The following is a 56,078-nucleotide window of genomic DNA, read 5'->3' on the forward strand; positions in this document are numbered from 1 at the left end:
CCAATCCCGAACTGACCGCTGTTTCTGAGCAGGATCGTCGCCAGAAACTGGAACTGAACAAACTGCAGAAACGCCTGCGCCGGGAAGTCGGGCAGGCCATTGCCGATTTTTCGATGATCGAAGCCGGCGACAAGGTCATGTGCTGCCTGTCAGGTGGCAAGGATTCCTACGCCATGCTGGATATCCTGCTGAACCTTCAGAAAAGCGCGCCGGTCGACTTCGAACTGATTGCTGTGAACCTTGACCAGAAACAACCGGGTTTTCCCGAGCATGTGCTCCCGGAATACCTGAAGTCGCTTGGTATCGAGTATCACATCATCGAAAAAGATACCTACAGTATTGTTAAGGAAAAAGTTCCTGAAGGGAAGACCACTTGCGGACTGTGTTCACGCTTGCGCCGGGGAATTCTCTATAATTTTGCGGAAGAGCACGGTGTCACCAAGATTGCGTTGGGCCATCACCGGGACGATATGCTCGAAACCCTGTTCCTGAACATGTTTTACGGGGGCAAACTCAAGTCCATGCCGCCGGTCTTGCACAGTGATGACGGCCGCAATACCGTGATTCGTCCGCTGGCCTATGCCCGCGAGAAAGACATTGCCCGATACGCCTCACTGCGAGAATACCCCATTATTCCGTGTAACCTGTGCGGCTCCCAGGAGAACCTTCAGCGCCAGGTGATCAAGGACATGTTCCAGACCTGGGACAAGCAGCATCCGGGCCGCCTGGAAACCATGTTTCGGGCTTTGTGCAATGTGGAGCCTTCACACCTGGCTGATCCGAATCTATACGATTTCAAGGAAGGCAAACGGTTGGGGGGCAAGCGCCAGGCGGTGCAGCCAGCCAGCCCTGAGCCGGACTACGGCCGCCTGGATGTGCTGAATCTCTGAGGGTCGGCTCAGTGCATCAAGGCCTGGAACGGAAGCGTCCATAATCCGAACAGGATGAGCAGCGCTCCACTGATTCTGCGGAACCCCCGGTTGCCCTGAAGGTTGCGAATCCAGTTGGCGGCGTAACCGGTGGCCAGCATAGATGGCAGGGTGCCAAGACCGAAGAACAGCATGGTCAGAGCGGCAGCGCCAATCGTGGGTTGCAGGGCTGCCCAGCCCAGGGTGCTATAAACAAGACCACAGGGTAACCAGCCCCAAAGCGCACCCAGGGCCAAGGCCTGGCCGGGATTGTTGACGGGAATAAAGCGGCGGGTCAGCGGGGCCAAGCGTTTCCACACCGGGGCCCCTACTTTCTCAACAAAGCGGATTCCCTGCCACCACTGGCCCATCGACAGCCCCATAAAGATCAGTAGCAGCCCTGCCAGGGTCATCAACAACAGGGCTGCCCAGCGCCACTGGCCCGCGGCGCTGGTACTGAAAATGGCAATCAAGGCGGCAATCAGCGCGTAGCTTCCAACCCGGCCCAGATTGAAGGCCAGCAACATCATGGTCTGGCGCAGCCTGAACCCTTTGCCCACCGGCAGGGTCATCGACAGCGAGGCACTGATCCCACCGCACATCCCCAGACAATGGGTGCTCCCCAGCAGCCCGATCAGAAACGCACTGGAGTAACTTAGGTAGAGTTCAGGATGCATTCAGGCTTTGTCTTCCGGGTCGCTCTGTTTCGAAGAAGGCTCGGGGTCGTTTTCGTCTGGGCGGACTTTATCCTGACGAGCTTCGTCAGGAATCATGTCTTTGTCGTCGTCATAGAGAATCCGGTGCGCAGGGCCTTCCAGATCATCGTATTGGCCGTTCTTCACCGCCCAGGAAAACAGCACGACCCCCAGTGCCACCAGAACCAGCATCAGGGGGACCAGGAACATGACTATCTGCACGATGCGCTCCTAAACGATAAGTAGATGATTACGGTATCAAGCCGTAGCATGAGAGCCAACTGTATCAGGTTCCTGGCCGGACCTCTTTGAGGATGTGCCAAGCCGCAAGGCATTAAGCACGACCAAAAGAGAGCTGGCCGACATACCGATGGCCGCCATCCATGGGGTGACCAGGCCTGCTGCTGCGAGGGGCAGGGCGGCGACGTTGTAGGCAAGCGCCCAGAGCATGTTCTGCCGAATGATCCTGCGGGTCTGCTGGCTTGCCTTGATGGCCTGGAGCAGTTGCATCAGCTGACCATTCATCAGCACCGCATCGGCTTTTAGCTGGGTCAGGTCGGCGGCGGTGCCCATGGCGACCGAGATACCCGCACCGGCCATGGAGGGGAGGTCGTTCAGGCCATCGCCCACCATCATTACCTTGTGACCTTCATCGCGAAGCTGATCGAGCACCGCCAACTTCTGTTCCGGTGAGGCTTCGCCAATCGCCGTTTTTATACCCAGTGTCTCAGCAACCTGCTGGACATGGGCCGATCGATCACCACTGAGGAGCAGGGACCGTATTCCGGCTTGATTGAGTGCCTTGATGGCTTGCCCGGCATCTTCGCGGATTTGATCATCCAGTTGGAAGCTGGCAAGCCATTGATCGGCGGTAGCGAGCCAGATTTCCATGCCAGAAGCAATGTCCGCATGGGGGGGCGGAGCGGAAGTGTGTTGCTCAACGAACGCCTTGTGACCGATAAACACGGGCTTGCCATTAAAAGTACCAGACAAACCTCCGCCCAGATGGTTGTTCACATTCTCCACGGCCACCGATGCACATTCGTGAAAAACTCTGGCGATCGGATGTTCGGAGTGTTTTTCCAGGCCGGCTGCCAGTTTCTGACAGCTGGCTTGGTCCATGTCACCGAAGGTCTGGCTACCAGTCAGGGTCAGCTCGCCACGAGTCAAGGTGCCGGTTTTATCGAACACCACGGTGTCGATGCTGTACAGGGATTCCAGTGTGTGGCCTTTGGTCGGCAGGAAGCCGAGTTTTCGCAAACGCATGGTGGCTGAGGTGAGTGCCGTTGGTGTTGCGAGAGAGAGGGCGCAGGGGCAGGTAACCACCAGCACGGACAAGGCGATGTCGAAGGCGTTGCCGGCGCCGGCGAGAACCCAGCCGCCCCAGACAAGGGGCGTCAGTATCAGTACCTGGCGAATAAACTTGCCAGCGATGCGATCTGCCAGGCGCGCCACCGGAGGCTTCTCCGACTGAACCCGGTCCAGTATCCGCAGGATTCCGGAAAGCCGGGTTTCCGCACCGGCTTTGACCACCCGGATATCCAGCGGATTCTCGCCGTTGATGCTACCGGCATGAACGGTATCGCCGGGCCCCCGGGATTCAGGCAGGTATTCGCCGGTCAGGGCGGCTTCGTTGAGGGTAGATTCACCAGACACAATCTCTCCGTCCACCGGCAGTGTCTCGCCCGGGCGTACACGGATAATATCACCAGCTTTGACTTCGTGGGCCGGCACCAGATCTGTCTCGCCATCCCGTACCATGGCGGCGACGGTTGGCTGAAATCCCGCCAGGGCACCGCCTGTCAGGCCCGCGCGGTAGCGGGCCTGGACTTCCACGTAGCGCCCCAGCAGAAGGAAAAAGGTAAACATGCATACGGATTCGAAATACACCTCTTCGCCACCGAACACAGTGACCCAGGCACTGGCCACATAGGCGAGGCCGATAGCAATGGCCACGGGCACATCCATGGTCAGATGGCGGGTGGTCAGGTCGCGCCAGGCGTTCTCGAAAAACGGTCGCGCACTGTACAGCAACACTGGCGTTGCCACGATCAGGCTGAACCACCGAAAGAAGCTGACGTATTCCGGAGATAACTCACTGATCAGCTCAAAATAGAGCGGGAACGCCAGCATCATGGTCTGGAACGAACCGGCGCCGGCAACTAACAGCCGGATGAGCATGGTGCGGTGCTCGGCTTTCAGGGTCTGCTCGGCTTCGTCGGCCTGGTAGGGGCGAGCGGTATAGCCAAGCTGGTGGATGGCAATCAGCAGATCGCTGAGGCGAGTGTGATCCTGTGCCCACACCAGGCGCGCTCTCTGGGTACTGTGATTAATCGAGAAAGCCTGAACGCCGGGGTGTTGTTTGAGGTGGTTCTCCAGCAACCAGATACAGGCCGCGCAGGTGATGCCGCTGATCAGCAGGTTCGCTTCCTGCCCGCCTTTTACCGGGACAACGAAGGATTTCTGGACCAGCGGATGGTCCAGCTCCTTCAGGCGATCGGTTTCTGAACGGGTCAGCTCCCGCGGGGTGACGGCGGGTTCTGTTCGAAACTGATAGAAGCCTGTGAGCCCTTCGTTATGAATGGTTTCGCACACAGCCTTGCAACCCTGGCAACAGAAGGGTCGGGTTTCGCCGTCAAGTTCCAGGGTTATCGGCGGGTGGCCGTCCGCTGGCTCACCGCAATGGAAGCACTTCAGGGCACTCACCCCTGGGTAGGACTGGTCGCTTTCAGGGCGATTTTGTCGGACGCTGGCAGCCAGAATTCGCCTTTTACACGCCAGTCGTTGTCTGGGCCCTGCAGGTCGTAGTACCAGCGGCCGTCCATATCTTCGATCAAGTTACCGGTGTACTCTCCGGCGGCCATTCGACGAAACTGGATGGTGCGATCTCGCTCCGACATGGTCGGGTGGTAAAGGTTGAGAACCAGATACGGGTAGTCTGCTGCGCCTTCTTTGGTTTCCAGCGTCAGGCGTGCAGAGCGTTCGTCAACGGTCAGTCCGCCTTTCAGACCCAGATCCAGGGCTTTCTGGTCCCGTGCGATGGCCATATTGATGCCGCGCCCTTCACGGGAGTAGTCATCTGTCACCATGGAAGGAGAAAGAATGCTACCCACCGTCAGTATGGTGATACCGGAAATAATTGCAGCGATCGGAAATATCGTCAAAAACCAGAACCAGGGTTGGCGATACCAGGGTGCCACGGGGGTGTTGTCAGTCATTACGCTATCAACTCTTGTCAGTGTATCGGGTCTGCGGCTTGCGATATTCTATCGCGGCCTTGGACCAACAAAACGGCTTTCAGTTTCCAGAATAAGTGATGGATCTGTTTCGGACTCCGCATAGAAACGGATGGTGTTATTGGTGTCCGGGATAGATTCTGGCGGAACATCCACGACAGTCGGCAGCGAGCGGATTTCAGCGCTGGCAACTGTGACGTTGGTTGTTGTCAGAATCCGGATGCCCTCAAGCCCCTCAACCGACAGGTTGAAGGTCTGGGGAACCTCCGACATGTTCTGGATTTTTATCGTGTACGAGTTCTCAACGTGACCTTCGCCGTTGAAGCTGAAAAGCGCGCCACGGTCACGCAGTACGTCCATTTTGGCCGGTACCCGCGTGACCAGAGTGAAAATGATCGCTCCGATCATCAGGGTCAGAACCGCACCGTAGCCAAAGGTCCTTGGCCGAAGAAGCTTGGAGGTTTTGCCTTCCAGCTCGTTCTCGGTGGTGTATCGGATAAGCCCTTTGGGGTAATCCATTTTTTCCATCACTTCATCGCAGGCGTCAATACACAGCGCGCAGCCAATGCATTCATACTGCAAGCCATCGCGGATATCGATACCTGTGGGGCATACCTGCACGCACTGGCCGCAGTCAATGCAGTCACCCAGGCCGACGTCTGCGGGATTGACGCTTTTCTTGCGGCCACCGCGGGGCTCACCCCGGTTTGGGTCATAGGAGACAATCCGGGTGTTCGGGTCGAACATGACAGACTGGAAACGGGCATAGGGGCACATGTACAGGCACACCTGCTCGCGCATCCAGCCTGCGTTCAGGTAGGTGGCGACAGTGAAGAAGGCTACCCAGAAATAGGCCCAGCCATTGGCCTGAAGGGTGAACAGATCAACGATCAGTTCCCGGATCGGGTAGAAATAACCTACAAAGGTAAGGCCCGTTGCCAGAGCGACAAACAGCCACAAGCTGTGTTTGATGGTTTTCTTGGTGACCTTTTCCGTTGAGTTGGGGGCTTTGTCGAGCTTCATGCGCTTGTTGCGGCTACCCTCAACTTTCTCCTCGATCCACATGAAGATGAAGGTCCAGACGGTCTGGGGGCAGGTATAGCCGCACCAGACCCGGCCAAACAGGGTGGTAATGAAGAACAGGCCAAAGGCACAGATAATCAGCATGCCCGAGAGCAGGAAAAAGTCTTTGGGGAAGAAGGTTACGCCATACAGGTGGAATTCCCGTGCCGGCAGATCGAAGTGAATCAGCGGCTGGCCATTGAGGGTTAGCCACACAAATAGAAAGTACATGCCCATGAGCAGCGTCAGGCTGACGTTGCGGATCTTCTGGAACGTGCCTTTCACTTCCTTGACGTAAATCTTCTTACGGCTGGCGTAGAGATCGACGGTTTCCGGCTTGTTGTTTTTATTGGGAGGCTCGGAGGAAGGGTCTACCTGGGTGACCGGAATTTCATTGCTCATGGGTATCTCCCGAAAGGTGTCGTGCTGGGAGCGGGCCTCGAGGGTCAGCTGATCTTCTCAAGCCTGCACCCGCGAGGCAGGTGCAGGGTTGAGAAGACCGGGCCGGGGAATGCCCGGCCGGTCTGGCTCAGTTTGACAGGCTGTAAACGTAGGCTGCCAGGATCTGGATCTGATCGTCGGTCAGACGGCCTTCCTGAGCTGGCATCTCGTTCTGGCGACCGTGTTCGACGGTCTCCCGGATCCACTCGTAGGTAGAGCCGTACAGCCAGATGTTGTCGGTCAGGTTAGGTGCCCCCATGGCGGTCATGCCGGTTCCATCGGCGCCGTGACAAGCCGCACAGGCTTGCTGGTAAACAGCTTCACCCGCTTTTGCAGCCTCGGCATCCCGCTCACGACCACTGTAGCTGAGTACAAAATTAACCACCTGATCAACCTGCTGGCTGGTCATGTTGGGCATGACACCCTTGGCCGGCATGTTGCCCTGACGACCTTTGGCAATGCTGTGCCAGATCTGGTCAGGCTCACCGCCCCACAGCCAGTCGTCGTCGGTCAGGTTGGGGAAGCCCACCTGGCCGCGAGCGGCAGTACCGTGGCACACCGAACAGTTGTTGGCATACAAACGCTGGCCAATTTTCATGGCATCTTCGTTCTGCGCCAGCTCCGGGATCGGGGTGTCGCCAAACTGGGCGTAGATTTCACCGTACCTGGCATCGGCTTTGGCTACTTCCGCCTCCCACTGGTTGGCAGAGGTCCAACCCAGAATGCCCTTGAAGTTACCCAGGCCCGGATAGAGAGCCAGGTATCCCAGTGCAAACACACAGGTTGCGATGAACAGGTAAAACCACCACTTTGGCAGCGGGTTGTCGTATTCCTCGATGCCATCGAAGGAATGGCCCATTGTGCGGTCGGTTTCGGTATCGGTCGTCTGGCTTTTGCGGGTGGCCCAAAGCAGCCACCAGCAGCCGAAGATGGTACCGAGCACGATCACGCTGATCCAGATGCTCCAGAAGGTACTCATTGTTTCTTCTCCGTTTTTTCCTGTTCGAGCGTACGCTTGGCTACTTCATCGTCATCATCGGAGAAGGGCAGCTTTGAGGCTTCTTCATTTGCCTTCTTTCGGTGGGCGCTGAACGCCCACCAAATGATGCCGAGAAAAATCGCCATGATTACCAGCGAGTGTATGCCGCGTAACTCATTAATATCCATGGGATCACCGTTTGTCTGAAATCACAGTACCCAGCTGTTGCAGGTATGCGACCAGTGCTTCGATTTCGAACTTGCCTTCGATGTCTGAGGCAGCACTTGCTACCTGCTCGTCGGTATAAGGCACGCCGAGGGTCTGCAGTGTTCTCATTCGAGCTTCGATGGTGGTGTGCTTCACACGGTTATCAAACAGCCAGGGGAAAGCCGGCATGTTGGACTCAGGCACCACGCTGCGCGGATCGTACAGATGCTGGCGCTGCCAGGCATCGGAGTAACGGCCACCCACGCGGGCAAGGTCAGGACCAGTGCGCTTGGAACCCCACAGGAACGGGCGGTCATAAACAAACTCGCCCGCCACGGAGTAGTGGCCATAACGCTCGGTTTCAGCCCGGAACGGGCGAATCTGCTGGGTATGGCACACGTGGCAGCCTTCGCGGATATAGATGTCCCGGCCTTCCAGTTCCAATGCGGACAGCGGTTCCAGACCATCTACTGGCTGGTTCACATCCTTCTGGAAGAACAGGGGCACTACTTCGGCCAGAAAGCCGCCGCTGATGACCACCACAATCAGGACGATCATCAGGCCAAGGTTCTTTTCTACTATTTCGTGTCTCATCTGGTCTCTCCCCTTACGCCGCTTGAACGGCAGCGTTGTCCTGTGCTGCGGCTTCTTTCTGGCGTACGGTCATGTACACGTTGTAAGCCATGATCAGCATGCCGGCCAGGAAGATGGCGCCACCAATAAACCGGACGAAATAGCCGGGGTAGGACGCTTCCAGAGATTCAACGAAGCTGTAGGTCAGAGTGCCGTCTTCGTTAACTGCGCGCCACATCAGGCCCTGCATGATGCCGTTAACCCACATGGCAACGATGTACAGGACGGTACCAACAGTAGCCAGCCAGAAGTGAACGTTGATCAGTGCGGTGCTGTACATGGCTTGCACGCCCCAGAGTTTCGGAACCAGGTGATAGACGGCGCCGATACTGATCATGGCTACCCAGCCGAGGGCACCGGAGTGCACGTGGCCGATGGTCCAGTCAGTGTTGTGGGACAGTGCGTTAACGGTCTTGATGGACATCATCGGGCCTTCGAAGGTGGACATGCCATAGAAGGACAGGGAGACCACCAGGAACCGCAGGATTGGATCGGTGCGCAGTTTGTGCCAGGCGCCAGACAGGGTCATCATGCCATTGATCATGCCGCCCCAGGACGGAGCCAGCAGGATCAGGGACATCACCATGCCCGCAGTCTGTGCCCAGTCAGGCAGGGCAGAGTAGTGCAGGTGGTGGCCGCCGGCCCACACATAGGTGGTGATCAGCGCCCAGAAGTGCACGATCGACAAGCGGTAGGAATAAACCGGACGGTTCGCCTGCTTGGGTACGAAATAGTACATCATGCCCAGGAAGCCGGCGGTCAGGAAGAAGCCAACGGCGTTGTGGCCGTACCACCATTGCATCATGGCGTCAGTGACACCCGCGTACGCCGAGTAGGATTTCCAGGCGGTAGCTGGCAGGGCCATGTTGTTACCGATGTGCAGAACTGCCACGGTAATGATGAATGCGCCGTAGAACCAGTTGGCCACATAGATGTGCGGTGTGCTGCGCTTCATCACGGTGCCGAAGAACACCAGAGCGTAGGTTACCCACACGATGGCAATGGCGATATCAATCGGCCATTCCAGCTCTGCGTATTCCTTGGAAGACGTGATGCCCAGTGGCAAGGTAATGGCGGCCGATACAATGATCGCCTGCCAGCCCCAGAATGTGAACGCTGCCATACCATCGGAGAACAGGCGGGCCTGACAGGTCCGCTGTACTACGTAGTAAGAGGTAGCAAACAGGGCACTTCCACCAAAGCCGAAGATGACGGCGTTGGTGTGCAGCGGCCGCAGGCGACCGAAGTGAGTCCAGGGCAGATCGAGGTTGAGGGATGGCCAAACCAGCTGTGCTGCAATCAGCACACCCAGAGCCATGCCTACAATACCCCATACCACTGTCATGATGGCGAATTGTCTCACCACCTTGTAGTTGTATGTCAGGTTTGCATTTACTGTGCTCATAGCCTTACCAATGGGTTTAGGATGGGGAAATATGCGGGCGCAAGTATGGAGAAACCATTAGGCCTTTGCAATGATTCAGGTCAACTCCTGACATTCGTCAAATCCGCTGGAATCAGCAGTTTGGCCAACAGTTTGCAAGGCTTGAACCGCGTTACAAAAGCGCCTTGAAGGTTTCCGCTCGGTCGCTAATGATACCCGCTGACAGCGAGGAGTTGAATGTTGTGAACCGGATTAAGACCAAAGGTTACGGTAAAGGGGCCAAAAGTGTCATGTTGCTGGCCCATGGGGCCGGCGCGCCCATGGACTCTCCTTTCATGGAGCAACTATCTGACGCTTTGGATCGGCAGGGGATTGCAACGGTCAGGTTTGAGTTTCCGTATATGGTTCGGCGGCGGGAAGACGGCCGCAAGCGGCCACCGGACCGAATGCCTGTGTTGCTGGATTCATTCCGGGCCGAAGTGGCACGGGTGCGAGATGAGGTGAGTGAGGACTGCCTGATGCTGGTTGGAGGCAAGTCGATGGGTGGTCGGGTGGCCTCAATGTTGGCCAGTGAACATGCTCCGGGTATTGCCGGGGTTATCTGCTATGGCTACCCTTTCCATCCCCCGGGCAAGCCAGATCGGTGGCGTATTGATCATTTTTCGACCGTTGGCTGCCCGATGATGATTGTACAAGGAACCCGGGACCCTTTCGGCAAGCTGGAGGAGGTAGCGGCCCAGGGTGAGATGCCGGGGCTTTCCCGGCTGTGCTGGTTGGATGGCGGAAACCATGACTTTCAGACACCGGCAAAGCATCCCGGCAGCCAGGCAACCCTTATCGAGCAGGCGGCTGGCGAAACCGGCCGATTTGTTCAGGAGTTGCTGGCGGGCTCGGAGCTGTGTTGAGCAAGGGTAATTGCGTCCCGGCCGGCGGCTTTGGAGGCATAGAGGGCTTCATCGGCGCGTCGGAACAGGCTGTCTGGCTGCTCTTCGACGCCCAGTTCCGCGATGCCTGCGCTAACGGTGAGGCTGACGGCTGTACCATCGGGAGCGGTAATGCGAGAGTCCCGCACCGCCTCAAGAATATCCTGGCACAACTTGGAAGCGCCGGTGGCGTCTGTACCGGGTAGCAGCAGGGCAAATTCCTCACCACCAAAACGGACCGCGACATCCCGTGGTCGCTTGATCTGGTTCTTCAGGCAGGTCGCGATGTGCCTGAGGCATTGGTCACCGAAATCGTGGCCCCAGCTGTCGTTAATCCGCTTGAAATGATCGGCATCAACCAGCGCCAGCGACAATGGCTGGCCGGTTCGACGGGCTTCACGGCAGAGTTCCGGTAACAGGTTATCCATATGCCGGCGGTTGTGTAGTCCGGTCAGGGCATCGTTCAGGCTGAGGGACGCCAGTTTCCGGTTCGCCTGCTCAAGTTCCCGCATGGTATTGCGCAGTTGTGCGGTGCGCTCGTGAACCTTGAACTCCAGCTCTGTGCGTGCTTGGTGCTCAATATCCAGCAACTTCTGATTCAGCAGGCGCCAGCGTTGCACCATGGCATAGTTCAGCAGGATAACCTGCCCCCCGACAGCCGCTTGCATCATGACCTCGCGGGCCAGGTAGTCGCCCAGGTAGCCGAAGGCCGCCAGGGCATAGGCCAGGGCACCGACCACCATGATCATCCAGGCAGCGATGTACCAGAAGGCGGGCAGGTAACCCTGGCGCCAGCGGATAGTCGCAATGACCGACAACGCGGCAATCACCATCAGCGCATGGGCTGTGTTGAGCAGGATGGCTTTGGAGTAGGGTAGCAGGAAGGTCAGGGCCAGGAAGCCCACAGCAGACCAGACCAACCCCCGGAGCACGGATTCTGAAATCGTGCCGGCGCTGACATCAAGAAATGACCAGCCAAACAGTGCCATGGCGGCTGAGCAGATGACCAGGGTGAGCGGGATCGACAGGTTCGCCAGCTGTGCACTCTCGGGCCAGAAATACTGATTCGCGAAGCCGCCCATGGCAAACAGAAACATCGCCATGGAGCTGATATAGAAAGCGTTATAGAAGTAGTACCGGGTGCCGGAGCTGAAGAATAGCAGCAGGTTAAAGGCGGCCAGAATCAGCAGCGCCCCGTAAAACAGGCCGTGGATCAAGGTCAGGTGATTGCTTTCTGCAATGACCTCTTCCGGTGTCATCAGGGCCAGGGGCACATTCAGCGCCCCGCTGCTGTGAACCCGGATGGTAATGGTGCGCCGTTCGGACGGATCCAGCGTGACCGGTAACAGGTAATAACGGTAATCTATGCCCCGGGTGGCAAACGGCAGGGAATCACCTGTGGTCAGTGGCGGCGCCGCCTCGGTGACGACATCCGGGCTGCCCGGCTGGTGGCGGTATTGCCAGAAGGTGATTTCGTCCAGCAGCGGGTAATTAAGTTTCAGATACCAGAGCGCCCGGTTGGCGCCCGGGTTGTGGACGGTCAGTTGTATCCAGTAGACGGCGTCTGTATGGCTGAACACCAGGTCGTGGCCATTGGCGGGTGTCCAGGGCATATCCACCGGCAGTTCTGATGCGCTCTGAGCGGCGTGGGCTGGCTCGCCGGGGCGGGCGGAATGGAAACACAAGTGATGATTAATTGCGCTCCGGGCTTCGGGGTTGGTTGCCTGTAGGGTCGGGCATGGTTCCGCCGCCATGCTGTAACCGGGCATAATGCCGGCAAAGGCCAGCAGGCCAAGCATCAGCAGGGCGCAGAATCGAGGCGTCATCAACGAAATCCCGTGTCGAATGAAGGCGGAAGTGTAGCCAGCGTAAACAAATCCTGCTGTTAAACAGGTTCAAGTTTCTTGTTTGTCGGGGTGTCAGATTCCTGACAATTTTGAATGAAAAGGTGATAGATGCAACAGGTTATGCTGGTGTGCCGCCCGGGATTCGAAGCCGAGGCGGGCCAGGAAGTGACGGATCAGGCAGCCCTTAAAGGCGTGTTTGGTTATTTTCAGCCGGTCAGGAACAGCGGGTTGGTCCGGTTTACCATTGGCAGTGAGGAAAGCCCGGAGGAACTGATGGGCCGCCTGCCGTTGGACGAACTGGTATTTGTTCGGGACTGGTTCGTTATCCTGGGCGATTGTGCGTTGCCAGTACAGGATCGGGTTGGGGCCGTGGTCGGTTTTCTGCGAGATCAGGATTGGAAGGGGAGTGGCTGTGCCCGGGTAGAGGTGCGTTTACCGGAGAACAACGAGGACCGGGACCTGGGTAACTTTTCCCGAAAATGGGTGGCGCCGTTATCCAAGGGCCTGCGGGGCGCGGGATTGCTTCAGGAAACGGCGGATGCAAAGACTAGAAAACGGCTGGAAATACTGCTGGCAGACTTTGGTATGGCTGTGATTGGGTACAGCCTCGCTGGTAACCGGTCGCCGTTCCCTGGGGGCGTGCCGCGGCTCAGATTACCCGCCTCGGCCCCCAGCCGCTCCGCGCTCAAACTCGAGGAAGCCTGGAAAGTATTTCTGCCGGAGGATCGCTGGCTCGACTACCTGGGTGGTGGCAGGAAAGCCGTCGATCTGGGAGCCGCGCCCGGCGGTTGGACCTGGCAACTGGTGAACCAGGGTATGATGGTGACGGCTGTTGATAATGGCCCGATGAATCCGGATTTGATGGCCAGTGGGCATGTTGAGCACATTGAGGCGGATGGTTATGCCTGGCGCCCGAAGCGGGCGGTCGACTGGATGGTTTGCGACATAGTCGATAAGCCGCGCCGCACCGCCCGGATGGCAGTGGACTGGCTGGCAGACAGGCTTTGCCGTTACACGGTATTCAACCTGAAGTTACCGATGAAGAAGCGCTACGACGAATGGCTGGTATGCCAGGACATCCTGGTGCGTGGTCTTGAGGAGGCGGGCCTGACTTGCCGTGTACGGGCCCGCCACCTTTATCATGATCGAGAGGAAATCACCTGTTTTATCGAGCGCCTGGACTAAGCCGGAGTGGCTCAGGGCATAGGGCTTTGCTCAAGAACTGTGATGATTTCATCGCGGTCCATCATGGGCACCAGTTCTGCCATCAGCTCGCGCCGCTCCCGGGAGTGGTACCAGCGATCCCAGTCAGCTTCAGAGCGCCAGTTGGCAAGGGTGATACGGTGGTTCGGGTCATGGCTGTCGACCAGCGTCTCACCTGAAATAAAACCGGGTGTACTAACGGCCTGCTGCAGTACCAAACGTGAACGCTCCTCGTAGGCGGTTTCCAGAGACTCTGCGATGTGTCGTTCAATCAAAACCCGAATCATGCAATTGGTCCTTTATTTTCGTTGCTGTAAACAATAATTTAGCACCGGATTCTGAAAATCACGAGAACTGGAGGTGGCTGTTGTGACAACCCTGGAGTTTCAAGCCGAGCTGGACGCTCGAGGGCTGTTGTGCCCGGAACCGGTAATGATGCTGCACACCCGGATCAACGATGTTGGCGTGGGGGAAGTGTTGCGCGTTGTAGCGACCGATCCTTCAACAACCCGGGATATACCCCGTTTTTGCCAGTTCCTGAGCCATGAGCTGCTGAGCCAACAGGAACTGGAAGGGGAATTCCATTTCCTGATTCGCCGTTGTGAGAGCTGAGCACACCGCTCAGCTCTCCCGGGCCACCTTGCCAAGATGGTCAAGGAACTGCCTACGGTTCATTTCCCCGAGCACCCGTGCTTCCTGTAGCTCTTCGCCGTTGGTTCGATAGAACAGAATGGCCGGCGGACCAAATAGCCCGAGTTCATTCAGCAGGGCCTGTTGGTCACGGGTGTTGTCGGTCATGTCGATTTGCAACAGGGTGTAGGGTGCTAACGCCTGGATCACGTCCTGGTCGCTGAACACGTTCCGCTCCATGATTTTGCACGACACGCACCAATCCGCGTAGAAGTCGAGCACAACAGGTTGCTGGTTGGCGCGGGCATCGGCCAGCATTGCGCGAATCTGTTGCGGATCTTCGACCCGCTGGAAGTCTGCATGGCTGGCGCCGCCGCCCTGAACCTGGCCGGCAGATGCGGTAAACGGTGCCAGCGGCCGCAGCGGATCATTGGCGCCGCTGAACGCCCCTGCCAGGAGCGCCAGGCCATAGGCGAACATTACCAGGCCCAGGCCCTTGCGTGTGCGTTCCCAGCCAGCCCTGGCCGCATCAAAAGCACCCAACTGAACGCCTGTGATGGCCACCAGTAGCCCCCACATGGTCAGGCCTGCCCAGGCTGGTACCATCCGCTCGATAAGCCAGATGGCAACGGCAAGCAGCATCACGCCGTAAAAATGTTTGACGGTCGTCATCCAGTGGCCTGAGGTAGGCAGCAGCTTGCGTCCGCCGACGGCCACAAGAATCAGTGGCACACCCATGCCAAGCCCAAGTGCAAGCAGGGCAACGCCGCCTATGACGGCGTCCTGTGTGGTTGAAATGTAAAGCAGGCTACCGGCCAGAGGCGCAGAGACACAGGGCGAGACAATCAGTGCCGACAATGAACCAATGCCGAAGATACTGATCACCCGGGTGCCGGTCAGCTTCTGGCTGGCATCGTTCAGCGGCTCGCGGATAAACCTGGGTAGCTGAATCTCAAACAGGTCAAACATCGCCAGGGCAAACACCACAAACAGTGCCGCAAAAACACCGAGTACGAGGGGCGACTGGAGCTGTGCCTGCAGGTTGAAACTGGCGCCCAGCAGGCCGGTAATCACCCCAGCGGCGGCGTAGGTAAGCGCCATGCCCAGCACGTAGCTGCCGGAAAGAAGGAGAGCATGGCCTGTCGTGCGGGTGTTGTGGCCTGAGACCATAGTGGAAATAATCGGCACCATGGGCAACACGCACGGGGTGAAGGTCAGCCCCAGCCCCAGCAGGAAGAATACCCCAGCGATCATCCAGATCGACTGGCTGGACAGGAATCCGGCCAGGCCGGTTGCCGAAGAAGTGTTATCTGTCGTGTTGAATGCTCCGCTGCTGGAGACGCTGCCTGAAGCGGGTGAGGAACGACTGCCCTGGCTATCACCTTTACCCGGATAGTACAGAACGTCCCGCGTCTGCGGCGGATAACACAGACCCGCCTTTGCGCAGCCCTGGTAGGTCACTTGCAGTTCCGCTTCCTGTATACCCTCGGGAAGGATGACCGGCACCCGGGCCTCGACCGGATCGAAGAACACCATCATCTCGCCGAAGTATTCGTCTTCGGTCAGGGTGCCGGGCAGGGAGAACTCGGGCTCGCCAATGCTGACGCCTTCAGTGACCGGAGTAATCTGTATACGGCTTTTGTAGAGATAGTGTTCCGGGGCAATATTCCAGGACAGGACAACGCTGTCGCCTTCCGTGCTGTGGTTGAAGGGCAGCGCCTCGTCTACGGGCAGGAAGCCGTTGTTGCCGCCACCAAACAGGGAGCTTCCTGAGTTGCCAAAGGCCAGGGCGGAGGCCGGAAGCAGGGTAAACAGCAGTGCCAGCAAGGCCCCGAGCTGGGAGACCGGGCGGCGCAATCGTTGATGGGAGTCTGGAATAGCTGTCATGAATTCTTCGTTATCCTGGGTGTTTCCAATGGGGGGCGGTATTGCGGCTCGTCGCCTTGCTGCCAGTGACATCATTGCCATGGCAAAGTTCCCTCTGGTATTGCTTGTATTAAAGTCGCACAATAGCCAACCGATGAATCACAATCCAGACGATCTTATCATGCTGTTCAACGACCTGTTCCGGGAATCCTTCCGGACCATTCTGGTCAGGGGCAGTGACGAACCGGAGTACCTGCCTGCCAGCGAGCCAGACGGACTTGCCCGGGTAGTGTTTGCCCACGGTTTTTTTGCCAGTGCCCTCCACGAGATTGCCCATTGGTGTTTAGCCGGTGAGCATCGGCGCACGTTGCACGATTACGGATACTGGTATTGTCCGGATGGTCGCAGCCTGGAGCAACAGCAGGCGTTTGAAAAGGTGGAGGTCAAGCCTCAGGCCCTTGAATGGCTGTTTTCCCTGGCGGCCGGCACGCGCTTTCATATCAGCGTTGATAACCTTTCCGGCAGCGGCGCGGCCGATGAGCGAGGCTTCCGCCATAATGTGTGCCTGCAGGCCTCCCAATATCTGGTTCATGGCCTGCCATCAAGGGCCCAGCAATTTTTCGATACACTCAAGTCTTTCTACGGGACGGCCGAAAGAATCCAGCAGTGCTGGCATCAGGATAAGCGCCGCGTGGCGCCCACGGCTCCCGAATACGACCACTCAAGGATATTAGAGCCTTTATGACATCTGACCCAAAACATACCGGCGATTTGCGCTTCAGCGATCTGAACCTCGACAAGCGCCTGCTGGATGCCATCAGTAAAATCGGATTTGAATACTGCACGCCCATTCAGGCCGAAACCCTGCCCTGGACCCTGGCTTGCGAAGACCTGATCGGCCAGGCCCAGACCGGTACCGGTAAAACGGCAGCCTTCCTGATTACGGCGATACAGACTCTGCTGGAAACACCGGTGGATGAAAAAGACCGGTTTGCCTCTGAGCCCAGAGTGCTTGCCCTGGCTCCAACCCGTGAATTGGCGATGCAGATTGCCAAGGACGCAGAGCAGCTGTGCCAGTACACCGGCCACAATGTGGTTACCGTGGTGGGCGGTATGAACTACGACAAGCAACGCGAGCAGTTGCAGAACGAGATTGTCGACATTCTGGTGGCAACCCCGGGCCGGTTGATCGACTTTTTGGGCTCCCAGGACGTGTTTCTGGACCAGATCGACATCCTGATCCTGGATGAAGCAGACCGCATGCTGGATATGGGCTTCATCCCTGACGTCAAACGAATTATCCGCAAGTGCACCAGCAAAGAAGATCGCCAAACCCTGCTGTTCAGCGCCACCTTCAACCAGGACGTTCTGAACCTGGCGTCCATGTGGACCCAAAACGCAGAGTTTGTTGAGATCGAGCCGGAGCAGAAAACCGCCGAACGGGTAGAGCAGACCGTGTATCTGGTGTCTGACGACGACAAACTGCCGGTGCTGGTGAACTACCTCAAACGTCCGGAAGTTGAGAAGGCCATTGTGTTTGCCAATCGTCGTGACCAGTGCCGGGATCTTGAGGAGGATCTGAAGAATCAGGGCGTGAAGGTGTCCCTGATGTCTGGTGAGATCGCCCAGAACAAACGGTTGAAAACCCTGGACCAGTTCAAAAAGGGGCAGATCCAGGTGCTGGTGGCTACCGATGTGGCAGGCCGGGGCATTCACGTGAATGGCGTTACCCACGTGTTCAACTACAACCTGCCTGAGAACGCCGAGGATTACGTACACCGGATTGGTCGTACCGGGCGCGCAGGCAAGACCGGTGTTTCCGTCAGCTTTGCCGGGGAAGACGACTCTTTTGCCTTACCGGAGATCGAGAAGTACATCAGCCAGAAGCTGAAAACCGCGGTGCCAGACGAAGACTTGATGGCCACCATGGATAACCCGCCGATCACGCGCAAGCGCGGTGGTCGCCGCCCCCAGAGCGGCCGCGGGCCGGCAGGGCGTGGCGGTTCGCGGCCCCGGCGCAACTGAGTCGCGTTGGTACAGGGCGATTTAGGGTGATGGAGACCAGGTTATGCTGATCGTTGCGGACGAGAACATTCCTTTACTGGACGCGTTCTTCGGTGATATTGGAGAAATACGCCGGGTTACAGGGCGAACACTGAGTCGTGAGCAGGTGCAGGATGCGGATATCCTGCTGGTTCGTTCGGTGACCCGTGTTAACCGGGAGTTGCTTGAAGGCAGCCGGGTTCGTTTTGTGGGTACTGCGACCATTGGCACAGACCATATTGACCTGGAGTGGTTGCAGGCGAGGGGTATCGGCTTTGCCGCCGCCCCCGGATGCAACGCCACCAGTGTGGCCGAATACGTGTTGTCGGTGGTATCGCTGTTTGCTGAGCGACGGGGGCTGGACGATTGGACATCCCTGACGGTTGGTATCGTTGGCGTTGGTAATGTCGGTGGTCAGCTGGCTCAATGCCTGGAGCGCCTTGGTTTTGAGGTGCGCCTGTGTGACCCGCCGAGGCAGGAACGGGAACCCGGTGCTGAGCTGCCCTTTGTCAGTCTGGCTGAGGCGCTGGAGTGTGACGTGGTTACCCTGCATACGCCATTAACCCGCCATCAGCCCCACGCCACCTGGCACATGGTGTCTGACCCGGAGCTGGCGTTGATCGGCGCCGATCAACTGCTGATCAACGGTGGTAGGGGAGAAGTTGTTGATTCCGAGGCCTTGATGCGCAGACTGGAACAGGCTGATGCACCGCTGGTGGCCCTGGATGTCTGGGAGCATGAGCCTGGGATACGTCCCGATCTTGTGGACAAGGTATGGCTCGCGACGCCCCATATTGCCGGGTACAGCCTGGAAGGCAAGATGCAGGGCACGGAAATGGTTTATCGGGCGCTGTGTCAGTTCCTGGGCCTGCCCATACGCAAGAAAGCAGGCCAGTTTTTACCTGAACCAGCGGTCAGCAAAGTCTCGTTTACCAGTTCAGCCGAGGAAGATGAGGCCATTCGTACGGCACTGCGGGTCTGTTATGACCCAAGGCGGGATGATGCCAGGCTGAGACTGGCCATGCGGGGAAATCCGGAGCAACGGGCGGTGGCGTTTGACCGCCTGCGCCGGGACTATCCGGTGCGCCGGGAGTGCTCCAGCCTGAAGGTTCAGCTCAAAGGGACCAGTAAATCGCTCCAGGACGGTTTCCGTGCGCTGGGCTGCAAACTCAAGATCTGATCAACATTACCTGATTGCACATGCAAAGGGGGCGCCGATAGCGCCCCCTTTTGTTTTCTGTCAAACCCTGGCGTTCTGCAGAGCTGCGATGCGATCTTCCAGTGGTGGGTGAGTCATGAACAAGGCTGCCAGGCCGGCCCGGGCGCCGCGATTAATGCCGAAGGCCTGGAGGGTATCGGGCATTTGATCCGGCACTTCACTCTCCTGCTTCAGGCGAGCCAGCGCGCTGATCATCGCTCCGGTACCGGCAAGCTGAGCTCCAGCGATGTCAGCCCGGAACTCCCGGCGGCGGGAGAACCAGAACACAATGGTGCTAGCCAGTATGCCCAGGACAATCTCGGCCGCGATACTGACGACAAAAAAGCCGATGCCATGGCCATTTTCGTTCTTGAACACCACCCGGTCGACGAAGGAGCCGATGACCCGGGAGGCGAAAATCACAAAGGTGTTCACCACACCCTGGATCAGCGCCAGTGTGACCATGTCGCCGTTGGCCACATGGCCAATCTCATGGCCCAGTACGGCCCGGATCTCATCCTTGTTGAAGCGGTGCAGCAGCCCCTCGCTAACGGCTACCAGTGAGTCGTTCTTGTTCCAGCCGGTGGCAAAAGCGTTGGACTGGGAGGCAGGGAAAATCGCGACTTCAGGCATGCCGATGCCCGCTTTCTTTGACAGCTCTGCCACCGTGTCCACCAGCCAGCGTTCGGCCGGAGTTCTGGGGGAGTCGATAACCCGGGCTTTGGTGCTCCACTTGGCCATGGGTTTGGAAATCAGCAGCGAGATGATGGCACCCGCAAAGCCGAATACGGCCGCAAACGCCAGGAGCGAACCGTAATTGATGCCCTGTTGGGCCAGGTAGCTGTCAACGCCCAGCAGGCGCAAGGTAAAACTTGCGACCAGGATGACCGCCAGGTTGGTGGCCAGAAACAACAAAATCCGCATAGTCTATTCCCGTGTTAACGTTCCCTGAAACTGGTTGCCTTTCTGACCGATATATGTGGTCCGGGTTCACGCCTTCAAGAGTCTTACCTGGATTTAATGCACGCTCCCCGCGCCGGTATCCAGGAAGAAGGAGGACTGAACGGCCAGGCTGATACGGCTGGAGCTGCCACTCTTGAGGGCCGATCTCAGCAGGTGGATATAGGTTGAAAGGTCTTTCTGTACAGACGGTGGCAGTTCCGCTTCAGCGCTGGAGGCATTCAACTCCCGGATCAACGCCTGGGGTGCGGGGGCGCTGAGGCGCACAAAGGCTTCGCGGGTCAGTACCGCCTGATCCAGGGCTTCCTGCCGAATCGTGTCAACGTAGCGCAGCAAACCCTCTTCCGAAAGCCACAGGAGCGCGCCGAAGCAAGCCATGTGCCGTTTGCTGTGCAGGCCGAATTCGTCGGGCTCGTCCGGCCCGGCGATGTCTTCGACGAACAGGTTAATCCGTCTCGGAAACGCAGCATAAAGCTGGATCAACGCAATTGCGACGTCCTTGTAGAACTCCTCGACGTGTATGTCGGCCATATCAGCTCCGGTTACTGGCGGTAATGCTCCAGGAAATTGCCCAGTCGGCCCATGGCGTCTGCCAGGGTATCCTCCCGGGGGAGGAAGACCACCCGCAGATGCTGTTTGTCATCAATGTTGAAGGCGGAGCCTTGTACCAGCAGGATTTTCTCCTGCAGCAGAAGGTCGAGTACCAGCTTTTCATCGTTGACCACCGGGAAGTGCTTTGGGTCCAGCCTTGGGAACAGGTACAGGGCGCCCTGGGGTTTAACACAAGTGACGCCGGGAATGTCGTTGAGCATGCGCCAGGCAGTTTCTCTCTGTTCGTACAGCCGGCCGCCAGGTGCTACCAGATCGTTGATGGACTGGTAGCCACCCAGGGACGTCTGGATGGCCAGCTGTGCCGGCACGTTGGCACACAGGCGCATGTTGGAGAGCATCTCGATGCCCTCGATCAGGTCCCGGGCACGGTGTTTGGCACCGCTGATGATCATCCAGCCGGATCGGTAGCCGGCTGCCCGGTAGTTCTTCGACAGTCCGTTATAGGTGAAGAACAGCACGTCGTCGGCCAGTGAGGCAATGGAAGTGTGCTGGGTGCCGTCATACAGGATCTTGTCGTAGATCTCGTCCGAGAGAATGATCAGGTTGTGCTGGCGGGCCAGCTCGATGACCTGCTGCAATAGCTCTTCCGAATAGACGGCACCGGTGGGGTTGTTGGGGTTGATCAACACAATGGCCCGGGTACGTCGGGTGATCTTTTTCTTGATGTCATCAATGTCCGGAAACCAACCCTGTTGCTCGTCGCACCGGTAATGCACCGGCTTGCCGCTGGAGAGGGTGACAGCGGCGGTCCAGAGCGGGTAATCCGGTGCCGGAATCAGCACTTCATCGCCGGTGTTCAGCAGTGCCTGCATCGACATGACGATCAGCTCACTGACGCCGTTGCCCAGGAAAATGTCGTCAATATCGACCTTGGCAATGCCCCGTTGCTGGCAGTAATGCATCACGGCCTTTCGTGCAGAGAAAAGCCCCTTGGACTCCACGTATCCCTGGGCCTGGTGCATGTTGTAGATAACGTCTTGCTGGATCTCTTCCGGCACGTCAAGCTCAAACGCTGCCGGGTTGCCAATGTTGAGTTTGAGAACCCGATGGCCCTCTTCTTCAAGGCGACGCGCCTCACGCAGAACCACGCCACGAATTTCATAACACACATTGTCGAGCTTGGCGGATTTGAAATAGTTCTGCATGGGTCGCTGGCGTCCTTAACAAACAGTCTGAAAGAGGTTCCGGTAAACGGAAGCATCCTATTCTAGCGGAGGGGAGCCCCGGGGCAACAGGGGCAAATGTGTTGAATTGTGGGCAAATACGGATAGTTTGCGGCGGTTTTTGAAAGTGAACTCTGGATCACTGGCCCGTTAAGACTTTTTTGAGTGTGGCTTTACAAAATTATATTGTGCACAATATAAAATCATGCAAATCATCGACAGGAGTAAACGTATGTCTGGCGAATCCATTTACGATTTCAGTGTTCGTGACATTAAGGGCAATGAAGCCTCCATGGCGGATTACAAGGGAAAGGTCTTGCTGATTGTGAACACCGCGTCAAAGTGTGGCTTCACACCTCAATTTGAGGGCTTGCAAGCGCTGCATGAGGAACTCGGTGACCAGGGATTCGAGGTATTGGGCTTTCCCTGTAACCAGTTCATGAATCAGGATCCCGCAAATGAGGATGCCATCAGTCAGTTCTGTTCCCTGAATTACGGTGTCAGCTTCCCGATGTTTGCCAAGGTTGATGTGAACGGGGATGGCGCGCATCCGCTGTTCCAGTTTTTGAAGCGGGAAGCGAAGGGGCTGATGGGTTCTGAGAAGGTAAAGTGGAACTTTACCAAGTTTCTGGTCAACCGCGACGGGCAGGTAATCCGCCGTTACGCACCCACAGCGAAACCCGCTGACATTCGTGCTGATATCGAGAAGCTGCTCTGACATGAACGGTGATGATCAGAGGCTGGCGCTCGATAACCAGATCTGCTTTGCCCTCTATGCCCTCAATCGGGCCGTCACAGCGCGGTATCGTCCCGTGCTGGCGGAACTGGGACTGACCTATCCGCAGTATCTGGTGATGCTGGCTCTCTGGGAGCATGGCCCGGTTGGCGAGGCCGCCCGGGTATCGGATATAGGCGCCCGGTTGCGCCTGGACAGTGGCACTCTCACGCCGCTTTTGAAGCGGCTGGAGGAGCGCGGCCTGCTCATCCGGCGCCGGCAGGCAAGTGACGAGCGGGTTGTTCGCCTTAGCCTGACAGGCGACGGCTGGCGGTTACGGGAACAGGCTCGCGGGGTGCCAGGGCAATTGATGTGCGGCCTGGATGTGGCGCCGGAACGGTTGGTCGCCCTTCGGCAGGAGCTCAGAAGTCTGCTTGAGGTTCTGGAGCGTTCGGGGCCCAGCGATTGATAACGGCCCTGAGCTCCTCACGCTTGTAGGGTTTGGTGATGTAATCGTTCATTCCGGCTTCCAGGCAATCCTCCCGATCACCCTGCATAACATTGGCGGTCACCGCAATAATCGGCAAGTTTTGCCATTCCGGGTTGCGCCTGATGGCCCGGGTTGCCTCATAACCATCCATAACGGGCATCTGGCAATCCATAAGAACCAGGTCGTAACGGCGCTTTTGCAACGCCTCCAATGCCCTCTGGCCATTCTCTGCATGGTCTACCCGATGGCCCAGCTTTTTCAGCAGGCTGCTGGCGACCAGCTGATTGACCTGATTATCCTCGACCAACAGCAGGGTGAGTTGGTTCTCGGTTCTCGCGGCCCTGGTTGATTGATCCAGCGGTTGTGAACTTCCGCTGTCCGGCAATCCTGCGGCGGCGCAGAGGCAGTGGTAGAGTTCGGTGCGTCTGAGCGGCAGCGGCAGAATAAACTGACCGGGACGGCGGGAACTGATTGAGCCAGTGCTGTCTGCCAGGATAACGCCCATTCCCTGCCAGTCATCGGCAAAGGCCTTGCACTCTTCGTCGCCTGGCTCTGCGGCCACCAGCAAGATGCCCTTTGGATGACGGCTGGCGCTTCTGACCGGGATAGCCCAGGCTCGCAGTTGTGATTCAATCGCCAGCCGGTGCGGGTGATCCTGCGGTATGGCCATGGCAACACCTGTTTCGCACAGCCGGGTGGCAGCGGCTTCTGGCAGGGTCGGGTGTGCGGGTTCATGTACCGGCAGGGGCAGGGTGACGGTGAAATGAGTACCGGCGCCCTCGCTGGAATCCACCAGTATCTGCCCGTGCATACGTTCCACCAGTTGGCGGCACAGCGTCAGGCCAAGACCGGTGCCGCCGTACAGCCGGGTGGTGTCGGTGTCGGCCTGCGAAAACGGCGAGAAGATCCGGTGCAAGCCTTCTTTGGACATGCCTATGCCGCTATCAATAACCTCCACGCGAAGACTTCCACCGGAGTAGGTGGTGCGCACCCTGACATGGCCATCGTCGGTAAACTTGACCGCGTTACTGAGCAGATTATTGAGGATCTGGCGCGTGCGCGTCGGGTCGCCCAGAAACTGCTCGGGTAGCATAGGGTCGGTTTCATTGACCAGATTGATGTGTTTGCGGCGAGCCTGTTGGGCGTGAAGCGTTGAGCATTCCTCTACCAGGTCGCGAACGCTGAACGGAATATTCTCGAGATTGAGTTTTCCGGCTTCGACCTTGGAGATGTCAAGAATGTCGTTGAGCAGGCCAAGCAGGCTCTCACCGGCGTTCAATGCAATCTCCAGGCGGTTTCTCTGGCCAGCGTCCTGTTCACTTTCCAGCGCCAGCCCGAGCATTCCCAGCACCCCGTTCAGGGGGGTGCGGATCTCATGGCTCATGCTGGCCAGGAAGTTGGCTCGTGCCCGGGCCCGTCGCACCGCGTCTTCCTTGGCACGAACCAACGCCCGATTACCCCGTTGCAAGGCCTGATTCTTTTCCGAAATCTCCCGTGTTCGATCTTCAACTTCCTGCTCCAGCTGGCTGGAGTAGTTTTTCATGGCGCTTTCGGCTGCCCTCAACTGGGCCACGCTGCCTTCCATGTGTTCAAGGTGCTGGTTGATGATGCCAACCATGGTGCCGATTTCGTCAAAACGATGGTTGGCAGGCACCGGCAGCCGGACTTTTTCCGGGGTGCTGGCCCTGACCCGACTCAATGCTTCAATCACGTTGAGCATGGGGCGGGTCAGCACGAAATAGAAAATGCCAAGCAGCGCAACCGACAGCACCAGGCTCTTGAACAGTCCAATGACGAATGTGTTGACTGCCCGCTGCAGGAACTGCCAGCCGTAGTGCCAGGTATCGATGGTGACAACCAGATGGCCCAATGGCAGGTCCTGTAACTGGGGTACCTGGAGTTCTGTGCTGAAGACACTGCTGGAACCGAACAGCAGATCGCTGATCCAGCGGTATCGGGAGATCGGGCTACTTTGGCTGGCGGCCGACATGGTCTGGCCATCACTGTCCACAATCCGCGCATCTATGGTCGCCGGGTGGCGTAACAGGCCATCCAGCAGTTCCTCGGCCAGCCTCACGTCGATATTGTAGGCAATCTGGGACGCTGGACTGTTACTGATCTCGATCAGTGCCCGTATGTCCTGTTCCATGGCGTCTTTCGCCGAGAAATAGTCGAGGGTGATCTGAATCAGGTTCAGAATCAGGCCAAGAGCCATGGCCACCAGTACGGTGTCGCGGGTAAGGCGGTAGGAAAGTCTGTGCCGGAAGCTCTTTAACACGGTGAATGGTCGTCCCTGTGGCTGGTCAATGGGGTAAAGCGTGTTCCTCAGTCGTCGTAATCAGCCTTTTTCTTCCAGGTGCCATCATCCTGCAAGAAGTTATCCCATTCCCGGTCGAGCTTTGAGTGGCTCTCGGTTTGTGTGGTGCCGTCGGCCATACCGGCTTCAAGCTCCTTGATGCGTGTTCTGAAGCTCTTGACGGCTTTCATGGCCAGCGGATTATCTTTGGATTTACCCATTTCCGTGCTGGCCAGGTGGTATGCATGGATAGCCTTGCGGATCTGGTTCTGCCGGATATGGTCCCGGGCCTGGAAAACGTGCAGGTCGGCGTGGGTCTTGTGCACCAGAAACAGCACATGCTTCAGGTGCTTTTTGGCGCTGGCGGTGTCGAGCCGGCCGGCTTTGTGCATGGCCTCAATCATTTTGAACAGGCTTTGAAGCAGTTCTTTGACGTAGGTTGCTTTCTCGGGGGAGTCGATTCTGACCGATGCCCGGTTATCATTGTTCTCCAGTACCTGTTTCCTGGTCTGTTTGATGGTGTCGAGCCATTCGCTGACCGGTTGCTCGGACTTAAGCGCGACCAGATCGTGACAGGATTCCTCCATGCGCTTGAGCAGCAGCAGCTTGAGGTCGGGAGACAGGTACTGGGCCGGAATCTCCGAGAACAGGCGGTAGGCGCGATTGTATTCGTCTTCCCGGGCGGTCATCTTGCGAACCCGCTCAATCCGCGCCTTTTCACGCATCTGACTGATAACGATAATGACCAGTGAGACGGTGACGATCGCCGCGAGCAGCAGCACAATGGTGGTGGTATCCATGGTGTCGGTAATGGCTCCGGATTACAGTGAACGGACCGCCTTTGGGGGCGCGCCTCTAATTGTCAGATATTATTGGGTAACGCCCTGAAAGCCTAGCAGAAATCTGGGCAATCGTCCGTTTCCGGTTGTAAGTACAGGAAATACTTCATTCATTTAATGAATTGTGGGTTTCCTGTATATTGGTCTGGTGAATGTGTGGGCGGGCCAGACCGGTGCCGCCACTCTGCTTTCCAGGATTTTTTGCATGGACATTTCCCGGGTAGATCTCAATCTGCTTGTATACCTTGACGTGCTGCTGCGTGAACGCAATGTCACCAAGGCCGCCAATCATCTGGGCATCACCCAGCCTGCTATGAGCAACGGTTTGCGCCGGTTACGGGATCTGTTTGGCGACCCGTTGCTGGTGCGTACCAGTGAAGGCATGACAGCCACGGAGCGGGCCCGGGAACTGCAGCCGTTGGTCCGTGGCATTCTGTCGGACATTGAACAGGCGGTGCAGGAGAAAACCCCCTTTGCTGCCCAGGAGAGCCAGCGGGTATTCCGTATCATGGCCAGTGACTACGCGGAATCCTGTCTGATGCCCAGGGTGTTGCGGCGGATTCGCCAGGAGGCGCCCCACGTTACCCTGGACGTGCTGACCCCCAGCGACGTGAGCTTTCTGGATGTGGAGCAGGGCCGGCTGGATATGGCCATCAACCGTTTCGACAAGATTCCTCAATCGTTCCACCAGAAAACCTTGTGGATCGAGTATTTTGCCTGCCTGATGAATGCCCGTAATCCCATTCTTAAAGAGCCGTTTACCCTGGATACCTACCTGGATGCCAGCCATATCTGGGTCAGTAAAACCGGTTTTGGTGTGGGCGTGGGGGTGAACCCCAAGGATGTCCAGCGGCTGGGGTGGGTAGACGAAGCCTTGGGGCGAATGGGCCGCAAGCGGCAGATCTCGGTTTTCACCCGGCATTATCAGGTGGCCATGTTGCTGGCGGAGCAGCATGACCTGATTGCCACTCTGCCATCTCGCGCGGCCTGGTTGCAGAAAGACAACCCGAACCTGGTGGTGAAGGTGCCACCGTTCGAGATTCCGCCGTTCGAGCTGAAAATGGCCTGGAGTCCATTACTGCAGCACAACAGCGATCATCAATGGTTGCGTAAGCTGATTGCCGAGGTGGCGGAAGAAGTGGACGAGGAGTTTGCACCCTTCGGTGCCAGATTTGAGTCGCCACAAGCTACCCCGGGGCTGCATTCAGAGCGGTAGTTCCCGAAGTTCCAGCGAGCCCCGGCTAGCATCCCACATGCGCTGGAAGGCTTCCTCCATGAGCTTGACCCGGCCCGGGTTGGCAAAATTGGCGAAGCCTTCCGGCTTATTGAAATCGTGGCGGTACAGTACACCCTCACGGTCTGCCAGCAGGAACGGCTGGTTTTCCATCGGATAATCGGTGTTGACCAACCGCAGCTCAATCCGGCTGGTGAGCCGGCGCATCAGCTCTACCAGTTGGTGCCGGCGTTTAACCAACGGCTTGTCATCGTGAATCAGGATGCGCACTTCGCTAAGCCGGTGCCGGCGAGCCACCGCAGAGATCAGTTCCCGTAACGGGTAGCGGTCGTAGAGGCCGTGATCAAGCACGTCGTCATACAGCCATATGCGTTGGCCGGCTTGGGCTACCAATGAGTCCATCAATTCCAGCATGGTGCTTTCATCGCCGAACAGCCAGCTTTCGGAATCCTCGCCAAGAATCAGTGGCTTCGCGCGTTGATCACCTGGATTACTGGCCAGTGTGGGAGCCAGGCAGCGCATATCCAGGTGGGGAATGCCAGCGTCATCATAGATATCCGAGCAGATGTGAAAGCCGAAGCGTTGGTAGAACCCGGTGGCGTGCTGCTGGGCGGAGAGTTTCAGTTCCTGGAAGCGACCAGCGGATTCGGCCAGCAGGTGTCTGAGCAGGGCATCACCAGCCCCCCGGCCACGATACTCCGGCAACACCGCCATACGACCGATGTAACCGGTTTCCTCCATTGTGGAGAAAAGGCGAGCGGTAGCCACCGGTGTGTTGCTGTCATCCACCGCCAGGTAATGGTCAGCAATCTCGTCGGTGTCGTCCCACTCCAGCTCCGGTGGCACCTGCTGTTCCTCAACGAACACCCGTTGGCGGATGTCCCTGATGGATGATGGCGCCGGTTGCCAGCTGTATTTTCGGAATCTCAGGTTCATGGCTTACTCGAAATACACCGAGCCCTGGTTGTACAGATTGGTTAGCAGGCCAAGCAAGGCCTCGTCGCCGGCAAACTCTGCCAGCGCGGCCATATTCATCCTGGCGCTGGCGCAGAGTAGTGGCGCCAGTGGCCGGGCATCGCCTTTCAGAAGGTATTGTTCGCCATCCACAAACAGGGCAGTTTCACTGTCCAGTTCATGATAGGCGAAGCGGGAACCCTCGTTCCAGCGCAGTTGCTCGCCGGCGCGGATGGCTTCAGCCAGATCTTCTGCTTCTGCAGGTTCATCCGCCGGCACCACAATTTCCAGGCTCTTGGGAGCGGTGGCGAACTGGCCAAACCACAGGGCCAGGTTGCGGCGATCACCCAGTTGTTCACGGATGATGGTGTCCAGGCGGTTGATGACCTCCGGGCCGATGGTACCGGGGTTGTCCTGTACTCGAAGGTCCGGGTCATCCAGATGCTCGGCGGCTTTTTCTTTCTGACTGAGAAAATCGGTAAAACTGGTGAGCAAGTCATCGATGGTCGGGGCACGAAAACCCACGGACAGAGTAATACAGTCGTCTTCAGCCACGCCGTGGTGGCCTATACCCGGGGGCAGGTACAGCATGTCGCCCGGGGCCAGGGTGACGGTTTCCTCGCCATCCCAGCTGCTCAGGATGCGCAGTGGGGTGCCTTCTACTCTCGGCGAGGTATGGTCACAGTGGCCGCCGAACGTCCAGCGCCGGTGGCCCTGGGCCTGCAGCAGGAAAACATCATACATGTCGTAGTGGGGGCCAACGCTGCCACCTTTCGGGGCGTAGCTGGCCATGATGTCATCCAGACGCCAGTTGGGAATGAAGCGGAAGTTGTCGAGCAGGTCGGCAATCTCCGGTACCCAGTGGTCCAGGCCCTGAACCAGTAAGGTCCAGTCCTGTTCCGGCAAGTCACTGAAGCGGTCCGGGTTGAAAGGACCGTTGTGCAGTTGCCAGGGTTTACCGGCATCGTTCTCGATCACGATGCGAGATTCTACTGCTTCCTCACAGGCTAGCCCGGCCAGTTCGTCCGGACTGACCGGACACCGGAAGCCGGGAAATGCCTGACGGATAACCAGCGGCTTCTTCTGCCAGTAGTCCCGCAGAAATTCAGAAGCTGTCAGTCCGCCAAGCATGTCCATGGTGTTGCTCCAGGTTAAATATTGCCGGCCTGTTCGACGGCATTACCAATGTAGGTATCCGGTGTCAGGGCGCGCAGTTCGGCCTTGGCGTGCTCCGGAATATCCAGTGTTTCGACGAAATTCTTGATGACTTCCGGGCTCATGGCTTTGCCACGGGTCAAGTCTTTGAGCTTTTCGTAGGGTTTTTCGATGTTGTAACGGCGCATCACGGTCTGGATCGGCTCGGCCAGCACTTCCCAGGCGTTGTTCAGGTCTTCGTTGAGGCGGGCCGGGTTGATTTCCAGTTTGCCCAGGCCCTTCAGGGTAGCCTCATAGGCAATCAGGCTGTGAGCAAAGCCCACGCCCAGATTACGCAGCACTGTGGAGTCGGTCAGGTCACGCTGCCAGCGGGAGATTGGCAGCTTGGCAGACAGGTGGCTGAAGAGCGCGTTGGCGATGCCCAGGTTGCCCTCGGAGTTCTCGAAGTCGATGGGGTTTACCTTGTGGGGCATGGTGGAGGAGCCAATCTCGCCGGCCACTGTCTTCTGTTTGAAGTAGCCCAGGGAGATGTAACCCCAGATGTCCCGGTCCAGATCGATCAGGATGGTATTGAAGCGGGCAATGGCGTCATACAGTTCGGCGATGTAGTCGTGGGGCTCGATCTGAGTGGTGTACGGGTTCCAGTCCAGGCCCAGGCTCTCAATGAACTCTTCGGCGTTGGCTGCCCAGTCCACATCCGGATAGGCGGACAGATGGGCGTTGTAGTTGCCGACCGCACCGTTGATCTTGCCCATGATTTCCACTTCGCGGATTTGCATCAACTGGCGGCGCAGGCGATACACTACGTTGGCCAGTTCCTTGCCGACGGTGGTGGGAGACGCGGTTTGTCCGTGGGTGCGAGACAGCATGGGCTGTTCGGCATGTTCCTTGGCCAACTCGGCCAGTTTGTCGACGACTTTGTCCATAGCCGGCAACAGGCCGTGGTCCAGGCCTTCGCGCAGCATCAGCCCGTGAGACAGGTTATTGATGTCTTCGGAAGTGCAGGCAAAGTGAACGAATTCGGTCACCGCGTGCAGTTCGGGCACATCGGCTATCTTTTCTTTGATCAGGTACTCGACCGCTTTGACATCGTGGTTGGTGGTGCGTTCGATGTCCTTGATGCGCTCGGCGTCAGCCAGGCTGAATTCGCTGACCATTTTGTCCAGGAAGGCGTTGGCTTCGTCGGAGAATGCTGGCACTTCGGTAATGGCCGGGTGAGCGGCCAGTTTCTGCAACCAGCGGATTTCGACAGTTACCCGGTTACGGATCAGGCCGTATTCACTGAAGATGCTGCGAAATACGCTGACTTTACTGCCGTAGCGACCATCGACCGGGGAAATGGCGGTCAGGGCGGTGAGTTCCATCGAAAACCTCTCAGTTCATCAAAGAAAAATCGGATCGGGAATATTAAGAAGGCGCTAATGATACACCAGAGGGCGCTGCGAATCAGCGCAGCAACTCCCGGGCGTGCATGATGACCTTTTTGCGTTTGAAGATCAGCTGCCAGCGGTGGCCGCCGCTCTGACGCCAGAGCACTGCCGAGCGGATACCAGCCAGCAACAGGGCGCGGACCTTCGCTGCATTTTCTTCCCGCTGCAGCACCTGGGGGTTGCCGCTGACCTGAATGCGTAGGCGGAACGTGCTGATGGTGTCTGTGTAAATGGACGCCAGATTGCCGATCAGGTTGCTGTGGGTGTATCCGAAGTGGCTGGCGGTATGCCGTGCCTGTTCAATCCGGCTGCCAATCACATCGAGCATGTCGCCGTCGCGTTTGAGTTTGGACTCGAGATGAACGAGGTTCAGCACGTATCGCAATATCTCGACGTCCTGTGGGCGGCTCTGTTGCGCCAGTGAGGTAGACAGGGCCTCCAGGCCTTCACGGATGTCGGACAATTCGCCCCCGTAAACATCCAGGGTGGACGCTGGATCGGTGGCGAACAGAGAGCGTATGCAGGTTTCCAGGGACTCGTCGCTACAGCTCCCATTATGGGCAATCTGCCGCACCAGTGCTGCTGCCTGGAACAGGCCAGCCAACGCCAGGGTCTGGTCGTGCAGGGATTTGCTCATGCGCGGGCCCCTGCATCGACAGTTAGCTCCAGCCGTGATGGCAGCGCTTCGCCATCCCGCCAGGTGTGTTCGATCACGCCGCCGCCCAGGCAGACATCGCCCTGATAGAACACCACGGACTGGCCGGGTGTGACGGCTCGCTGGGCATCGTCAAAGACCACTTTGACGCCGCCTTCGATAACGGTCACTTCGCAGTCCTGGTCTGGCTGGCGATAGCGGGTTTTTGCTTTGCAGCGGAAGCTCCGGGTGGGCGGCTCACCAGCCACCCAGTCAATGGCACCAGACACCAGGCCGCGGGAAAACAGCAGTGGGTGGTTCTTGCCCTGAACGGCAATCAGTACATTGCGGGACAGGTTTTTTTCAGCCACATACCAGGGCTCGTCGCCAAATTCCGCGAGGCCGCCGATACCCAGCCCCTGGCGCTGGCCAATGGTGTGATACATCAGGCCCTGATGTTTGCCGATCACTTTGCCTTCCGGTGTTTCGATGTCGCCGGGCTGGGCCGGCAGGTACTGCTTCAGGAAGTCGGTGAACTTGCGCTCGCCGATGAAGCAGATACCGGTAGAATCTTTTTTGTCGTGGGTAACAAAGCCTTGTTCCTCGGCAATACGGCGAACTTCCGGTTTTTCCAGCTCTCCTACCGGGAACAAGGTGCGCGCAATACGGTCACCAGACACCGCGTGCAGGAAGTAGCTCTGATCCTTGTTGGGGTCCAGACCCTTCAGCAGTTGAGCCTTTCCAGTGCCGTCATTAAGAGGGCGCTGGCGGGTGTAGTGGCCGGTAGCGATGTAGTCGGCGCCCAGGGTGACGGCATAATCCAGAAATGCCCGGAATTTAACTTCCTTGTTGCACAGGATGTCCGGGTTGGGGGTGCGCCCTGCGCTGTATTCTGACAGAAAGTGCTCAAACACCCGGTCCCAGTATTCAGCCGCAAAACTGGCGGTGTGCAGCTTGATACCAATGGCATCCGCCACTGCCTGGGCATCGGCGAGGTCGGTCATGGCGGTGCAGTACTCAGTACCGTCGTCTTCATCCCAGTTTTTCATGAACAGGCCTTCCACCTGGTAGCCCTGGTCTTTCAGAAGCCAGGCGGCAACAGAGGAGTCCACGCCACCGGACATGCCGACAATCACGCGGGTGTTCTTGGGAGTACTGGAGTCAGGATTCTGGATCATGAGCCTTTCGGTAGCCGGTTGAAAAGGGCGATTTTATCATCTTGTGGTGGTTACGTCTGGTCATCCACCACGACATCAAGGGGGAATTGCCGGCCATTTCGGTAATCCTCGATACAGCGCAGCACCAACGGGCTGCGGAGCTTGTCGCCGAGGCCCCGAATTTCTTCAATGCTGAGCCAGTGCGGCTGGATAATGCCGGTGTCCAGCTCCGTGGTGACCTGCTTTATCGCGCGGGCGGCGTAGCAAAAGCGGTGATAGGTAACGCCGTTGGCCGGTGCTTTATAGGTGTATACGCCCAAAAAGAACTGAGGCTCCACTTCCCAGCCGGTCTCTTCCAGGGTTTCACGGCGCACCGCATCCAGCACGGCTTCGTTTTCTTCAATGTGGCCCGCTGGTTGATTGAACACCACCTTGTCGTTGCTGATTTCCTCAACCAGCAGAAACTGACCCTGTTCGTTCTCGACCACAACGGCGACGGTGGCATGGGGTTTCCAGGTCATGGTTAACGGGGTCTCCTGTGTCTGAACGGGCGCGATTTGTGGCGGCCGGGTTTCGGTTTGCTGGTTACCGGGCTGTCGGGCAGGTGCACAGCCTCAAGCCGATACTGGCCGGGCGCGAGGTTGTCGAGCGTCCAGTCACCAATCCGGTACCGAATAAGTCTAAGGGTAGGGTAGCCAACGGCTGCTGTCATGCGCCGTACCTGGCGGTTGCGGCCTTCGGTGATGGTGAGCTCAAGCCAGCTGGTCGGAATGGTTTCCCGGTGTCGGACTGGCGGAAACCTGGGCCAGACGGTCGGTTCGTTCATTCGGCGGGCTGTGGCGGGCCGGGTTAACCCATCTTTCAGCTTAACGCCCTGACAAAGCTGCTCAATGGCCTGCTGGGAAATCTCACCCTCCACCTGTACCCAGTAGGTTTTTGGCATCTTGTTGTCGGGAGCGGCAATTCGATGTTGTAGCGGGCCGTGGTTGGTCAGCAGGAGCAAGCCTTCGGAGTCATAGTCCAGTCGGCCGGCGGGGTAGAAGCCCGGTTTCCTGATCCAGTCGGCGAGTGTTGCGCGGGGATTGTTCTGGCGTTCGTCGGTGAACTGGCTTAACACCTGAAATGGCTTGTTGAATAGAATCAGCTCCGCCATGCACGGGGTCCTGTCTCGCTAACGGGTGCTCGAAAGCGGCAAGCGTATAGGATTAACCCCTGTGAAAAAAGCATAAAAAAACGTACCTGCCAGCTGAACTGGCAGGTGAGAGTGATTGGCCAAGGCGCCTTCTCAGGCGTTAACGGCTCTGGGCGGATACCCGTCCCGGCCTGACGATTGGTCCCGGGAGGACGGCTCAGACTGCTTGCCCCCAATTTCAGAAGGCTGCTTTGCCTGGGTTTCGTCAGGAACGATATTGACGGCGTGCACCCCTTTGTCACTGGGCTTTTTCTCAAAGGTGACCGCCTGGCCAGCTTTCAGCGTTTTATAGCCGTCCATTTGCACCGAAGAGAAGTGGGCGAACAGGTCATCGCTGCAGCCGTCTTCGATGATAAAGCCGTATCCCTTGGCGTTGTTGAACCATTTGACCTTGCCTCTAGGCATGATGAACTCCCCTGTTCCTTTGCTGTCACTCTTATTATTGGAATTGCTGCCTGAGACCCGGACGGGCCGGGTCATAAATGGTGCGATTCGACATGGCAGGTGTCGCCTGCTGTTACATGCCGGTTGCACAGGTTTACATTATTTTACAATGCACCTTAACTGTCGGCCAAACCCGGGCTCGAGTCAAGGGGCAGTAGTCGCCGAATGAGTGGTTCAACAAGGTCCGGAAGCGGTATCATGTCCGTATTGATAAATAACTCACGCTTGAACCGGGCTTTCGCTTGAAAACCGGGTTGCGGGCAACCACATTTAGTCAGGAAACCGAATAACCGGTAAACAGAACCATGCGGACAATTGAGAATTCTCTACTAGTATTTAATCAGGGGGAGGACGAACAGCCCGGGCGTCATGACGGTGTTAGTGTTGCGCCCGAGAAGCCAGCTCTGAAGCGCCCGGCCCGGTATCGGGTTGTGCTCCTGAACGATGACTACACACCCATGGATTTCGTGGTGGATGTACTGATGAAGTTCTTCGGAATGAACGAAGAAAAGGCGACGCAGGTGATGCTGCTCGTCCATACGCAGGGAAAAGCCGTATGTGGGGTATATACCCGTGACATCGCGGAAACAAAGGCGGCACAGGTGAACCAGTATTCTTCGGAATGCGAGCATCCGCTCCTTTGCGAGATTGAACGTGCGGACTGATAGACGGCGGGGTGGCCCATGCTGAGCAAAGATCTTGAAATTACGCTGAATACGGCCTTCAAAAATGCCCGTGACAAGCGCCATGAATTCATGACGGTCGAGCATTTGTTGCTGGCTCTCCTCGATAACGAATCGGCGGTGGGTGTCCTCAAAGCCTGTGGTGCAGATCTCAAGCGCCTTGAAGATGAACTGGTCGAATTTGTCGACTCCACTACACCATTAATTCCAAGCACCGACAGCGAGCGTGAAACCCAGCCAACGCTGGGATTCCAGCGAGTGCTGCAGCGAGCAGTATTCCACGTCCAGTCCTCTGGCAAGAAAGAGGTAACCGGTGCCAATGTACTGGTGGCTATCTTCAGCGAGCAGGAGAGCCAGGCGGTATATGTCCTGAAGAAGCAGAGCATTGCCCGGATTGATGTGGTCAATTTCGTATCCCACGGTATCTCACGGGTTCAGGGCGCGGAAGACCAGGAGGGCGCTGACCATGCTGCCCATGAAGAGGCTGGTGAGGAAGGCTCCCAATCCAGGCCTTTGGAAAGCTATGCCACCAATCTGAATGAACAGGCCCGGCAGGGCCGTATCGACCCGTTGATTGGTCGCGAGCACGAAGTAGAGCGTGTGGTCCAGATACTGGTGCGCCGTCGCAAGAACAATCCGTTGTTGGTGGGCGAGGCCGGTGTTGGCAAGACCGCTATTGCCGAAGGGCTGGCCAAGCGTATTGTGGATGGCCAGGTGCCGGAGATCATTTCCGATGCGGTGGTGTATTCGCTGGATATGGGCGCCCTGCTGGCGGGCACCAAGTACCGGGGCGATTTTGAGAAGCGCCTGAAGGGCTTGCTGAGTGATCTGAAGAAGCAGAATCACGCCATTCTGTTTATTGACGAGATCCACACCATCATTGGTGCAGGTTCGGCCTCGGGTGGGGTGATGGATGCATCCAACCTGCTCAAGCCCATGCTGAGCTCCGGAGAGTTGCGTTGCATCGGTTCCACCACCTTCCAGGAATTTCGCGGCATCTTCGAGAAAGACAGTGCTTTGGCACGTCGCTTCCAGAAGATCGATGTGAACGAGCCGAGCGTCGAGGATACCTACCAGATTCTCAAAGGGCTTAAGCCGAGCTTCGAGAAGCACCACGACCTGAAGTACACCGACAAGGCGCTTCGGGTGGCTGCTGAGCTGGCGGACCGCTACATCACCGATAGGCATCTGCCAGACAAGGCCATCGATGTGATCGACGAAGCCGGCGCAAGGCAGCGCCTGCAACCAGAAGACAAGCGCAAGAAGACCATTGATGTTACCGACATTGAAGACGTGGTCGCGAATATCGCCCGGATTCCGCCGAAGAATGTGTCCACCAGCGACAAGGATCTGCTGCGTAACCTTGAGCGCGATCTGAAAATGGTGGTATTCGGACAAGACCCGGCCATCGAATCTCTGGCGACAGCTATCAAGCTGGCCCGTGCCGGCTTGAAAGCGCCGGAGAAACCGGAAGGTGCCTTCCTGTTTGCCGGCCCCACTGGGGTTGGTAAAACAGAAGTGACCAAACAGCTGGCGAAGGTGCTTGGCATAGAGCTTGTGCGGTTCGACATGTCCGAGTACATGGAGCGGCATACCGTGTCTCGGCTGATTGGTGCGCCTCCGGGTTATGTCGGCTATGACCAGGGTGGCCTGCTGACCGAGGCGGTTAACAAGCATCCGCATTGCGTGTTGTTATTGGATGAAATTGAAAAGGCCCATCCGGAAGTGTTCAACCTGCTGCTGCAGGTGATGGACCACGGCACCTTGACCGACAACAATGGTCGGAAGGCCGATTTCCGTCACGTGATTCTGGTGATGACCACCAACGCCGGTGCTGAGAGTATGGCTCGCCGTTCCATTGGCTTCAGCGAGCAGGACCACAGCACCGATGGCATGGAAGTGATCACCAAGACCTTTACGCCGGAGTTCCGTAACCGCCTGGACGGCATTATCCAGTTTGCCGACCTGCAGAAGGAAACCATCACCCACGTGGTCGACAAGTTCCTGACCGAACTTCAGGCCCAGCTGGATGAGAAGCACGTGGTGCTGCACGTGGACCATGCGGCTAAATCCTGGCTGGCAGAGAAGGGCTACGATGTCACCATGGGAGCCAGACCGATGGCTCGCCTGATCCAGGACAAGATCAAGCGGCCGCTGGCGGAGCAGATTCTGTTTGGCCGGTTGTCGGAGAAGGGCGGAGACGTGTTCATTCAATTGAAGGACGATGAGCTGGTCTTTGACTATGAGGACGAGCCAGCCGAAGCGGTCTGACCGCAATCGTTGGTAATGGAAGCCGCTGTCGGGCTATGCCCGGCAGCGGTTTTTTGTGGTGCGCCGTGACGGGCGCTGTCTTGGTGCAGGTGGCGCTGGCTGTTAACCGGTTGAAATATAGGCTGATTGAAAGCAAAAATGCCCCGGGCGATGTCCGAGGCATTTGTGGGCCTGCTAAGAAGCTATGTAAATTGAGTTTTTACACAGCCTCCAAAAGCGGGGCTTTTCAGATGTCACTGAAGCATTAACGGGCGCGGTACACAATGCGGCCCTTGCTCAGGTCATAGGGAGTCAGCTCGACCTTGACCTTGTCGCCAGTCAGGATGCGGATGTAGTTCTTGCGCATTTTTCCTGAGATGTGAGCGGTTACAACGTGACCGTTGGCCAGCTCAACGCGGAACATGGTGTTGGGAAGGGTGTCGATAATAACCCCTTCCATTTCAATGACATCTGATTTCGCCATTCAGTAAAAACCTCGTTCGGGAATGCTTTCGGTGATTTTAAATTGCGCAATTCTGCCTGATTTCTTAACGTTTGGCAAAAATCAGTCCAATTGCATCTCTCGCCAGTGGCCGTCGCGCAGGGCTTCAATCGGAGTAAAGCGGGTTTTGTAGTTCATTTTCCGGCATTCTTTGATCCAGTACCCCAGATAAAGATGGGGCAATTCCCGCCGGCGGGCTTCTTCAATTTGCCAGAGCACGGCAAAGGTTCCCAGGCTTCGGTGTTCCAGTTCCGGGGCGAATATGGTGTAGATGGCCGACAGGCCATCGTCCAGCAGATCCACTGCGGCCAGCCCCACCAGTTCACTGTCCAGGGAAATCTCCAGGAACCAGGAGTCTGTTGCACCCTCTACCAGAAACGACATGAACTGCTCCCGGGAGGGTGGGTACATGTCCCCGTCCTTATGGCGTTCCTCTATATAGTGGGCATAGAGGCGATAGTAGCGCTCGCTGAAGGCGGCTGGCACCAGTCTGCAGCTGAGGTCCTCGTTCTTGCGCAGCACCCGCCGTTGATTGCGATCAGGCTTGAATTCATCCACTTTCAGGCGAACAGGCACACAGGCGTTGCAGTCTTCGCAGTGGGGGCGGTAGTAATGTGAGCCGCTGCGACGAAAGCCAAGGGCCGTCAACTGGCTGTAGAGTTTTTTGTCGATGTGGGCCCGTGGGTCCACAAACATGGTGGTGGCTTCGCGGTCTGGCAGGTAGCTGCAATCATGGGCTGGTGTTGCAAAGAAAACCAGGGTTCTGAGGTTGCTCATTCATGCCTCCGGGCCGGGCCAGCGCCAGGTAAATGTCCAGTCTGGCTGATCTGCTTTCCGATCCACACATGCCCTGAGTATAGATAAAAATTCCGCCCGCGGGATAGCCCTGGCACCCATGCTCAGCAGGTGGCTGCTCTCAACCTGGCAGTCCATCATCTGGTAGTCCCAGGCTGCCAGTTGGTTGGCAAGGTGCACCATTAGCACCTTGGAGGCATTGGTCTCCAGAGAAAACATCGACTCACCGAAGAAGCATCGCCCCAGCGCCAGGCCGTACATGCCGCCAGCCAGCTCGCCCTGTTGATTCCAGATTTCAATGGAGTGGGCGATGGCTTGCCGGTGCAGCCTGGTGTACGCGGTGACCATGTCATCCGTAATCCAGGTGCCCTCGGCACGGGTGTTTGCGCAAAGGCGGATGATCCGGCTGAAACACTGGTCGGCGGTGACCTCGAAACGACGCTGGTTCAGGGTGCGCCGCAGGCTACGGGAGATGTGAATCTCGTTGGGGAAGAGCACGCAACGTGGGTTGGGCGACCACCAGAGGATGGGCTGGTCGTCACTGAACCAGGGAAAGATGCCGTTGCGATAAGCCAGCAACAGTCTCTCTGATGACAGGTCGCCACCCAGGGCCAGCAGGCCGTCCGGGTCATCCAGTGCTTCGTCTGCCGGGGGGAACCAGAGCTGATCCGGGTCCAGCCAGGGTAGCGACGTCATGTTGTGGTTACCTGGATCAGTCCTGTTGATCCAGGAATTTTTCAGCATCCAGGGCGGCCATGCAGCCAAATCCGGCAGAAGTAACCGCCTGGCGATACACGTGGTCAGCCACATCGCCCGCGGCAAACACGCCGGGAATGCTGGTTTGGGTTGCCATGCCGTTGAGCCCGGAATTGATGCGGATGTAACCGTTATCCATCTCGAGCTGGCCTTCAAACAGGCCGGTGTTGGGCTTGTGGCCAATGGCGATAAAGACACCGGCCAGGTCGATATCCCGGGTGTTGCCGTCTTCCGTGCTCTTGATGCGCATGCCGGTAACCCCTGTGCCATCACCGAGTACTTCGTCCAACGTGTGGTTCCAGACAATCTTCACATTGCCGTTCTGAGCTTTTTCAAACAGTTTGTCCTGAAGGATTTTTTCTGCACGCAGCTTGTCTCGACGGTGAACCAGTGTCACCTCGTCGGCAATGTTGGAAAGATACAGCGCTTCCTCCACGGCGGTATTGCCGCCGCCAATCACCGCCACCTTTTGCTTGCGGTAGAAGAACCCGTCACAGGTGGCGCAGGCAGATACGCCCTGGCCCTTGAACTTCTCCTCAGACTCAAGACCCAGGTACATGGCGGAGGCGCCGGTGGCGATGATCAGGGCGTCACAAGTGTATTCGCCTCCATCGCCTTTCAGGCGGAAGGGGCGGCTCTGCAGGTCAGTTTCGTTGATGGTGTCGTAGATGGTGTTGGTGTCAAAACGCTCAGCGTGTTTTTGCATGCGCTGCATCAACTCCGGGCCCTGAACGCCGTCGTTGTCGCCCGGCCAGTTGTCTACGTCGGTGGTGGTGGTGAGCTGACCACCCACTTCAATACCGGTAATCAGTGTCGGGTTCAGGTTGGCGCGCGCGGCGTAGACTGCAGCAGTGTAGCCGGCCGGGCCGGAGCCAAGAATGATCAGTCGGGAGTGTCGGGTTTCGCTCATGGAATGCTCGCTGGTATTTGGTATACAGGTTCAGCCCGGCGTGGCGGGCTGCTCATTTAAGAGGAAGGTGAAAGGCTAACATGAAATAGCCAGGCTGCCATTCGTTTCCAGTAATCCGGTTAATTAAGCTTTGCTATATGGGCTTTGCGGGATTATTCAAGTACTGAGACGGTGGTCAGCAACTGCCGGACCCGTTCCTTGCTTTTGCCGGACTCTCCCTGTTCAAGGCGATGTTCGGCAACAGACGGAAAGACCGCCTGAATATCGTCGGGCAGCACATGATTACGGTCTGCCATCAATGCCCAGGCTTTGGCGGCCCGGAGTAATCCGAGGCCTGCCCTCGGGGAGAGGCCGTACAGCAGTCCGGGCATGCGACGGCTTTGTTCAAGCAGCCGCTGTAGGTAGTCCAGCAGGGCCGGGCTGGCAGTGACTTCGTTCACGGCACCTTGCAGTGCCTGCAGTTGATCGTGGGGGAGGATGGCCTGGAGCCTGTCTGTGAGAGTCTTACGATCCTCACCTTCCAGCAGTTCCCGCTCGGCTTTCGGATCCGGATATCCAAGGCGCAGGCGCATCAGGAAGCGGTCAAGCTGGGATTCGGGCAACGGAAAGGTGCCGCCCTGTTCGATCGGGTTCTGGGTGGCAATCACGAAAAACGGCGAGGGCAGCGGCCGGGTTTCGCCCTCGATTGACACTTGTCGCTCTTCCATGGCCTCCAGCAGCGCACTTTGGGTGCGGGGCGACGCCCGGTTGATTTCGTCTGCCAGAACAACCTGGGCGAAGATCGGGCCCGGATGAAAAACCAGGCTGCCGGCCTGCTTGTCATACATGGAATAGCCCAGAACATCGGCGGGTAGCAGATCGTTGGTGAACTGGATACGCTGGTAACTCAGGCCCATGATCTTGGCCAGGGCGTGGGACAGGGTAGTCTTGCCCATCCCGGGAATGTCCTCGATCAGCAGGTGACCGCGGGCCAGCAATCCGCACAGGGCCAGCCGAACCTGGGTGTCCTTGCCCAGCAGTATCTTGTTGAGCTCGGTAACAACGCTATCGATCTTCTGTTTCATGCAGGTCTCAGTCCCGTACCCGTTTCAGAATGTCTTCGTAGGCATCAATGCGACGATCACGGAGATACGGCCAGATCCGCCGAACGGATTCGGTACGGTTGCGATCAAGGGTGGCTGTCAGGATGCACTCGCTGTGGTCATCCCCCCTGGCCAGGAATTCGCCCTGAGGGCCACAGATGAAGCTGTTGCCCCAGAATCGGATGCCATTACCCTGGCCGGTGGGATCCGGTTCGGTGCCAACCCGATTGGGAGCAATAACGGGCAGGTTATTGGCAACGGCATGGCCCCTTTGCACCGTAACCCAGGCTTCCAGCTGCCGGGCCTGTTCTTCGGGGTCGTCGGTGATGTCCCAACCGATGGCGGTGGGGTAGATCAGGATATCGGCACCGGCCAGTGCCATCAGGCGGGCTGCCTCCGGGTACCACTGGTCCCAGCACACCAGAACTCCGAGCTTTCCGATAGAGGTATTGATCGGGGTGAAGCCGCTGCGGCCGTCATTGAACGTGGCGTCTCCAGGCGTGAAATAGAATTTCTCGTAGAAGCCCGGGTCATCGGGGATGTGCATCTTGCGGTAGATGCCAGCCAGGCTGCCGTCGGTATCAAACACCACCGAGGTGTTGTGGTAAACGCCGTTCATACGTCGTTCGAAGATTGAGCCGACCAGCACAATCCCCAGCTCCCCGGCCAGATCTGCCAGCCGGTTGCTGGTGGGCCCGGGAATGGGTTCCGCCAGTTCAAAAATGCTTGTGTCTTCGGTCTGGCAGAAATAAAGGGTGGCGTGGAGTTCCTGCAGCACCACCAGTTGCGCGCCTCCCTTCGCGGCCTCCCGGATAAGCTTCTCGGACGTGGCGAGGCTGGCTGCCTTGTCGTCAGTACACTTTTGCTGGATGGCAGCAATTTTCAGCTGCGGGTTTTCGGGCCGGTTAGTCATAGCGTGACCACTCCTGCGGGAATCTGCATGGTGACACAGTGAAGGCTGCCGTGCTGGTGAATCAGCGGGCGGCAGTTGATCGGAACAATCTCCCGGTCAGGGAAGATCCCGGCCATGATGCGGATGGCTTCCTGATCTTGCGGTACATCGTACACAGGCAGAAGAACCGCACCATTGATGATCAGAAAGTTGGCATAGGTGGCCGGCAGGCGCTCGCCGTCTTCATCATGGATGGCATCCGGCCAGGGCAGGGCAGTCAGTTTATACGGGCTGCCATCCTTCTGCCGGAACTCCTGCAGTTCTTCTTCCATGGCCGCCAGTGCGCTGTAATGCTCATCGGCTGCGTCCGGGCAGGTAACGTAGCAGATGTGGTCGGGAGCACAGAATCGAGCCAGGGTATCGATATGGCTGTCGGTGTCGTCACCGGCCAGGTAACCGTGGTTCAGCCAGAGAACCCGATCGGCCCCCAGCAGTTCCGACAGGAGCTGTTCAATAGCCGAGCGGTCCATGGAGGGGTTTCGGGACGGCGTCAGCATACACTCGCTGGTGGTCAGGATTGTCCCCTGGCCATCGGATTCGATGGAGCCACCTTCCAGAACGAAATCCACAGACTGCAAACGATGGCCGCCAAACACGCCGGCATTCGCCAGATGCTGATTGAGGGCGTTGTCTTTCTCCCACGGAAACTTGCCACCCCAGGCGTTGAACCGGAAGTCCAGCAGGGTGAGGCCGTCGCCGGTGTTGACCGTTATCGGGCCGTGATCCCGCGCCCAGGTGTCGTTAGCGGGTGCCGGGACGGTGATCACACGCCCCGGAAGGCCGTTCTCTTCTGCGAAATGGTTCAGTTCCTGGCCGAGTTTTTGCAGCCGTGCAACGAATTCACAACTGATCACCAGATGCTCAAATCGAAGCACCTGGTGAGCAATGTTCAGGAAGACAGGTTCAACCTCGTCCATTATCCGGGCCCAGTCAGTGCCCGGATGAGGCCAGGTCAACATGACTGCACTCTGGGGCGCCCACTCCGCAGGCAACACTCGCTTGGATGTCACTGTATTCGTCACCTTGGTTCGCAAAAGCCGCCATTCTATCTGACCATTGCCGCAACGTCAGGCCATGGGCGGAGAAAATTGAACCTTTGTCCGGAGGGGGTTAGCGGTTGCGCTTGACGACGGCGTGCAGCACCCGGTCGTGTTCGAAATAGACAATAAAATCGGAGTAGTGCCACTGGCTGATCGGGGGCTCACCCACTGGGCCCTGGATATCCTGCGGAGCGCCCCAGCGGTTACGAACCGAGGCCTGGGTCATGCCGGTGGTCGGCAGGCTGACCTCGCTGCGATCGGCCTGGCTGCCAACGGGAATTGTCAGCTGTTCGGCATGCAGGTTGGTTGCCAGGCCGGCAGACATGAGGGACGCCAGTGCCACGGCGGTAATCAGGTTTCGCTTGTTCTTCATTGGGTTCTCCATTAATGCCTGGTTCCCACGAACAATTCCGCAGGACATGGATAAAACGTAATATCCCGAAAAAACGGGCAAAAGTCAGCGCTTTTTCAAAGTTTACTCTTTTTGCCGCTGCCGGATTTGCCAACGCATCACATGGCGGGCAATTTGTTGGCGGCTACTGTCGTCAAGTTGAACGAACTCGGTGTGAACCCTTGCTCCGCCCCGATCATCCACCTCGGTGCCCAGAACTTCGGCAATGGCTTGAGGTTGATAGAGTTCCGGCGGCAGGGTCATCCGTACTGCAATGCGGTCGCCTTGATTCCAGGCAGGGGTGCTGCTGAAAAAGGACAGGCCACCTTCGCTGAGAGTCACATCCTGCCAGTCTTCCGGTTGCAACGGATTTTGCTCAAAGGCGATAATGCGCGCCAGCGTGTCGAGCTTGCTGTTCATGGATTTGATCAATCCGGTCAGTAGCCGGTCACGTTCCGCCAGGCTGGCGAGGTGTGCTTTTACGTCCTGGTCCAGCCGGCGGAATTCAGCTTTGAGGCTTTCCAGTGGCGATCCATTGAACGGATCATCCTGCTCGCTGTCAGCGTTCCCGGAGAGACGGCGGATTTCAAGACCAATACGGTCCTCGATCCGGAAATACTCGCGTCGGTCGGCTTTGGCATCGGTGATCGGTGGCGTGATAGGCGAGCCTGGCATTCTGTCTCCGGCGGGCTGAAATTTTATTGGTAAAGAGTAGTTTAGCAGTTTCCCGGAGGCTCGCGAGTGATCCGGGGTACCAAACCACGACAGGCCAGAAGGTAGCGACAGGCACCTCCCCATGTTCAGACCCTTATCGTTCTATATCGGCTTGCGGTACACCGCAGCCAAGCGACGTAATCACTTTATATCCTTTATATCCCTGACCTCCATGCTCGGGCTGATGCTTGGCGTGGCGGTCCTGATCATCGTGTTGTCCGTCATGAATGGTTTTGACCGGGAATTGAAGCAGCGCATTCTGGGCATGGTGCCCCACGCCACTATTCAGGGGGCGTCGGGCCCGCTGGAAGACTGGGAAGAGATTGATCGCCGCGTACAGGAGCATCCACGGGTACTGGCGGCCGCGCCCTTTATTCAGGGCCAGGGCATGGTGACAGGCGGTGGTGATGTTCGGGGAGTGATGCTAAGCGGCATTGTGCCCGAGCAGGAAGCCACGGTATCGATCATTGAGAATCACTTCATTGAAGGCAACCTGGATGAACTCAAGCCGGGAGAATTCGGCATTATCATCGGTCGGCTGATGGCCAACAGCCTCAGGCTCCAGGTCGGAGACAAACTGACGGTTGTCCTGCCGGAAGCCTCGGTAACCCCTGCCGGCGTACTGCCGAGACTCAAACGATTTACCGTCAAAGGCATATTCAGTGTCGGTGCCGAGCTGGATGGCAACTATGCGTTGATTCATATGGATGATGCGGCCCGCCTGATGCGAACCGGCGGCCGTGCCGAGGGCGTGCGCCTGCTGGTGGATGATCTGTTTGCAGCACCGCGCGTGGTCAACCAGGTTGCGCAGGATCTGGGAGGGCGTTACTACGTATCTGACTGGACCCGTACCCACGGCAACCTGTTCCAGGCTATACGGATGGAAAAGACCATGATTGGCCTGTTGCTGATGTTCATTGTGGCCGTCGCCGCTTTCAATATTGTTTCCACCCTGGTCATGGTGGTCACCGACAAAACCGCAGACATCGCGATTTTGCGAACCATGGGGGCAACACCCGGGCGCATTATGCGAATTTTCATCATTCAGGGGGCGGTAATAGGTATCTTTGGCACCCTGATGGGAACCGCGCTCGGAATCTTCGGAGCCCTGAATATCAGTGGCTTCATTTCCTGGCTTGAGGAGCTGATGGGGCATCAATTCCTGAGTGCCGACGTCTACTTCATCAGTTACCTGCCGTCCCAATTGCAGTGGCAGGATGTGGCCATTATCAGCAGTGCCGGAATGGTGATGAGCCTGCTGGCAACGATTTACCCGGCATGGCGGGCATCCAGGGTCGAACCGGCAGAGGCGTTACGTTATGAGTGAAGTAGAAATGACGACCAGCAAGCCTTTGGTAATCGACTGCCGCCAGGTTACCCGAACCTACGACCAGGGCCCCGAGACACTGACAATTTTCTCCGACATTTCCCTGGAAGTGTCGGCAGGCGAAACTGTTGCCATCGTGGGCAGCAGTGGTGCTGGCAAAACCACGCTGCTGAACCTGCTTGGCGGCCTGGACCGGCCATCATCCGGCCAGATTCATATCTGTGGTGAGGATATTCACCGGTTGTCGGAAGCCGGCCGGGCACGTTTCCGCAATGGCCACCTTGGCTTTGTCTACCAGTTCCATCACCTGTTGCCGGAGTTCACAGCGCTGGAAAACGTGATGATGCCCTGCGCACTGGGCGGTCAGTCGCTGGCTGTGGCCAGGCAGAAAGCCGAAAAATTGCTGGACCGGGTTGGCCTGGGCAAGCGATTGAAGCATAAGCCTTCCGAGCTGTCTGGCGGTGAGCGCCAGCGGGTGGCCATTGCCCGGGCACTGGTCAACGAGCCCCAGTGTGTGTTGATGGACGAGCCAACCGGTAACCTGGACGAGCATACCGGCGAGGGTATCAGGGCTCTGATTGAGGATTTGCGAGAGCAGTCTGGCATTGCCTTTGTTATGGTCACCCACGATATGCGAATGGCGCGGAGCCTCGGCCGGGTGTTGCGACTGGAGCAAGGGCGGTTGATTCAGGAGGCCTGATTACGGGCCTTCTTGCGGGCTTTTCTTGAAAAGCGCCGAATCTGCCAGTCGGTGCGGATTTTTCGCCGCCAAAGGTACTGGATGATCAGATAGGCGCTGCAGCCCGCAGCAGTCGCCACCACAATTGACCCGACATAGAGCGGCACGCCAATCTCCATCAGGCGGCTGCTCATCCAGGACCAGGAGAGCTGGAATTCAAAAGCCAGCACGGGGCGGTCCAGAATCCAGGCGCCTACTTTGTAGTTAAAGTAGAAGATGGGCGGCATGGTCAACGGATTGCTGATCCAGACCAGGGCGACGGACAACGGCAGGTTGGCATTGATCCAGATGGCCATGCCTGCTGCCGCCGCCATTTGGAATGGCATCGGGATAAAACTGAGAAATAGCCCGATCAGGAAGGCGCGAGACACACTGTGCCGGTTGATGTGCCACAGGTTGGGTTCATGAAGGATATCGCCCAGAAAGCGCAATGATTCGATGGATTGCACTTTTTCCGGGGAAGGCAGATACCGTTTCATGAACTTCTTGGGCATAGGAAGTTCGGCCTGTTGCTTCGCAATGGATAACTTCCGGCACCCTGAGCGAGCCGGGCTAATGCACTGGAGGACAAGGATTGTCCGGTCTGTTTCATACTCACCAAACGCCTGAACACAGCGTAGTCGGCGCGCCCGGCATTGTCGCGTTCTCGTGCGGCGTTATCTTACTGTATCAACTGACGCTTTTACCACCGCCCGGGTGGCTGTTTTTGGTCGGGCTGCTGATGGTCAGTGCGTCTCTCCTGATCCGTCAGGGCACCATGCGCCGTCTGGTCAGGCTGTTGGCTCTGCTTGTGCTGGGTCTGGCCTGGGCTGGCTGGCATTCTGAAGCGCGCCTGGCGGAGCGCTTGCCGGCGGATATGGAAGGCAAGCGTCTGGAACTATCAGGGTATGTTTGTGAGCTTCCGCAGGCTGGCAGTTTCAGCAGTTTGCGCTTTAGCGTGTGTGTTGTCAGTTGGCACAGCGAAGGCCAACAGGGCGCCACACCGGTACTTCCCCGCAGAGTGCGTCTCTCCTGGTATGGCCGGAATGATCAGGCGCTGCCCGGCCATCGGCTGAGGCTGGAGGTGGTCCTTAAACGGCCGCACGGCAACCTGAATCCCGAGGGGTTTCGTTATGAGGATTGGCTGTTCAGGAAAGGTTACCGGGCAACCGGAAGCGTTCGGGCGGTTGCCCTGGACCAGGATCTTCATTGTGGCTGGCATTGCCGGTACCACGCCTGGCGTCAAACGGTTGCTGAGCAGGTTCATCGGCATTTTTCCGATGCCGGTGAATACCCATTGATTGCCTCGTTACTGATCGGCCACCGCGGTTATCTCACGGATCGGCATTGGCAAACGCTTCGGGCGACGGGCACGATTCACCTGGTGGCGATATCAGGGTTGCACTTGGGACTGGTGGCGGTTGGTGCTGGCCTGGTTGCCCGCCGCTTCACCTTGTCAGTGCCGGCGCACTGGCTGGATGAGCGGCGCAGGCGAATCGCAGGCTTTGCGCTGGTTATCCTGTGTTGCCTGTTCTATGCCCTGGTTGCGGGGTTTACCGTACCAACCCGCCGGGCCTTGATCATGGTTCTGGTTGGCGGCTGGTATCTGCTTCTGGCCCGCGAGGCCAGTGTCTGGCGACCATTCTGTTCCGCCTTGTTTCTGGTGCTGTTACTTGACCCGTTCGCGCCGCTGGATCAGGGGTTCTGGTTGTCCTTTGGTGCGGTGGCGGTCTTGCTGGCGGTATTCAGCGGGCGTCTGGCAGGCCCCGGCTGGCTCAAGGGGCTGGTGTTGGCACAGGTAGCGGTTTTTGCGGGCTTGTGGCCATTGTTGTCCGGGCTTGGGCAGAGCCAACCGCTGGCCGGTTTGGTGGCAAACCTGGTGGCGATTCCCTGGGTATCGCTGGTTGTGATGCCGGTGCTGTTCGCAGGTGCTTTGTTGGTGCTGGTGTCCGGTGGCGCGGTGACGGGTTGGGTAAGTTCGCTGCTTGATGCAGTACTGGGCCCGTTGATGGCCTGGCTGCAGTGGGTGGAGCAACTGGCTGCTCCAGTGTCCGTATTAACGCCAGAGGCATCACCCTTTTTGCTGGCATTGTTGGCGGCTGTCGTCGTTCTGCTGCTCCGTTTCCCTGACAGGGTTTTTCGCCTGATGACCGTGGCGTTAGTCGGGGCCTGGGCGGTCACGGCGGTGCTGACAAGGCCTGCCGCCATTAACCCGGAGGTGGTGGAGCCGGAAATTCGTGTCTGGGATGTGGGCCAGGGTCTGTCTGTTCTGGTGCGTGTGGGGCGCAAGGCACTGGTTTACGACACAGGGCCGGAAGTACGGGGTGTGTTTTCGGCTGTTGACTCGACACTGCTTCCGAACCTCCGGGCCCTGGGGATTAACAAACTTGATCGTCTGATAATCAGCCACGGTGACAGTGACCACGCCGGTGGCCTGGTACAGTTGGTACAAGCCGTAGAGGTGGGGCAGATACAGAGCGGTGAGCCGGAAGTCGTGGCCGGGATTCTGGACGAAGTGCCGGGGAAATCGGTAGGACAGTGTCGGTCAGAGCCGTTCGAGTGGCATGGGGTGGTGTTCGAATTCTGGCAGTCCCAAGCCGAGCGCACCGGAAACGATGCGTCCTGTGTGGTCCGGGTTCACCATCCCGCCAGTGGTTCTGACGTGCTGCTTACCGGGGATATCAGTAAACGGGTAGAGGCAGAGATGCTTGCCCCCGGCGCGGTGCCGTGGTTGCGCAAGGCAGTGGATTTCCGCTTGGTGCTTGCGCCGCACCACGGCAGCAAAACATCGTCCTCTGCACCGTGGATCGATCGTGTCGCGCCCGACTGGGTAATCTACACAGCGGGCTATCGGCATAGATACGGCCACCCCCATCCTGATGTGGTGGCCCGGTACCAGCTGGCGAATGCTCGCCCACTCAACACTGCCTGCTCCGGAGAGATCGTCATTAACTTGAGTAAGCATGGCCCGAAAATCAGTGAGCTGCGCCACACGGTTCCGTTTTGGATCCAGGGTCCGGGGCTGACCCGTGACCAATGTAAAATACCGTGACATTCCGGGTGTGGCCTGAACGGGCAGCTATGCTAAAGTAGCGCGGCTTGTAATTAATCAGGGAGATCAAGCGTGTTCGAGCTGTTGAAAGCCGGTGGCATCCTGATGGTGCCCATTGTTGCCTGTTCCATCCTGGCGCTTGCCATTGTTCTGGAGCGATTCTGGACTCTGCGAGCCTCCAGGGTAGCGCCCCCACAATCGATTAACGAACTCTGGCGCTGGATCAAGAAAAAAGAACTGAACGGGCGCAAGCTCAAGGCGCTTCAGGGCTCCTCACCGCTGGGCCGTATACTCGCTGGCGGGCTGATCAACGCCAAGCACGGCCGGGAGATCATGAAAGAGAGCATCGAGCACGAAGCCAGCCAGGTCATCCATGATCTGGAACGCTTCCTGAACCCCCTCGGCACCATTGCCACTATTACACCGCTGCTGGGCTTGCTGGGTACGGTCATCGGTATGATCAAAGTATTTGCGGAAATTCAGCTGGCGGGCGTGGGTAACGCCGGTAATCTCGCTGGCGGTATTTCGGAAGCGCTGATCACTACGGCCGCGGGCCTGAGCGTGGCTATTCCCGCCCTGATTTGTCATCGCTACTTCATTCGTCGCGTTGATGAGCTGGTCGTTAACATGGAGCAGGAAGCCATCAAGCTGGTGGAAGTGGTTCATGGCGACCGTGAAATCGACGTGGAAGGAGCCTGAACACCGTGAAGTTCAAGCGCCAGAGAAGCCAGGAGGTCGGGGTTGACCTGACGCCACTGATCGATGTGGTGTTCCTGTTGCTGATTTTCTTTATGGTGTCCACCACCTTTACCCGGGAAAGCCACCTGCAGGTGGATTTGCCCGAGGCGAGCGGCGAACCGGTTTCGCCCTCTGAGGTAAGGCAGATCGATGTGGTGATCAATGCTGAGGGCCAGTACATCCTGAACGAGAGGACCCTGGTCAATAATCGGCGTGAAACCCTTGAGCGGGGTGTCAGGGAATTAGCTGAGGGAGACAACAGCTTGCCGTTTATCATTACGGCCGATGCCAGAACTCCCCATGAATACGTTGTGCGCGCCATGGATGTGGCCGGCCGCCTGGGGTTTGCGAAACTGAGCATAACCACAGAGCGGGAGGCTGAGAATCCGTGATCGATGCAAGGCCGGAACCTCTGAAGGTACCGCCAACCGGAAGCTGGGCAACCTACAAGCGATTGCTCGCCTACGTGAAACCCTTCTGGTTCGCGTTCTCCCTGGCGGTGCTGGGGAACATTATCTATGCTGCGGCCTCCACAGGCATGGCGGCTGCCATGGAGTATGTGATCACCGCCATTGAGAATCCGACGGATCAGAACCGGTTGTTCTTGACGGGCCTGATTGTCGGCATTTTCGCCTTGCGGGGGGTGGGCACCTTTTTCAGTCAATACTTCATCAGTTACGTCGGGCGGCAGGTAATCAATGCCCTCCGCAATGATGTGTTCGATCGCCTGATGACACTGCCGTCGCGGTATTATGATGACAATGCTTCTGGCAGGTTGGTGTCCAAACTTACCTTCAATGTCGAGCAGGTGGCCGAGGCCTCAACCAACGCCATCACCATCACCCTCCGTGAAGGCCTGACCATCGTCGGCTTGCTGGGCTTTATGCTGTATACCAACTGGAAGCTGACCCTGGTGTTCCTGACCGTGGGGCCGGTGATCGGGTTGGTGGTGAATTACGCCAGCAAGCGCTTTCGCCGAATCAGCAAGCGCATTCAGGGGTCGATGGGTGATATCACCCACGTGGCCTCAGAATCCATCTCCGGTTACAGGGTGGTGCGAACCTTTGGGGGGGAAGACTACGAACGTGAACGCTTCCGGGAAGTCAGCGACCAGAACCTCAAACAAAGCCTGAAAATGGCCTCTACTCAGGCCATCAGCGTGCCGGTCATCCAGGTGTTGGTGGCTATCGCCATTGCCGCGCTGGTCTGGACCATGTTGTCTCCGGAAATCCGTGGTGAGATGAGTACCGGCCAGTTAATCGCCTTCATTACCGCGGCGACGACCATGGCCAAGCCCATTCGTCAGGTAACCTCGGTGCACGCCATGATTCAGAAGGGCGTGGCTGCGGCCTATGACGTGTTTGAAACCATGGACGAGCAGCCAGAGGAAGATCGCGGCGAATACACCCCAGATCGTGTGGAAGGCCATATTGAGTTCGATAAGGTGTGCTTCCGCTATCGTGATCAACTGGATAATGTCCTGGACGGCATTTCAGTGAAGGTGCCGGCCGGGCAGAGTGTGGCACTGGTCGGCCGTTCGGGCAGTGGTAAATCGTCTATGGTCAGCCTGCTACCCCGATTCTATGAGTACACCGAGGGTGACATCCGAATCGATTGCAGGTCTCTCAAGGAGTTCTCGCTCAAGGGTTTGCGTTCCCAGATTGCTCTGGTGAACCAGAACGTGGTGCTGTTCAACGACACCATTGCCGCCAACATCGCCTACGGTGCCTTGCGCAACTGCAGTCGTGAAGAAATCCGGGAAGCCGCCGCCAAGGCTCATGCCCTGGAGTTTATCGACCGGATGCCGGAAGGCCTGGATACCATGATCGGGGATAACGGCGTGATGTTGTCTGGCGGCCAGCGCCAGCGCCTGGCCATTGCCCGGGCTTTGCTGAAGAACGCCCCGATCCTGATCCTTGATGAGGCCACGTCGGCACTGGATACAGAGTCAGAACGGCATATTCAGGAAGCCCTTGAGACGGTGATGCAAGGCCGGACGACGCTGGTCATTGCCCACCGCCTGTCCACCATCGAAAAGGCGGACCGGATACTGGTGATGGACAAAGGCCACATTGTCGAATCCGGCACGCATGAGGAATTGCTGGCGGCAGATGGCGCCTATGCCCAGTTGCATCAGATCCAGTTCAGTGAGCATGCATGAGCAGCAGCTGGATTGACCACTTGTGGTACAGCCAGGGCAAGCCCCTGGCCATCCTCGGCCCACTGGCCTGGCTGTACCGGGTGGTGTCTGAATCGAAGCGCCGGAAAGCCTGGCAGGCCCGCAACGAAAGCTTACCCGTGCCGGTTGTAGTGGTTGGCAACATCACCGCGGGTGGTACCGGCAAATCCCCCCTGACCGCCCGGCTGGTTCAACGCATGAAGCAGGACGGCTGGCATCCGGTTATCCTGAGCCGGGGCTACGGCGGCAAAAGCGATCATTATCCTCTGTTGGTAAAAGACACCACGCCGGCATCGGTCTGCGGTGATGAGCCGCTGATGCTGGCGTTGGCCACGGGGTGCCCGGTGGTGGTCGATCCCGACCGTTGTCGCGGTGGGCACTGGGCCCTGGCGCAGGCACTCGGCGACGTCCTGATCTGTGATGACGGCTTGCAGCATTACCGCTTGCCCAGGGATATTGAACTGGCGGTGTTTGATGCCGGCCGGGGCATTGGTAACGGTGCCCTGATTCCGGTGGGCCCCCTGCGCGAACCGGTAACACGGCTCTCGAGTGTGGATTTTGTGATTCTCAATGGAGAAGTGTTCCCGCCGCCGGGTCAGCAGATCGACGAGTTTGCCGGCATAGCGCATCCTGAGATCCATGCCATGTCACTGCAGCCGGCGTCGTTGGTCAATCTGAATTCCGGGGAGACTCTGGCGCCCTCAGCACTCGGGGGGCGGTCAGTGCGTGCGGTTGCCGGAATAGGCAACCCGGGACGTTTCTTTGACACACTGAGGAGCCTGGGAGCACAGGTCACCGAAGCGGCTTTTCCCGATCATCACCGTTTCCGCCCGGAAGACCTTGGCTCCAGTGCGGGTGAGTGGCTGGTCATGACCGCGAAAGACGCGGTCAAATGCCGGGGCTTTGCACCCGACAACGCCTGGGTATTGACGGTGGATGCCTGTCTGTCGGAACCTTTTGAACATCGCTTTCTGGAACGGCTCAGGGCATGCTCTGGGCAGTTGCATCAACAAAATACTGAGAGAACCAACCATGGATAAGAAACTGTTGGCCATGCTTGCCTGCCCGGTGTGCAAGGGTGAACTCAAGCTCAACGATGCCCGTACCGAGCTGATCTGTTACCAGGACGCCATGGCGTTTCCGATTCGTGAGGGTATCCCTGTCATGTTAGCCGCAGAGGCCCGTACCCTGAGTACCGACGAACGGCTTGATAAGCACTGACACACCTACCAGCAGGACGCATCAGTATGTCATTTACCGTTGTCATCCCCGCCCGCTACGCCTCCAGCCGGTTACCCGGTAAGCCGCTGGCCATGATTGCTGGTAAACCGATGATCCAGCACGTATGTGAGCGTGCCCAGGAAAGTCGGGCGAGCAGGGTCGTGGTTGCCACCGACGACCAGCGCATTGAGGCATCGTGCCAGGCATTCGGTGCCGAGGTGGTCATGACGTCACCACACCACGCCAGTGGCACGGACCGGCTTGAGGAGGTTGCCCGAAAGCTGGGGCTGGACCCGGACCACCGGGTGGTTAACGTCCAGGGTGACGAGCCGCTGATACCGCCGGCGTTGATTAACCAGGTGGCCGATAATCTCGACTACTTCCCTGAGGCCAGTATTGCCACCCTGTGCGAGCGTATCCACGACGCGCGGCAGGTATTCAACCCGAACGTGGTGAAGGTGGTGTTCGATAGCCGGGGAATGGCGCACTACTTCAGCCGAGCACCCATCCCCTGGGCGCGGGACTTCTGGCCTGCCAACGCATCGGTGGCGGACGTAGACTTACCCGAGGGCATTGGTTACTTCCGGCACATTGGCATTTATGGCTACCGTGCCAGTGTGCTCAGCCAGTTTGTCAGCTGGCTGCCGGCACCGACAGAACAGGTGGAAGCGCTGGAACAGCTCCGGGCCTTGTATAACGGTGCTCACATTCACGTGGATATCGCTGATCGACCGCCCGCACCGGGTGTCGATACCGAAGAGGATCTGGCCCGGGTGCGGGCTCTGATAGAAGCAGGAGGACGTTATGCCTGATCAGGTCAGTGTGTTGTTTGTTTGTCTGGGTAACATCTGTCGTTCGCCAACGGCCGAAGGGGTGTTCCGGCAACTGGTCACTGAGCAGGGAATGACAGAACATCTGCACATTGACTCCTGTGGCACCGGTAACTGGCATATTGGTAAGTCGCCGGATGCCCGGGCCATGGCGGCGGCAGACCGTCGCGGTGTGGATATCAGTGACCTGAGGGCCCGGCAGATCAAGGCTGAAGACCTCGACCGGTTTGATTACGTGTTGGTGATGGATAGGCAGAACCTGGCCGATGTCAGGGATATCTGGCATCAGAATGGCGGCACCGAACCTCGCCTTTTTCTTGAGTTTGGTGAGTCCGGCCAGGCCGAGGTGCCGGATCCATACTACGGCGGTGAGGACGGTTTTGAACGAGTGCTTGACCTGATTCACGAAGCCAGTCAAGGCTTACTGGAGGATATCCGGGGGCGATTGGCTTGAATGGCGCGCTGAGGGTCACCGAGCATGCTGATCTGCGTGAGCTGAATACACTCGCGATTGCGGCGCGGGCTCGTTATTTGGTCCGGATTTCCGGCGTGGATGACCTTACCGCCGCACTGGCCTGGGCTGAGGCCCGCGAACTGGACACCCTGATTCTCGGTGGTGGCAGTAACCTTGTGTTCGCCGGCGATTTTGACGGTGCCGTTCTGCATATGCAGATTCGGGGCCGGCATTGGGAAAAAGTAAACGGCGACGAAGCCGTACTGGTTCTGGGGGCTGGTGAAAACTGGCATGAGGCGGTTTTATACGCTGCCCGATCGGGTTACCGCGGCATAGAAAACCTGGCTCTGATTCCCGGCACCGCCGGCGCTGCGCCGGTGCAGAACATTGGTGCCTACGGTGTTGAACTTGCCGATACCCTGGTAAGTGTGACAGCGTTGGATCGTGTTACCCGGGGTGTGGTTACCCTGGCCGCCGGCGATTGCCAGTTTGGATACCGTGACAGCCTGTTCAAACGGCAGCCTGGCCGCTACACCATCCTTGAACTTAGACTAAAACTTTCCCGATCCTTGCCATTAAAGCTGGATTACCGGGATCTTCAGGATTATCTCGGGGATACCGATGTCAACGCCCTTACGCCTTTGGAGGTTGCTGAAGCGGTGATGGCGGTGCGGCACCGAAAGCTGCCGGACCCCGCTGTTTTGCCTAACGCGGGCAGCTTCTTCAAGAATCCGGTGATCAATCAGGTGGCGTTTGAAAGGTTGCAGGAGCGCTTTCCTGACGTAGTGTTCTATCCGGTAGAGCAGGGTGTCAAACTGGCTGCGGCCTGGTTGATTGACCAGGCTGGCTGGAAAGGCTTTCGCAATACCCGGGTGGGTGTTCATAACCGACAGGCTCTGGTGCTGATCAACCACTCGGGGGGCTCTGGTGCCGAGGTGCTGGCGCTGGCTGACG

58 protein-coding genes (2 of these 58 only partly in view) are annotated in these 56,078 nt (G+C 57.8%); 23 read left to right on the forward strand and 35 right to left on the reverse strand.

The genetic code is table 11. The features are described 5' to 3' along the window. On the forward strand, positions 1-890 hold the 3' portion of the coding sequence (gene ttcA, locus ASQ50_RS19875; RefSeq protein WP_058089521.1) for a tRNA 2-thiocytidine(32) synthetase TtcA. 19 nt of this gene lie to the left of the window's left edge; the window shows 890 of its 909 coding nt (coding positions 20-909); its start codon lies off the left edge, out of view; its stop codon occupies positions 888-890. 8 nt (positions 891-898) lie between these two features. Here the strand turns inward: ttcA and ASQ50_RS19880 are convergent, their stop codons facing one another. From ASQ50_RS19880 to ccoN, 9 genes are all read right to left on the reverse strand, one after another. Then, positions 899-1,585, reverse strand: a complete 687-nt coding sequence (locus ASQ50_RS19880) for a sulfite exporter TauE/SafE family protein (RefSeq protein ID WP_058089522.1) — start codon at positions 1,583-1,585, stop codon at positions 899-901. After that, the gene (gene ccoS, locus ASQ50_RS19885; RefSeq protein WP_227510076.1) at positions 1,586-1,813 is read right to left on the reverse strand and encodes a cbb3-type cytochrome oxidase assembly protein CcoS; all 228 of its coding nucleotides are present in this window, start codon (positions 1,811-1,813) and stop codon (positions 1,586-1,588) included. A gap of 48 nt (positions 1,814-1,861) precedes the next feature. Then, entirely contained in the window at positions 1,862-4,309 is a 2,448-nt protein-coding gene (locus ASQ50_RS19890) for a heavy metal translocating P-type ATPase (protein ID WP_058089524.1), read from the reverse strand. After that, positions 4,306-4,821: a FixH family protein gene (locus ASQ50_RS19895; protein WP_058089525.1), complete on the reverse strand. Its 516-nt coding sequence runs from the start codon at positions 4,819-4,821 to the stop codon at positions 4,306-4,308. The genes ASQ50_RS19890 and ASQ50_RS19895 overlap by 4 nt, the downstream gene beginning before the upstream one ends. 48 nt (positions 4,822-4,869) lie before the next feature. Beyond that, a complete protein-coding gene (ccoG, locus tag ASQ50_RS19900) occupies positions 4,870-6,303 on the reverse strand; it encodes a cytochrome c oxidase accessory protein CcoG (RefSeq protein ID WP_058089526.1) in 1,434 nt (477 codons plus the stop codon). A gap of 127 nt (positions 6,304-6,430) precedes the next feature. Continuing rightward, positions 6,431-7,321: a cytochrome-c oxidase, cbb3-type subunit III gene (ccoP, locus tag ASQ50_RS19905; protein ID WP_058089527.1), complete on the reverse strand. Its 891-nt coding sequence runs from the start codon at positions 7,319-7,321 to the stop codon at positions 6,431-6,433. Then, positions 7,318-7,509 carry a CcoQ/FixQ family Cbb3-type cytochrome c oxidase assembly chaperone gene (locus ASQ50_RS19910; protein ID WP_058089528.1) on the reverse strand — a complete coding sequence of 64 codons (192 nt, stop codon included), beginning with the start codon at positions 7,507-7,509 and terminating at the stop codon, positions 7,318-7,320. Before ASQ50_RS19910 ends, ccoP begins: the two co-directional genes overlap by 4 nt. 4 nt (positions 7,510-7,513) lie before the next feature. Next, positions 7,514-8,122: a cytochrome-c oxidase, cbb3-type subunit II gene (gene ccoO / locus ASQ50_RS19915; protein WP_058089529.1), complete on the reverse strand. Its 609-nt coding sequence runs from the start codon at positions 8,120-8,122 to the stop codon at positions 7,514-7,516. A gap of 13 nt (positions 8,123-8,135) precedes the next feature. Next, positions 8,136-9,566, reverse strand: a complete 1,431-nt coding sequence (ccoN, locus tag ASQ50_RS19920) for a cytochrome-c oxidase, cbb3-type subunit I (RefSeq protein ID WP_058089530.1) — start codon at positions 9,564-9,566, stop codon at positions 8,136-8,138. A gap of 221 nt (positions 9,567-9,787) precedes the next feature. Between ccoN and ASQ50_RS19925 the strand changes: the two genes are divergently transcribed. Continuing rightward, entirely contained in the window at positions 9,788-10,450 is a 663-nt protein-coding gene (locus tag ASQ50_RS19925; protein WP_227510065.1) for an alpha/beta family hydrolase, read from the forward strand. On the opposite strand, the gene ASQ50_RS19930 is transcribed toward ASQ50_RS19925, so the two are convergent. Next, complete coding sequence (locus tag ASQ50_RS19930; protein ID WP_138436421.1) at positions 10,417-12,294, reverse strand: diguanylate cyclase; 1,878 nt, start codon at positions 12,292-12,294, stop codon at positions 10,417-10,419. The genes ASQ50_RS19925 and ASQ50_RS19930 overlap by 34 nt on opposite strands. Before the next feature lie 129 nt (positions 12,295-12,423). Between ASQ50_RS19930 and rlmM the strand changes: the two genes are divergently transcribed. Beyond that, complete coding sequence (gene rlmM, locus ASQ50_RS19935) at positions 12,424-13,500, forward strand: 23S rRNA (cytidine(2498)-2'-O)-methyltransferase RlmM (protein ID WP_058089531.1); 1,077 nt, start codon at positions 12,424-12,426, stop codon at positions 13,498-13,500. A gap of 11 nt (positions 13,501-13,511) precedes the next feature. Here rlmM and ASQ50_RS19940 read toward each other — a convergent pair whose 3' ends face one another. Continuing rightward, positions 13,512-13,805 (reverse strand): antibiotic biosynthesis monooxygenase family protein, encoded by a 294-nt coding sequence (locus ASQ50_RS19940; RefSeq protein WP_058089532.1) that lies wholly within the window; start codon positions 13,803-13,805, stop codon positions 13,512-13,514. 82 nt (positions 13,806-13,887) lie between these two features. Here ASQ50_RS19940 and tusA point away from each other — a divergent pair, with 82 nt between their 5' ends. Next, positions 13,888-14,130 (forward strand): sulfurtransferase TusA, encoded by a 243-nt coding sequence (gene tusA, locus ASQ50_RS19945; RefSeq protein ID WP_058089533.1) that lies wholly within the window; start codon positions 13,888-13,890, stop codon positions 14,128-14,130. Between the two features lie 9 nt (positions 14,131-14,139). On the opposite strand, the gene dsbD is transcribed toward tusA, so the two are convergent. After that, the gene (gene dsbD, locus ASQ50_RS19950) at positions 14,140-16,035 is read right to left on the reverse strand and encodes a protein-disulfide reductase DsbD (protein ID WP_058089534.1); all 1,896 of its coding nucleotides are present in this window, start codon (positions 16,033-16,035) and stop codon (positions 14,140-14,142) included. Here dsbD and ASQ50_RS19955 point away from each other — a divergent pair. Genes ASQ50_RS19955 through pdxB form a run of 3 tightly spaced genes read left to right on the forward strand, consistent with a single transcriptional unit; the run spans position 16,034 to position 19,237 of the window. Beyond that, the gene (locus ASQ50_RS19955; RefSeq protein WP_412535709.1) at positions 16,034-16,759 is read left to right on the forward strand and encodes an elongation factor P hydroxylase; all 726 of its coding nucleotides are present in this window, start codon (positions 16,034-16,036) and stop codon (positions 16,757-16,759) included. The genes dsbD and ASQ50_RS19955 overlap by 2 nt on opposite strands. Beyond that, positions 16,756-18,039: an ATP-dependent RNA helicase RhlB gene (rhlB, locus tag ASQ50_RS19960; RefSeq protein ID WP_058089535.1), complete on the forward strand. Its 1,284-nt coding sequence runs from the start codon at positions 16,756-16,758 to the stop codon at positions 18,037-18,039. Before ASQ50_RS19955 ends, rhlB begins: the two co-directional genes overlap by 4 nt. Positions 18,040-18,082: 43 nt before the next feature. Beyond that, the gene (gene pdxB, locus ASQ50_RS19965) at positions 18,083-19,237 is read left to right on the forward strand and encodes a 4-phosphoerythronate dehydrogenase PdxB (RefSeq protein ID WP_058089536.1); all 1,155 of its coding nucleotides are present in this window, start codon (positions 18,083-18,085) and stop codon (positions 19,235-19,237) included. Between the two features lie 60 nt (positions 19,238-19,297). On the opposite strand, the gene htpX is transcribed toward pdxB, so the two are convergent. The 3 genes from htpX to ASQ50_RS19980 form a co-directional block, all read right to left on the reverse strand. Beyond that, entirely contained in the window at positions 19,298-20,179 is an 882-nt protein-coding gene (gene htpX, locus ASQ50_RS19970) for a protease HtpX (RefSeq protein WP_058089537.1), read from the reverse strand. A gap of 93 nt (positions 20,180-20,272) precedes the next feature. Beyond that, on the reverse strand, positions 20,273-20,746 hold the full coding sequence (locus ASQ50_RS19975) for a hypothetical protein (protein ID WP_058089538.1): 474 nt from the start codon (positions 20,744-20,746) through the stop codon (positions 20,273-20,275). Between the two features lie 11 nt (positions 20,747-20,757). After that, the gene (locus tag ASQ50_RS19980; RefSeq protein WP_058089539.1) at positions 20,758-21,972 is read right to left on the reverse strand and encodes a pyridoxal phosphate-dependent aminotransferase; all 1,215 of its coding nucleotides are present in this window, start codon (positions 21,970-21,972) and stop codon (positions 20,758-20,760) included. A gap of 250 nt (positions 21,973-22,222) precedes the next feature. Between ASQ50_RS19980 and ASQ50_RS19985 the strand changes: the two genes are divergently transcribed. Both ASQ50_RS19985 and ASQ50_RS19990 read left to right on the forward strand, forming a co-directional pair. Continuing rightward, positions 22,223-22,708, forward strand: a complete 486-nt coding sequence (locus tag ASQ50_RS19985; protein WP_058089540.1) for a glutathione peroxidase — start codon at positions 22,223-22,225, stop codon at positions 22,706-22,708. Between the two features lies 1 nt (position 22,709). Further along, positions 22,710-23,174: a MarR family winged helix-turn-helix transcriptional regulator gene (locus ASQ50_RS19990; protein WP_058089541.1), complete on the forward strand. Its 465-nt coding sequence runs from the start codon at positions 22,710-22,712 to the stop codon at positions 23,172-23,174. Here ASQ50_RS19990 and ASQ50_RS19995 read toward each other — a convergent pair. Continuing rightward, positions 23,128-25,410: an ATP-binding protein gene (locus tag ASQ50_RS19995; RefSeq protein ID WP_082888559.1), complete on the reverse strand. Its 2,283-nt coding sequence runs from the start codon at positions 25,408-25,410 to the stop codon at positions 23,128-23,130. The two genes, ASQ50_RS19990 and ASQ50_RS19995, sit on opposite strands and share 47 nt — an antisense overlap. A gap of 110 nt (positions 25,411-25,520) precedes the next feature. Beyond that, entirely contained in the window at positions 25,521-26,291 is a 771-nt protein-coding gene (locus ASQ50_RS20000) for a hypothetical protein (protein ID WP_058089543.1), read from the reverse strand. 244 nt (positions 26,292-26,535) lie between these two features. Here ASQ50_RS20000 and ASQ50_RS20005 point away from each other — a divergent pair, with 244 nt between their 5' ends. Continuing rightward, positions 26,536-27,546 carry a LysR family transcriptional regulator gene (locus tag ASQ50_RS20005; RefSeq protein WP_058089869.1) on the forward strand — a complete coding sequence of 337 codons (1,011 nt, stop codon included), beginning with the start codon at positions 26,536-26,538 and terminating at the stop codon, positions 27,544-27,546. Here the strand turns inward: ASQ50_RS20005 and ASQ50_RS20010 are convergent. The 8 genes from ASQ50_RS20010 to ASQ50_RS21750 form a co-directional block, all read right to left on the reverse strand. Next, positions 27,535-28,500, reverse strand: a complete 966-nt coding sequence (locus tag ASQ50_RS20010) for a GNAT family N-acetyltransferase (RefSeq protein ID WP_058089544.1) — start codon at positions 28,498-28,500, stop codon at positions 27,535-27,537. The two genes, ASQ50_RS20005 and ASQ50_RS20010, sit on opposite strands and share 12 nt — an antisense overlap. 3 nt (positions 28,501-28,503) lie before the next feature. Further along, entirely contained in the window at positions 28,504-29,655 is a 1,152-nt protein-coding gene (locus ASQ50_RS20015) for a cupin domain-containing protein (protein WP_058089545.1), read from the reverse strand. A gap of 14 nt (positions 29,656-29,669) precedes the next feature. Further along, positions 29,670-31,037: an adenylosuccinate lyase gene (gene purB, locus ASQ50_RS20020; protein WP_058089546.1), complete on the reverse strand. Its 1,368-nt coding sequence runs from the start codon at positions 31,035-31,037 to the stop codon at positions 29,670-29,672. Positions 31,038-31,119: 82 nt separating this feature from the next. Continuing rightward, entirely contained in the window at positions 31,120-31,740 is a 621-nt protein-coding gene (hflD, locus tag ASQ50_RS20025) for a high frequency lysogenization protein HflD (RefSeq protein WP_058089547.1), read from the reverse strand. Further along, positions 31,737-32,915 carry a tRNA 2-thiouridine(34) synthase MnmA gene (mnmA, locus tag ASQ50_RS20030; protein WP_058089548.1) on the reverse strand — a complete coding sequence of 393 codons (1,179 nt, stop codon included), beginning with the start codon at positions 32,913-32,915 and terminating at the stop codon, positions 31,737-31,739. Before mnmA ends, hflD begins: the two co-directional genes overlap by 4 nt. A gap of 50 nt (positions 32,916-32,965) precedes the next feature. Continuing rightward, a complete protein-coding gene (locus tag ASQ50_RS20035) occupies positions 32,966-33,415 on the reverse strand; it encodes an NUDIX hydrolase (RefSeq protein WP_058089549.1) in 450 nt (149 codons plus the stop codon). A gap of 2 nt (positions 33,416-33,417) precedes the next feature. Then, a complete protein-coding gene (locus ASQ50_RS20040) occupies positions 33,418-34,047 on the reverse strand; it encodes a pseudouridine synthase (protein WP_058089550.1) in 630 nt (209 codons plus the stop codon). Positions 34,048-34,179: 132 nt separating this feature from the next. Then, positions 34,180-34,491, reverse strand: coding sequence for a cold shock domain-containing protein (locus tag ASQ50_RS21750; RefSeq protein ID WP_058089870.1), 312 nt, complete (start codon positions 34,489-34,491; stop codon positions 34,180-34,182). Between the two features lie 344 nt (positions 34,492-34,835). Between ASQ50_RS21750 and clpS the strand changes: the two genes are divergently transcribed. Next, positions 34,836-35,195: an ATP-dependent Clp protease adapter ClpS gene (gene clpS / locus ASQ50_RS20050; RefSeq protein ID WP_058089551.1), complete on the forward strand. Its 360-nt coding sequence runs from the start codon at positions 34,836-34,838 to the stop codon at positions 35,193-35,195. 18 nt (positions 35,196-35,213) lie between these two features. Next, the gene (clpA, locus tag ASQ50_RS20055) at positions 35,214-37,484 is read left to right on the forward strand and encodes an ATP-dependent Clp protease ATP-binding subunit ClpA (RefSeq protein WP_058089552.1); all 2,271 of its coding nucleotides are present in this window, start codon (positions 35,214-35,216) and stop codon (positions 37,482-37,484) included. Positions 37,485-37,728: 244 nt separating this feature from the next. Here the strand turns inward: clpA and infA are convergent, their stop codons facing one another. From infA to ASQ50_RS20105, 9 genes are all read right to left on the reverse strand, one after another. Further along, the gene (gene infA, locus ASQ50_RS20065; RefSeq protein WP_058089554.1) at positions 37,729-37,947 is read right to left on the reverse strand and encodes a translation initiation factor IF-1; all 219 of its coding nucleotides are present in this window, start codon (positions 37,945-37,947) and stop codon (positions 37,729-37,731) included. An 81-nt stretch (positions 37,948-38,028) separates the two neighbouring features. Then, positions 38,029-38,742 (reverse strand): arginyltransferase, encoded by a 714-nt coding sequence (locus tag ASQ50_RS20070; RefSeq protein ID WP_058089555.1) that lies wholly within the window; start codon positions 38,740-38,742, stop codon positions 38,029-38,031. Beyond that, complete coding sequence (aat, locus tag ASQ50_RS20075) at positions 38,743-39,456, reverse strand: leucyl/phenylalanyl-tRNA--protein transferase (protein ID WP_058089556.1); 714 nt, start codon at positions 39,454-39,456, stop codon at positions 38,743-38,745. 16 nt (positions 39,457-39,472) lie between these two features. Then, entirely contained in the window at positions 39,473-40,426 is a 954-nt protein-coding gene (gene trxB / locus ASQ50_RS20080; RefSeq protein ID WP_058089557.1) for a thioredoxin-disulfide reductase, read from the reverse strand. Positions 40,427-40,578: 152 nt separating this feature from the next. Beyond that, entirely contained in the window at positions 40,579-41,490 is a 912-nt protein-coding gene (locus ASQ50_RS20085; protein ID WP_058089558.1) for an AAA family ATPase, read from the reverse strand. A gap of 7 nt (positions 41,491-41,497) precedes the next feature. Continuing rightward, a complete protein-coding gene (locus ASQ50_RS20090) occupies positions 41,498-42,421 on the reverse strand; it encodes a carbon-nitrogen hydrolase (RefSeq protein WP_058089559.1) in 924 nt (307 codons plus the stop codon). After that, positions 42,418-43,470: an agmatine/peptidylarginine deiminase gene (locus ASQ50_RS20095; RefSeq protein WP_076657277.1), complete on the reverse strand. Its 1,053-nt coding sequence runs from the start codon at positions 43,468-43,470 to the stop codon at positions 42,418-42,420. The genes ASQ50_RS20090 and ASQ50_RS20095 overlap by 4 nt, the downstream gene beginning before the upstream one ends. A gap of 100 nt (positions 43,471-43,570) precedes the next feature. Beyond that, complete coding sequence (locus ASQ50_RS20100; protein WP_058089561.1) at positions 43,571-43,873, reverse strand: hypothetical protein; 303 nt, start codon at positions 43,871-43,873, stop codon at positions 43,571-43,573. A 102-nt stretch (positions 43,874-43,975) separates the two neighbouring features. Continuing rightward, positions 43,976-44,566, reverse strand: coding sequence for a PilZ domain-containing protein (locus ASQ50_RS20105; RefSeq protein ID WP_058089562.1), 591 nt, complete (start codon positions 44,564-44,566; stop codon positions 43,976-43,978). A 121-nt stretch (positions 44,567-44,687) separates the two neighbouring features. Between ASQ50_RS20105 and ASQ50_RS20110 the strand changes: the two genes are divergently transcribed. After that, positions 44,688-45,932, forward strand: coding sequence for a lipoprotein-releasing ABC transporter permease subunit (locus ASQ50_RS20110; protein WP_058089563.1), 1,245 nt, complete (start codon positions 44,688-44,690; stop codon positions 45,930-45,932). Then, positions 45,925-46,632: an ABC transporter ATP-binding protein gene (locus tag ASQ50_RS20115; RefSeq protein WP_058089564.1), complete on the forward strand. Its 708-nt coding sequence runs from the start codon at positions 45,925-45,927 to the stop codon at positions 46,630-46,632. Before ASQ50_RS20110 ends, ASQ50_RS20115 begins: the two co-directional genes overlap by 8 nt. On the opposite strand, the gene ASQ50_RS20120 is transcribed toward ASQ50_RS20115, so the two are convergent. Further along, positions 46,620-47,165, reverse strand: a complete 546-nt coding sequence (locus ASQ50_RS20120; RefSeq protein ID WP_058089565.1) for a DUF2062 domain-containing protein — start codon at positions 47,163-47,165, stop codon at positions 46,620-46,622. The two genes, ASQ50_RS20115 and ASQ50_RS20120, sit on opposite strands and share 13 nt — an antisense overlap. An 80-nt stretch (positions 47,166-47,245) precedes the next feature. On the opposite strand from ASQ50_RS20120, the gene ASQ50_RS20125 reads away from it, so the two are divergent. The 9 genes from ASQ50_RS20125 to murB form a co-directional block, all read left to right on the forward strand. After that, the gene (locus ASQ50_RS20125; RefSeq protein ID WP_197492708.1) at positions 47,246-49,702 is read left to right on the forward strand and encodes a DNA internalization-related competence protein ComEC/Rec2; all 2,457 of its coding nucleotides are present in this window, start codon (positions 47,246-47,248) and stop codon (positions 49,700-49,702) included. Between the two features lie 72 nt (positions 49,703-49,774). Next, positions 49,775-50,401, forward strand: a complete 627-nt coding sequence (locus tag ASQ50_RS20130; RefSeq protein WP_058089566.1) for a MotA/TolQ/ExbB proton channel family protein — start codon at positions 49,775-49,777, stop codon at positions 50,399-50,401. 5 nt (positions 50,402-50,406) lie between these two features. Then, positions 50,407-50,832 (forward strand): ExbD/TolR family protein, encoded by a 426-nt coding sequence (locus ASQ50_RS20135; RefSeq protein ID WP_058089567.1) that lies wholly within the window; start codon positions 50,407-50,409, stop codon positions 50,830-50,832. Beyond that, the gene (gene msbA / locus ASQ50_RS20140) at positions 50,829-52,601 is read left to right on the forward strand and encodes a lipid A export permease/ATP-binding protein MsbA (RefSeq protein ID WP_058089568.1); all 1,773 of its coding nucleotides are present in this window, start codon (positions 50,829-50,831) and stop codon (positions 52,599-52,601) included. The genes ASQ50_RS20135 and msbA overlap by 4 nt, the downstream gene beginning before the upstream one ends. Next, positions 52,598-53,659 carry a tetraacyldisaccharide 4'-kinase gene (gene lpxK / locus ASQ50_RS20145; RefSeq protein WP_058089569.1) on the forward strand — a complete coding sequence of 354 codons (1,062 nt, stop codon included), beginning with the start codon at positions 52,598-52,600 and terminating at the stop codon, positions 53,657-53,659. Before msbA ends, lpxK begins: the two co-directional genes overlap by 4 nt. After that, the gene (locus ASQ50_RS20150) at positions 53,652-53,840 is read left to right on the forward strand and encodes a Trm112 family protein (RefSeq protein WP_058089570.1); all 189 of its coding nucleotides are present in this window, start codon (positions 53,652-53,654) and stop codon (positions 53,838-53,840) included. Before lpxK ends, ASQ50_RS20150 begins: the two co-directional genes overlap by 8 nt. A gap of 26 nt (positions 53,841-53,866) precedes the next feature. Continuing rightward, positions 53,867-54,652, forward strand: coding sequence for a 3-deoxy-manno-octulosonate cytidylyltransferase (gene kdsB / locus ASQ50_RS20155; RefSeq protein WP_058089571.1), 786 nt, complete (start codon positions 53,867-53,869; stop codon positions 54,650-54,652). After that, positions 54,645-55,124 carry a low molecular weight protein-tyrosine-phosphatase gene (locus ASQ50_RS20160; protein ID WP_058089572.1) on the forward strand — a complete coding sequence of 160 codons (480 nt, stop codon included), beginning with the start codon at positions 54,645-54,647 and terminating at the stop codon, positions 55,122-55,124. Before kdsB ends, ASQ50_RS20160 begins: the two co-directional genes overlap by 8 nt. Beyond that, on the forward strand, positions 55,121-56,078 hold the 5' portion of the coding sequence (murB, locus tag ASQ50_RS20165; protein WP_058089573.1) for a UDP-N-acetylmuramate dehydrogenase. 74 nt of this gene lie beyond the right edge of the window; the window shows 958 of its 1,032 coding nt (coding positions 1-958); its start codon is at positions 55,121-55,123; its stop codon lies off the right edge, out of view. The genes ASQ50_RS20160 and murB overlap by 4 nt, the downstream gene beginning before the upstream one ends.

The sequence above is a fragment of the Marinobacter sp. LQ44 genome (assembly GCF_001447155.2).
Classification (GTDB): Bacteria; Pseudomonadota; Gammaproteobacteria; order Pseudomonadales; family Oleiphilaceae; genus Marinobacter.

Coding starts and splice junctions, on each gene's coding strand:
- ASQ50_RS19880 (WP_058089522.1), bottom strand. CDS start 1,585: ATGCATCCTGAACTCTACCTAAGTTACTCCAGTGCGTTTCTGATCGGG.
- ccoS (WP_227510076.1), bottom strand. CDS start 1,813: ATGTTCCTGGTCCCCCTGATGCTGGTTCTGGTGGCACTGGGGGTCGTG.
- ASQ50_RS19895 (WP_058089525.1), bottom strand. CDS start 4,821: ATGACTGACAACACCCCCGTGGCACCCTGGTATCGCCAACCCTGGTTC.
- ccoG (WP_058089526.1), bottom strand. CDS start 6,303: ATGAGCAATGAAATTCCGGTCACCCAGGTAGACCCTTCCTCCGAGCCT.
- ccoP (WP_058089527.1), bottom strand. CDS start 7,321: ATGAGTACCTTCTGGAGCATCTGGATCAGCGTGATCGTGCTCGGTACC.
- ASQ50_RS19910 (WP_058089528.1), bottom strand. CDS start 7,509: ATGGATATTAATGAGTTACGCGGCATACACTCGCTGGTAATCATGGCG.
- ccoO (WP_058089529.1), bottom strand. CDS start 8,122: ATGAGACACGAAATAGTAGAAAAGAACCTTGGCCTGATGATCGTCCTG.
- ccoN (WP_058089530.1), bottom strand. CDS start 9,566: ATGAGCACAGTAAATGCAAACCTGACATACAACTACAAGGTGGTGAGA.
- ASQ50_RS19930 (WP_138436421.1), bottom strand. CDS start 12,294: ATGACGCCTCGATTCTGCGCCCTGCTGATGCTTGGCCTGCTGGCCTTT.
- rlmM (WP_058089531.1), top strand. CDS start 12,424: ATGCAACAGGTTATGCTGGTGTGCCGCCCGGGATTCGAAGCCGAGGCG.
- ASQ50_RS19940 (WP_058089532.1), bottom strand. CDS start 13,805: ATGATTCGGGTTTTGATTGAACGACACATCGCAGAGTCTCTGGAAACC.
- ASQ50_RS19955 (WP_412535709.1), top strand. CDS start 16,034: ATGAATTCTTCGTTATCCTGGGTGTTTCCAATGGGGGGCGGTATTGCG.
- dsbD (WP_058089534.1), bottom strand. CDS start 16,035: ATGACAGCTATTCCAGACTCCCATCAACGATTGCGCCGCCCGGTCTCC.
- rhlB (WP_058089535.1), top strand. CDS start 16,756: ATGACATCTGACCCAAAACATACCGGCGATTTGCGCTTCAGCGATCTG.
- pdxB (WP_058089536.1), top strand. CDS start 18,083: ATGCTGATCGTTGCGGACGAGAACATTCCTTTACTGGACGCGTTCTTC.
- htpX (WP_058089537.1), bottom strand. CDS start 20,179: ATGCGGATTTTGTTGTTTCTGGCCACCAACCTGGCGGTCATCCTGGTC.
- ASQ50_RS19975 (WP_058089538.1), bottom strand. CDS start 20,746: ATGGCCGACATACACGTCGAGGAGTTCTACAAGGACGTCGCAATTGCG.
- ASQ50_RS19980 (WP_058089539.1), bottom strand. CDS start 21,972: ATGCAGAACTATTTCAAATCCGCCAAGCTCGACAATGTGTGTTATGAA.
- ASQ50_RS19985 (WP_058089540.1), top strand. CDS start 22,223: ATGTCTGGCGAATCCATTTACGATTTCAGTGTTCGTGACATTAAGGGC.
- ASQ50_RS19990 (WP_058089541.1), top strand. CDS start 22,710: ATGAACGGTGATGATCAGAGGCTGGCGCTCGATAACCAGATCTGCTTT.
- ASQ50_RS19995 (WP_082888559.1), bottom strand. CDS start 25,410: ATGGCTCTTGGCCTGATTCTGAACCTGATTCAGATCACCCTCGACTAT.
- ASQ50_RS20000 (WP_058089543.1), bottom strand. CDS start 26,291: ATGGATACCACCACCATTGTGCTGCTGCTCGCGGCGATCGTCACCGTC.
- ASQ50_RS20005 (WP_058089869.1), top strand. CDS start 26,536: ATGGACATTTCCCGGGTAGATCTCAATCTGCTTGTATACCTTGACGTG.
- ASQ50_RS20010 (WP_058089544.1), bottom strand. CDS start 28,500: ATGAACCTGAGATTCCGAAAATACAGCTGGCAACCGGCGCCATCATCC.
- ASQ50_RS20015 (WP_058089545.1), bottom strand. CDS start 29,655: ATGGACATGCTTGGCGGACTGACAGCTTCTGAATTTCTGCGGGACTAC.
- purB (WP_058089546.1), bottom strand. CDS start 31,037: ATGGAACTCACCGCCCTGACCGCCATTTCCCCGGTCGATGGTCGCTAC.
- hflD (WP_058089547.1), bottom strand. CDS start 31,740: ATGAGCAAATCCCTGCACGACCAGACCCTGGCGTTGGCTGGCCTGTTC.
- mnmA (WP_058089548.1), bottom strand. CDS start 32,915: ATGATCCAGAATCCTGACTCCAGTACTCCCAAGAACACCCGCGTGATT.
- ASQ50_RS20035 (WP_058089549.1), bottom strand. CDS start 33,415: ATGACCTGGAAACCCCATGCCACCGTCGCCGTTGTGGTCGAGAACGAA.
- ASQ50_RS20040 (WP_058089550.1), bottom strand. CDS start 34,047: ATGGCGGAGCTGATTCTATTCAACAAGCCATTTCAGGTGTTAAGCCAG.
- ASQ50_RS21750 (WP_058089870.1), bottom strand. CDS start 34,491: ATGCCTAGAGGCAAGGTCAAATGGTTCAACAACGCCAAGGGATACGGC.
- clpS (WP_058089551.1), top strand. CDS start 34,836: ATGCGGACAATTGAGAATTCTCTACTAGTATTTAATCAGGGGGAGGAC.
- clpA (WP_058089552.1), top strand. CDS start 35,214: ATGCTGAGCAAAGATCTTGAAATTACGCTGAATACGGCCTTCAAAAAT.
- infA (WP_058089554.1), bottom strand. CDS start 37,947: ATGGCGAAATCAGATGTCATTGAAATGGAAGGGGTTATTATCGACACC.
- ASQ50_RS20070 (WP_058089555.1), bottom strand. CDS start 38,742: ATGAGCAACCTCAGAACCCTGGTTTTCTTTGCAACACCAGCCCATGAT.
- aat (WP_058089556.1), bottom strand. CDS start 39,456: ATGACGTCGCTACCCTGGCTGGACCCGGATCAGCTCTGGTTCCCCCCG.
- trxB (WP_058089557.1), bottom strand. CDS start 40,426: ATGAGCGAAACCCGACACTCCCGACTGATCATTCTTGGCTCCGGCCCG.
- ASQ50_RS20085 (WP_058089558.1), bottom strand. CDS start 41,490: ATGAAACAGAAGATCGATAGCGTTGTTACCGAGCTCAACAAGATACTG.
- ASQ50_RS20090 (WP_058089559.1), bottom strand. CDS start 42,421: ATGACTAACCGGCCCGAAAACCCGCAGCTGAAAATTGCTGCCATCCAG.
- ASQ50_RS20100 (WP_058089561.1), bottom strand. CDS start 43,873: ATGAAGAACAAGCGAAACCTGATTACCGCCGTGGCACTGGCGTCCCTC.
- ASQ50_RS20105 (WP_058089562.1), bottom strand. CDS start 44,566: ATGCCAGGCTCGCCTATCACGCCACCGATCACCGATGCCAAAGCCGAC.
- ASQ50_RS20110 (WP_058089563.1), top strand. CDS start 44,688: ATGTTCAGACCCTTATCGTTCTATATCGGCTTGCGGTACACCGCAGCC.
- ASQ50_RS20115 (WP_058089564.1), top strand. CDS start 45,925: ATGAGTGAAGTAGAAATGACGACCAGCAAGCCTTTGGTAATCGACTGC.
- ASQ50_RS20120 (WP_058089565.1), bottom strand. CDS start 47,165: ATGCCCAAGAAGTTCATGAAACGGTATCTGCCTTCCCCGGAAAAAGTG.
- lpxK (WP_058089569.1), top strand. CDS start 52,598: ATGAGCAGCAGCTGGATTGACCACTTGTGGTACAGCCAGGGCAAGCCC.
- ASQ50_RS20150 (WP_058089570.1), top strand. CDS start 53,652: ATGGATAAGAAACTGTTGGCCATGCTTGCCTGCCCGGTGTGCAAGGGT.
- kdsB (WP_058089571.1), top strand. CDS start 53,867: ATGTCATTTACCGTTGTCATCCCCGCCCGCTACGCCTCCAGCCGGTTA.
- ASQ50_RS20160 (WP_058089572.1), top strand. CDS start 54,645: ATGCCTGATCAGGTCAGTGTGTTGTTTGTTTGTCTGGGTAACATCTGT.